Origin of the sequence: Pseudomonas azotoformans (genome assembly GCF_900103345.1) — a bacterium.
Classification (GTDB): domain Bacteria; phylum Pseudomonadota; class Gammaproteobacteria; order Pseudomonadales; family Pseudomonadaceae; genus Aquipseudomonas; species Aquipseudomonas azotoformans.
This window is the reverse complement of the sequence record NZ_LT629702.1, coordinates 5,401,545-5,459,215: the sequence shown is the minus strand read 5'-3', so window position 1 is coordinate 5,459,215 and position 57,671 is coordinate 5,401,545. Positions and strand designations below refer to the sequence as shown.

Genomic DNA, 57,671 nt, shown 5'->3' with positions numbered 1-57,671 from the left:
GGAAAACCGCCTGCAATTGACCGACCAACTGTCGCTGATCACCGGCCTGCGCCGCGACTACGCGCACATCGACCGCGAAGCACTGCGCACCGGCAGCCAGTCCGACAAGACCCTTACCGGCAATAACTGGAAGGCCGGCCTGGTCTACGCCATCACGCCCGACACCTCGGTCTACGGCCAGTACGCCACCAGCACCGACGGCGTCGGTGGCCTGATTTCCCTGAGCCCTGGCCAGCAGCAATTCGACCTGTCCACCGCCAGGCAGACCGAGATCGGCATCAAGCAGGCCTTCTGGGACCAGCGCGGCGAATGGACGTTGGCGGCGTATCACATCGTCAAAAAGAAACTACTCACCGATGTGCCGGGCAACCCGAGCCTGCAGCAGCAAGTCGGCCAGCAATCCTCCCGTGGCCTGGAAGCCAGCCTCGACCTGCAACTGCCACACGCCTGGCAACTGCAAGCCAACGCGGCCATCGTGCATGCGCAATACGACGACTTCAAACAGGACGTCAACGGCGTGCAAGTCTCCCGCGACGGCAACCGCCCGGTGGACGCACCGCGCCGCACCGCCAACCTGTGGTTGAGCCAGGCGGTGACCGACGACATCCGCGCCGGTGCCGGTGTGCGTTATGTGGATGCACGTTATGCCGACATGGCCAACCAGAACGAGTTGCCGAGCTATACCGTGGTCGATGCCACCGTATCGTGGAAAGCCCTGCGCAACACTACCCTGGGCCTGCAGTTGAACAACCTGTTCGACCGCACCTACGCCGTCAGCCAGTACAACGACGGCCAGCAGTGGATCCTCGGCGAACCGCGGTCCTTCTTCGTGACGGCGGACTACACCTTTTAACTGATACAACACCGGCCAAAAGTGTGGGAGCGGGCTTGCTCGCGAATGCAGTGTGTCAGCCAATGCATCTGTCACTGATCCACCGCATTCGCGAGCAAGCCCGCTCCCACATTTGGACCTGGTTTGACCTGAGAGTATTGATGACTTCGCTAACCCTCACCGACCTCAACTGGTCCCCAACCAGCCACTGCCATCACCGGTTCCAGCTGCGTGACGCCAGCCTGCAGGTCGGTGCGGGAGAGTTCGTCGGCCTGATCGGACCTAACGGCAGTGGCAAGACCAGCCTGTTGCGCTGCGCCTACCGGTTCAGCAAACCGGCGCAGGGCGACGTGTTACTCGACCATCAGAACGTGTGGCAACAGAGTTCGAAGTGGTGCGCGCAACGCATCGCCGTGGTGTTGCAAGAGTTCCCGGATGCCTTCGGCCTGCGCGTCGATGAAGTGGTCGCCATGGGCCGTACGCCGCACAAGGGCCTGTTCGACGGCGACACGCTGCACGACCGGCAGTTGATCCAGCAGGTGCTGGCATCCGTCGGCATGCAAGGCTTCGAGGATCACGCTTTCGCCACCCTCTCCGGCGGCGAAAAACAACGTGTGATCCTGGCCCGTGCCCTGGCCCAGCAACCGCAATTGCTGATCCTCGACGAGCCGACCAATCACCTCGACCCGCGCTACCAGTTGGAGCTGTTGCGCCTGGTCAAGCGCCTGCACATCGGCACCCTGGCGAGCATTCACGACCTCAACCTGGCCGCTGCCTTCTGCGATCGCCTGTACGTGATCAACCACGGGCGCATCGTCGCCAGCGGCACGCCCCATGAGGTGCTGACCCGCGAACTGCTGCGCGATGTATTTGGCGTCGAGGCGTTGATCGATACCCACCCGCTGTCCGGCTACCCCCGAATCACCTGGATAACCCAACCATGATCCTGCGTTCGCTGCTTGCCGTTACCTTGCTGTTCAATGCCGCCGCGGCACTCGCCGCAGCGACCCACTACCCGGTTACCATCAAGAGTTGCAACCGCGACGTGACCTTCCAGGAAGCGCCGAAACATGCGGTGAGCCACGACATCAACATGACCCAGATGATGCTCGCCCTCGGCCTCAAGCCGAGCATGGCCGGTTACAGCGGCGTCACTGGCTGGAAGTCGGTCACGCCGGAAATGGCCGGGTTGCTCGACGGCCTGCCGGAGCTGGCGAGCAAGTACCCGTCGGTGGAAACCCTGCTCAACGCCAACGTGGATTTCTTCTTCGCCGGCTGGGACTACGGCATGCGTGTGGGCGGCGATCTCACGCCGAGCACCCTGCAACCCTTGGGCATCAACGTGTATGAGCTGACCGAATCTTGCGCCTTCGTGATGAAGCGCCCGGCTGCGACCCTGGAAGACACCTATAACGACCTGCGCAACCTGGGCAAGATCTTCGATGTGCAGGACCGCGCCAATGCCTTGATCGCACAGATGCAGGCACAGGTCGCCGCGGTGCGTCAAGACCTGCCCGCCGACAAGCCCCGGGTGTTTCTCTACGACAGCGGTGAAGACCGCGCCATGACCTCCGGCCGCCTGGGCATGCCCCAGGCGCTGATCGACGCGGCGGGCGGGCGCAACATTCTCGATGACATTGAGGCCAGTTGGACCCGCGTCAACTGGGAGACCGTGGTGGAGCGCAACCCGCAGGTAATCGTGATCGTCGACTACAGCGAAGTCACGGCCGAACAGAAAGAGCAATTCCTGCTCAACAACCCGGCGCTGCAAGCGGTGGATGCGATCCGCAACCAGCGCTTTATCGTGATCCCTTACGTGCAGGCCACGCCGGGTATCGACAACGTGTTGGCGGTGGAAACCCTGGCCAAGGGGTTCCACGGCGAATGATCACCCGTCGCTATGGGCTGCTGCTCGCCGCGCTTGGCGCGGTGCTGCTGGTCTCCTGCGTGCTCTCGCTGGGCTTCGGCCCGGCACGTGTGCCGGTGGACGTAGTGTGGCGAATCCTGCTGTACAAGGCGCTCGGCATCGGCGACGTGAGTTGGCCGGCCGGGCAGGAACATATCGTGTGGCTGATCCGCGTGCCGCGCATGCTGCTCGGCGCGTTGGTGGGCGCCGGGCTGGCGTTGATCGGCGCGGTGTTGCAGGCGGTCACGCGCAACCCGCTGGCCGATCCGCACCTGCTCGGCGTCACGTCCGGCGCCACCCTGGGCGCGGTGATCGTGGTGCTGCATGTGGGCGAAGTGATCGGTCTGCTGACCTTGCCCATCGCCGCGTTTATCGGAGCATTGGCGAGCATGCTGGTGGTGTTGGCCGTGGCCAGTCGCAACGGCCGGCTGGAGAGTGATCGCCTGTTGCTGTGCGGTGTGGCGGTGTCGTTTGTGATGATGGCGGCGGCCAATCTGCTGCTGTTCATGGGCGACCACCGCGCCGCCTCGGCGGTGATGTTCTGGATGCTCGGCGGCCTCGGCCTGGCGCGCTGGGAGCTGCTGGCGATTCCCGCGCTGACGGTAGTGCTGGGTCTATTGGTGCTGCTGGGCATGGCACGCCCGTTGAACGCGCTGATGGCCGGCGAGCAGACCGCCGTGACCCTCGGCCTGAACGCCCGCACCGTGCGGCTGAAGGTGTTCCTGGTGGCCTCATTGATGACCGGTGTGCTGGTCTCCATCAGCGGCTCCATCGGCTTTGTCGGGCTGATGGTGCCGCACATTGCCCGACGTCTTGTCGGTGCCGAGCATCGCCACCTGCTGCCGGTGTGCGCGCTGCTGGGCAGCCTGTTCCTGGTGTGGGTCGACGTGGCCGCACGCACCCTCATCGCCCCTGAGGACCTGCCCATCGGCGTGGCCACGGCGGCGATTGGCGGATTGTTCTTCATCGGTTTGATGCGCCGGCGCTGACCGCCTCAGAGCTCGTCCCTGGACGGTCGACCGCCGGGGCTGCCGGGCAGCTTCAGGTCCATGCGCAGCGCGCCGCGCAGGGTCCAGAACTCACCGCTGTGCAGTACCCGCAACCGGCCGGTGCGCGCCAGTTCGGCCACTACGTGTGAGGGGTCCGGGGCGAACGTCGTGTAGCCACCTTCGGCACTCCACTTACCGGTAGTTGCCAGCAGGTTGTACTCGGCCTGGTCGAAGCGCGGCGCATAACCGAGCAAGGCACCGTCCCGGGCCGTGAGGTAAAACCCGTTGATCGCCAGGCCCTGCTGCTTGAGCGAATGAATGTAGTACGCCAGTTCACGAAAGCTCACGAAGTACTCGCCATACAAGCGCTCGACACCCATCTGCGGCTGATCCAGCCCGGCATGGAACAGAAGGTGCGCCGCCCGCACCTGCAAGCCTGCGGGCCACGGCCCCGTCACAAATAATCGCGCAGCCGTCGCCGAGGGGAAACCATTGTCCGGCAGCGCCAGCACCGGTACATGCTTGCCCATCACCCCGCCGCCCTCCAGCAACGCGCTGATCGCCTGTTGCCCCGTGAAACGCCCGGCGCGAGCGTGGACGAACCCCGCCGCGTCATCTTGATGCGCATGGACCGGCCCCAATGCGCGGTAGTTGTCGCCCGCCGGTTCGACCCCACGGGAGCGCCCCGGCTGCCAGTCTACGCCGACGATACCGGTCCCCGGCCAATGCTCGCTGGGCACCAGGATCCGCAGCTCGCCGGCCGCCGCCATGCGCCGGATGAAGTCACGTGGGCTGAGCAGCCGCAGGCGCAGCTTCACATCATCGCCATACCCGATAAACCGTGGGTCGCGCACAACGAACCGCAGCAGTGCCCCATCCGCGCACGACAGGTAAAGAGGCAAGACTGGGCGTTCCTGTGTGGTCGTTACCTGGTACATCGCCTCGATCAGCCGGGACGGCCAAAACAGCCCCTGATAGACGCCGTCGCCTGCCTGTGCGGGCGCGCTCGGCACCACCTCGGACACCTGCGGTGCACACAGATACAGGCCGCCCAAGGCATAGCGATGAGGGTAACCGGCATCGCTGAATACCCGTCGATGCGCCAGGTTGGCGCCGGCGTCAGTGATCGGCAGCGTGGCGATGAAATGCCCGGTGCTGGTCGACTCCAGCACGTAGCCAAACTGCAGTTCGCTCCTCGTGCCAGCAAGTTCATGGGCGTAGCGCACAGCGTCATCGGCCTGGGCGTGCACCGGGCTGCACGCCGGATCTTGGTGCGCCTGCACATAGGCCCCGTCGGCCGACGGCACAGACGCAAAGGGTTGCCAGCCGCGTACCGGGCCTGGGCTGCCCCACAGCGCGCTGCCTTTGACCACGTGCAAGGCGAAGGTCTGGGCAACGCGGTTGACGTACTCGGTGGGCGTCAACTCGCCCTCGCGCAGCATGCGTTCGAGCCGGCCGTTGAGCCAGTCATGGTGATTGCGCGGGCGTGGCACCAGGTCAGCAGTGGTCACCAGCGGCGCTTTTTCCTCGGGACGCGCGTTCAAACGAAGCACCGCGCCATCGGCGGCCAGCCAGTAGTGATGCATACGCGCCCGCTCGGTCAGGAACACCTGCGCCAGCGCACGAGTGGAAAACATAGAGTCGTACACCTGCGACTGCGCGGGCGACAGAATGAACGGCCACTGCTGCGCCGGCCTTGCGTAGTAACTGGCCACCGGCACCGTGCGCGGCGGATGCTCGCCACGGGTGGCCAATTCGTCGGGGAAGATCCATTTCAGGTCGAAGCTGTCATCGGGGACCCGCAAAGGTTCGGTGGCAAAAAACCAACCGTCTTCGCGCCGCAGGACCAGCCCGCCGTAGGGGTGTTCGATGTTCGTCGGCACACGACGACGCACGTACAGCGCGGCATCGTCCATCGACACAAACGCCGGGCTCAGGCGCCGCCGCAGCAACTGCGCGTAGGGCGTCCACAGCCCCGTGACCGTGCCTTCGCGGTCCCAGCAGGGGCTGGCCTGGACGACCTCCAGGCGACCGGAAATCGCAACATTGCGCACAAACTGCAACAGCGTCAGGGTGCCGACATTGAGCTTGGCGCGCACCGTCGCCGCGCTGTCCCCGATGCTGTTGGTTTCGAACAGGCCTTGGGTGGACGGCGACTGATAACGCAGCAGCGCACCGTCCGGCACCGCGATGTACACCGGCGCACCGAGGGGCGACAACAACGCATTGACGCGAGCCTGAAACAGCGCCTCGCTCAAGTCTTCCGGTTCGATGAAAAACCGTTGCAGCCAGCCACGGGTGCCGTTGCCGACCCAGGGTTTGCTGTAGTACAGGCTGTGACAGTCGAAGCCCTCGGGCAGTGCGCCGCCGTACAACCGGGTGAAGGACAGCAGCGCCGACTGCCGCGTCACCGGGACCAGCTCACTGGCGACGTACTCTTCGCGCTGGCGATGCTTGAGGACGAACGCAAAATAACGGCTGACATGATCGTCACCGTAGTAATGGGCGGCGTGTCGGTGCCGTTCGCGCGCGGCCGCATCGGCGCTTTCGAAGATCGGCCCGTGGCTGACGGTCGCGGGGCGCTGGAACGTCAGCGCCCGCACCCAGGGGCCCCAGTCCACCTCGACGAAACCGGCCGGCCCCCACAACGCATTGCCGAGCACGATACGCAGCGTGCCCGCTTCGGCCAGGGTACGCACGACATCGGCAGGCTTGATCTTGCCCTCGTCCAGGCGCTGGTTGATTGCACTGCGCATGCCCGCCGTCTCGCTGGACCATTGCTTGCGCCACGCCAGGGTGGTGTTCGAAGGGGCGAGGGCCAGCAGGCAGTCCTCGGTGCCCGACAGGTAGCCGACTTGTCCTGTTGCCAACAGATCGGCAACGTCGTCTGCGAGGAACATCTGCGCATACAGCTCGGCTTCCTGGCGGGTCCACTTGCGCTCGATCGCCTGGGCCGGGTCGGTCAGCGACAGCGCCGTGCGCGAAGCGTAGCGCCCATGCAAATGGTGGTCGGGATGCAGAATGATCGGCTGTTTCTGCCGGTCCAGCGGGTAACCACCGGCGAAGGCAAATGGGCGTGGCCCGGCCGGCAGCGGCTCGGTCACCACGAAGCGCCCATCGCCGCGCTTGAGGATCAGCCCGCCGAGCACCTGCTCACGGCGTCGACCGATGCGCCGGTGGGCATGGAGCGCCGCATCGTCGGCGGTGAGAAATGCCGCGCTCAATGCCGGCAAGACAACCTGCGAATAAGGCGTCCACGTGTCGTCCACTACACCGCTGCGGTCCCACAACGCGCTGGTTTTCTCCACCGTCAACTCACCGGCCCTGGCCACTTGCCGGACAAAATCGCGCGTCAGCAACACGCCCGAGTGCAGTTCGGACTGGAGCTCATCGGTATCTACCGTGCCGTCGGCGGCCTGGGTGAACAACCGGGATTCGGCGGCCGAGCCGGAGAAGCGATAACGCAGGATTGCTTCATCGCGCATACGGATGTACAGCGACACTCCGAGGGTGGGCTGCGCACCACGGCTGTAGTGACGAAATTGCGCGATGCGCTGCGCCAACTCCAGGGGGCTGACGAAGTGCTTGAACAGCCAGGTTTCCTGATCAGGGTACAGGCCCGGCAGGGGTCGGGAATGAAAGTAGATGCCGTGCAGGTGGCAACCTGCGGGCAGTAAAGGCAGTTGCCCGCCGACAGAGGACTCCCGTTCTGGCTCCCCAGCCAGGTAATGCTCGTGGCCATCACGCTGCAGGATCAATACGTGCTGCCTGGCGGTTGGCCTGCGCTGGATGCGCGACCACGCATGGGAGAGCGCTTGCTGCTTGTCCATGAAGACCGGGCTGCAAGGCAACGCCAGCGCTGGAGCCTTGAAGGGTTTGCGTGGTTGCCAATCAGCGGGCACCGCGCCTACCGAATCGCCCCAGGCGGGAATAGACGCCAGGAAGGTCAAGCGCCCGAGCGACGCCAGCTTCTGGTAATACCCCGAGAGGGTGCCACTGTGGGCATGGGGCGAATCAAAGCCGCCGCGGTTGCGTAGCCAACGGGCGTAGTCCGCGCCGGCGGTGGAATCATCGGGTTCGAACTTAAGCAGCGTGCCATCGGGACCGGACAGGTAGACGGCCTTGAATTGATGGCGGTCCTGGAAAATGATGATGATGTCCGGCTCGGAATAAAACCCCTGGAACGCGGTGACTTCATCCGCCGTCCACGAGGGGTTTTCTCGCTTGACCCAATCGGTCATGTTCGTGTGTGCATGCCAGCCACCGACAATTCGAAATCCTTCAGGGTCCATAAAGTCCTGGCTGACCGGATCGACATCCAGCAGCAGGTTCCAGTTGAACACCGTGGGCCGGTCGGGAATCGGTTCATTGGCCAGATACAGGCCGTCGGACAAGCGTTGCAGCAGCACGCTGGCATGTTCCAGCTTCAACCGTGGGGCGATGCGTTCATGAAGGTAGCGCACCAGATCGTCGGTGCTGATGAACGCCGGGGTCAGCCTGCCCAGTTTGGCGTGGCCTCGTGCAAGTGCAGCGCGTTGCGGGCGCGTGGGTTGGTCGTCCATGTGAACAGCTCCTGGCAGAATCGAAGTGCCCACCATCCTCCCGCGCCCCATTCGCCGGGCGCTAAATAGTTAAGCGGCGCCGCGCACCAAAACAATGCCCACCCCGCACCACCCAGCTGCTGCGGCGCCGTTTCAGTGCGGCCTGCAGGCCGCGCCCGCCCGGATACAGGCCTGGACAGCGCTTGCGTCAAAGCGGGCACAGCCTTTGCAATCGCCCTTGCATCTGTCCAACAACAACACTTGGGTACACGGAGATCGCACCATGAAGCGTCGCAGCTTGATCAAGGCTTTCACACTGTCGGCATCCATTGCCGCCATGGGCATGAGCTGGACCCTCCAGGCCGCCGAGACCATCAAGGTCGGCATCCTGCACTCGCTGTCCGGGACCATGGCCATTTCCGAAACGTCCCTCAAGGACATGGCGCTGATGACCATCGACGAGATCAACGCCAAGGGCGGCGTGAACGGCAAGATGCTCGAACCGGTGGTGGTCGACCCGGCGTCCAACTGGCCGCTGTTCGCCGAGAAAGGCCGTCAGTTGCTGACCCAGGACAAGGTCGCCGTGGTGTTCGGCTGCTGGACCTCGGTGTCGCGCAAATCGGTGTTGCCGGTGTTCGAGGAACTCAATGGCCTGCTGTTCTACCCGGTGCAATATGAAGGCGAAGAAATGTCGCCGAACGTGTTCTACACCGGTGCGGCGCCCAACCAGCAGGCGATCCCGGCGGTGGAGTACCTGATGAGCGAAGAAGGCGGCGCAGCCAAGCGCTTCTTCCTGCTCGGCACCGACTACGTGTACCCGCGCACCACCAACAAGATCCTGCGCTCGTTCCTGCATTCCAAGGGCGTCGCGGATAAAGACATCGAAGAGGTCTACACGCCGTTCGGGCACAGCGACTACCAGACCATCGTTGCCAACATCAAGAAGTTCTCCGCCGGCGGCAAAACCGCGGTGATCTCCACCGTGAACGGCGACTCCAACGTGCCGTTCTACAAAGAGCTGGCCAACCAGGGCTTGAAGGCTACCGATGTACCGGTGGTGGCGTTCTCCGTGGGCGAAGAAGAATTGCGCGGCATCGACACCAAGCCACTGGTGGGCAACCTCGCGGCCTGGAACTACTTCCAGTCGGTGGAGAACCCGGTCAACCAGAAATTCGTCGCCGACTGGAAAGCCTACGCCAAGCAACACAACCTGCCGGGCGCGGACAAAGCCGTGACCAACGACCCGATGGAAGCCACCTACGTGGGCATCCACATGTGGGCGCAGGCGGCCGAGAAAGCCAAGTCCACCGATGTCGACAAAGTACGCGAAGCCCTGGCCGGCCAGACCTTCGCCGCGCCGTCGGGCTTCACTCTGACCATGGACAAGACCAACCACCACCTGCACAAGCCGGTGATGATCGGCGAGATCCAGGCCGATGGGCAGTTCTCGGTGGTGTGGCAGACCCAGGAACCGATCCGCGCACAACCGTGGAGCCCGTACATTCCTGGCAATGACAAGAAGCCGGACTATGCGGTGAAAAGTAACTAAGCCCCAAGCGCAGATAAACATGTGGGAGGGGACTTGCCCCCGATAGCTGAGTGTCAGGCTCTGCATGGGCTGACTGACCCACCGCCATCGGGGGCAAGCCCCCTCCCACATCAAGCTTGTCCGCGCGTGATCAGGACATTTTTTTATGCCCACTGCCCTCTACCGCTGTTTACTGGCTTTGCTGCTGTTGCTGCCTTTGGCCGCACACGCCAGCGACGCCGAAGACTTCCTGTCCGCCAACCCCACCCAACAAGCCAAGCTGCTCCAGGACTGGGCCGCCCAGCCCGACCCGGCGCGCATTGAGTTGGTGGACGCCCTGCAACAAGGTCAACTCACCGTCAACGGTGAGACCAAAACCGTACGCCTGAACAACCGCCTGCGCGGCCTGATCGATAACGTGCAGGCCAGCCAGCAACTGCTCGCCGCCGACCCCAAGGTGCGTCTGGCCGCTGCGCAGACCTTGCAGAAAAGCGCACAACCCGCGCAGTTGAAATTCCTCGACCAGCAGGTCGCCACGGAAACCAATGAGCAGGTCCACAGCGCCCTCAGCCTGGCCCTGGCCAACCTGCAACTGGTCGACACCGACCCGGCCATTCGCCTGAATGCCGTGCGCCTGCTGGGCAATACCGGCGACCCGCTGGCCCGTACGCGCCTGGAAGCCCTGCTTGCGCCGGGTGTCGAAAGCGATGTCGCCGTGCACACCGCCGCCGAAACCAGCCTGGCCCAGGTCAAGCGCAAATTGATGATCGGCGAGCTGCTCGGGCAAGCCTTCAGCGGTATGTCCCTGGGTTCGATCCTGCTGCTCGCGGCCCTGGGCCTGGCGATCACCTTCGGCCTGCTCGGCGTGATCAACATGGCCCACGGCGAGATGCTGATGCTCGGTGCCTACTCCACCTACGTGGTGCAACTGCTGATGCAACGCTACGTACCGGCGGCCATCGAGTTCTACCCGCTGGTCGCGCTGCCGGTGGCGTTTTTCGTCACCGCCGCCATCGGCATGGCACTGGAGCGCACGGTGATCCGTCACCTCTACGGCCGCCCCCTGGAAACCCTGCTGGCCACCTGGGGCATCAGCCTGATGCTGATCCAACTGGTGCGCCTGGTGTTCGGCGCGCAGAACGTCGAGGTGTCCAACCCGGCATGGCTGTCCGGCGGGATCCAGGTGCTGCCCAACCTGGTGCTGCCGTACAACCGCATCGTTATCATCGCCTTCGCGCTGTGCGTGGTGCTGCTGACCTGGCTGCTGCTGAACAAGACCCGCCTGGGCCTCAACGTGCGCGCCGTGACCCAGAACCGCAACATGGCCGCCTGCTGCGGTGTACCCACCGGGCGTGTGGACATGCTCGCGTTTGGCCTGGGCTCGGGTATTGCAGGTTTGGGCGGGGTCGCCTTGAGCCAGATCGGCAACGTCGGCCCCGACCTGGGCCAGAGCTACATCATCGACTCGTTCCTGGTGGTGGTGCTCGGCGGTGTCGGCCAGTTGGCCGGCAGCGTCACGGCGGCGTTCGGCCTGGGCATCGCCAACAAGATTCTCGAACCGCAGATCGGTGCCGTGCTCGGCAAGATCCTGATCCTCGCGCTGATCATTCTGTTTATCCAGAAACGCCCGCAGGGACTCTTCGCACTGAAAGGACGGGTGATCGACTGATGAACCAGCCATTGATGCTCACGGCCACGCAAAAGGCCGGCCCCACGCTGACGATTGCCGTCGGCGTGGCGATCCTCGCGGTACTGCTCGCACTGCCGTTGCTGTCGCTGTTGCCGCCGGACAATCTGTTTCACGTCTCGGCCTACACCTTGACCCTGGTGGGCAAGATCCTCTGCTACGCCATCGTCGCCCTCTCCCTTGACCTGGTGTGGGGCTACGCGGGGATGTTGTCCCTCGGCCACGGCCTGTTCTTTGCGCTGGGCGGTTATGCCATGGGCATGTACCTGATGCGCCAGGCCTCCGGCGATGAGTTACCGGCATTCATGACCTTCCTGTCGTGGACCGAACTGCCGTGGTACTGGGTGGGCACAGAGCATTTCCTCTGGGCCTTGTGCCTGGTGGTGCTCGCACCGGGGTTGCTGGCGCTGGTGTTCGGCTTCTTCGCCTTCCGTTCGCGGATCAAGGGCGTGTACTTCTCGATCATGACCCAGGCCCTGACCTTTGCCGGCATGCTGCTGTTTTTCCGCAACGAGACCGGCTTTGGCGGCAACAACGGCTTCACCAACTTCCGCAGCATCCTCGGGTTTGGCATCACCGAGCCGGGCACGCGGGCGGTGCTGTTTGTCGCCACCGTCGCCTTGCTGGTGGCAAGCCTGTACATCGGTTGGCGCCTGGCGCAGAGCAAGTTCGGCCGGGTGCTGACCGCGCTGCGCGATGCCGAGAACCGCCTGATGTTCTGTGGCTACGACCCGCGTGGTTTCAAGCTGTTCGTGTGGGTGTTGAGCGCGGTGTTGTGTGGTTTGGCCGGGGCGCTGTATGTGCCGCAGGTGGGTATCATCAACCCCAGCGAAATGTCCCCGACCAACTCCATCGAAGCCGCCGTGTGGGTGGCCCTGGGCGGGCGCGGCACGCTGATCGGCCCGTTGCTCGGCGCCGGCGTGGTCAACGGCATGAAGAGCTGGTTCACCGTGGCCTTCCCGGAATACTGGCTGTTCTTTCTCGGGGCGTTGTTCATCCTCGTCACCCTGTACCTGCCCAAGGGCGTTATCGGCCTGTTGAAGAAATGAGGAGCGTCATGCTGGAACCCATTTTCGATGCGGGCAGCGGCCGCGATGCCATCGGCCTTGGCCAGGCGGCCGGCAAGGGCCTGAACACCCGCCACGGCACCATCCTGACCCTGGAAGACATCAGCGTGAGCTTTGATGGCTTCAAGGCCCTCAACGACCTGAACCTGTACATCGGCGTCGGCGAACTGCGCTGCATCATCGGCCCCAACGGCGCGGGCAAGACCACGCTGATGGACGTGATCACCGGCAAGACCCGCCCCAGCCACGGCAGCGCCTGGTTTGGCGAAAACCTCGACCTGACCGGCATGAGCGAAGTGCAGATCGCCCAGGCCGGCATCGGTCGCAAGTTCCAGAAGCCCACGGTGTTCGAGGCCCTGAGCGTGTTCGAGAACCTGGAGCTGGCGCAGAAGACCGACAAATCGGTGTGGGCCAGCCTGCGCGCACGCCTGAGTGGCGAGCAGAAAGACCGCATCGAAGAAGTGCTCGACACCATCCGCCTGACCGCCTCGGCACAGCGCCAGGCCGGGTTGCTGTCCCACGGCCAGAAGCAGTTCCTGGAAATCGGCATGCTGCTGATGCAGGACCCGCAATTGTTGCTGCTGGACGAACCGGTGGCCGGCATGACCGACGCCGAGACCGAGTTCACCGCCGAACTGTTCAAGCGCCTGGCGGGCAAGCATTCGCTGATGGTGGTGGAGCACGACATGGGGTTTGTCGGCTCGATTGCCGACCACGTGACCGTGCTGCACCAGGGCAGCGTGCTGGCCGAAGGGTCGCTGGAGCAGGTGCAGGAAAACGAGCGGGTGATCGAGGTTTACCTCGGTCGCTGAATTCGCTTTTCTGTAGGAGCGAGCTTGCTCGCGAAAAACGTCAACGATAACGCGGGCATCCAGAATGAACGCGACGCCCTCTGGTTTTTTCGCGAGCAAGCTCGCTCCTACAGGGATATGAGGAGGTTTTGAACATGCTGCAAGTCGACAAGCTGCACCAATACTACGGCGGTAGCCACATCCTGCGCGGGCTGTCCTTTGACGTGAAGATCGGCGAAGTCACCTGCCTGCTCGGGCGCAATGGCGTGGGCAAGACCACCTTGCTCAAGTGCCTGATGGGCCTGTTGCCGGCCAAGGAAGGCGCGGTGACCTGGGAAGGCCAGGCCATCACCGCGTTCAAGCCGCACCAGCGGGTGCATGCCGGCATCGCGTACGTGCCCCAGGGCCGGGAAATCTTCGGTCGACTGACCGTGGAAGAAAACCTGCTGATGGGCCTCTCGCGCTTTGGCGCGAAGGAGGCCAAGGAGGTCCCGGCCTTCATCTACGAATTGTTCCCGGTGTTGCTGCAAATGAAACACCGCCGTGGCGGCGACCTGTCCGGCGGCCAGCAACAACAGCTCGCCATCGGCCGGGCCCTGGCCAGCCGCCCGCGCCTGCTGATCCTCGACGAGCCCACCGAAGGCATCCAGCCTTCGGTGATCAAGGAAATCGGCGCGGTGATCCAGAAGCTCGCCGCACGCGGCGACATGGCGATCCTGCTGGTGGAGCAGTTCTACGATTTCGCCGCCGAACTGGCCGACCAGTACCTGGTGATGTCCCGGGGCGAAATCGTGCAACAGGGTCGCGGCGATCAGATGGAAAGCGAGGGTGTGCGTGGCCTCGTCACGATCTGAGTCGAACCTGCTGCGCTTTGCGCAACGCCATCAGAAACCGCGCGGCGACATGCCCCTTGGGTTGCCAGAATCGATCGGGCTCCAACACATGCAGCCGGCCTGAATTGAACAGGATCGTGAGGGCTTCGCTGGTCTTGAGCCGGGGTTTGTCCGATTCGGGGTCGATCCAGCCAGACAGCAACAGGTCGTGCTCGGCGCGCTCGAAACTGGGCGCGTAGACCAACAGGGCGCCCTGCCTGGGGGTGAAGTAGTAACGGGCACCGGCCACCTTGTCCTGCCGCAACAGGTCGACCACAAACCGGAATTCCTTCTGCGAGATAAAGTTTTCGGTGATGGCCTGTTCATGTCGGTCAGTCAGCCGCTCCAGGCTGGCGTCCCACTTGTGCAGTTGCTGCACGCCCATGACGTGATAGCCCGCAGGGTATTTGGGAAGCGGCTGAGTGCGTTCATCCAGGTTCATCACCCCGCCAAACAGGCGCCGATAGGCACTCGTATTCATGCGCAGCCCCACATAAACACTCGGACCACTGTCGTCCACCGGCTCACTGGCGAGATAACTGTTGCCCGCTGCATTTGTCAGCACAGCCCCCATCGCGGCCTTGCCTGGCACCGCCGGTGAGCGGCGCCACATGTAACGCGCGGCATCATCCGGATGAGAGAACAATGGCCCGATGGCGACCCGTGCATCCGGGTCTTCAGCCACGCTGGCACCTTCACTCCAGGTGTGTGACACCCGCCCTTTTCCGGCCCAGATCTCTCCCGGGACCAGCACCTCGAGCTGCCCGGCACGCGCGACCTGGCGTATGTAGTCGCGAGGGTTGAAGTTCCCATTCAACCTGCGGATATAGGCCTGCAACTGCGGCTCACCGTCCCAGTCACTGTCCAGGCGTGAGGCACGGTACTTGAGCAAGGCGCTGTCGGCACACGACACGTACAACGGCAGATAAGGCGCAGCACCGGCGTTTGTTTTCGTACGCACCACCGCCAACGCAGCACGCAACAGGCTCGGCGGGATAAAGGCGTGGTAGACCGGTGATGCGCGCAATTCTTCAGGCTGGCGGGCCGGGGCGCACAGGTAGAGCGCCGCCACCGTACACCCCACCGGCAAACGCCCGCCCAGCACCACCCTGTCGTAGGGGAAGCGTCGGTCTTCACCGTCCACCGGCAGGCTGGCCATCCAGTGACCATTGGCCAACTTGAAGATAAAACCGTAGGTCAGCCGGTCTCGCTCCCCGGCGCTTTCATGGGCGTTGCGCGCGGCGTCATCGATATGACTGAACACCGGCCCCAGGGCCCGGTCGGCCGTGGCATGGATGAACCGATCAGGCGCGGTAAAACCACGCGCAGGCAGCCATCCGCTGCCCAGCACCTGAGCATTGCCCCATAGCGCACTGCCTTGCACCACGGTCATCGAGGCGACCTTGAGCAGCCGATTGACGAACGCCACAGGCGTGAGGCTACCGTCGCGCATCTGTTTTTCGAGCGCGTTGCTCAGCGGATCGTGAGGCGTTTGCTCAGCCGGTGCCAGCGCTTGGCGGAGCGCTTCAAGGTCTTTGGAAAGCGGGCCTTGCTGGGTCGCGTCCGTTGCGCTTTTGCAACTGAAACCGATCACCGAGCCATCCAGCCCGAACAGGTACTCATGGCTCCACAGGTGCTGGCACGTCAGCGCCGTGCCCAGCACATCGGTAGAGAACATCGCTCGATAGACCGCCTCGCCATCCTCGTCCAGCACAAAGGAGGGCAGTACGTCTTGCCGCGAACGATAGCGCGCCACCAGCGTCATGCCCGGGGCCAACCAGTCCGCACGCACCTCTTCGTCCGGCAGGATCCATTTGGGATCGAAGTTCTCTGTCGCGACGGGCAGCGGCTCGGTGGCGACAAACAAACCGTCGACGCGCTTGAGCAGCAAGCCGCCGTAAATGCGGTCGCGGCGATTGCCCAGGCGCTGGTGGGCATAGCGCAGCGCATCCGACTGGTCAAAGAACGCCGGGCTCAACGCCCTGCGGCTGAAGTCGGCATAGGGCAGCCAGTCGGCGCCCAGCCTGCTGCTCTCCTCGTCCCAGCATTCGCTGGCAACAAGCACACCGAGCCAACTCATGCCGATGACTTTTCTAACGAACGCCTGGGCTGATAACTGCCCCCCGCTCAGTTGGGTATGCACGTCTTCAAAGGTCCCGGATGGCTGCTTTACCGGGTCGAACAACGGCGTCGAGACATCCGCCTGATACTCGAGCACGGCGTCGTCCAGGGTTGAAATAAACACAGGCAAGGTCACGCCACTGCCGCTATCGCGCCAACGCCGGGCGGACAGGAACGCGCTGTACAGGTCGGCCGAAGACAGGAAGTGCCGGGCCAGCCAACGCTGCGGACTCTGCAGATGGTCGGGCATCCACAGGCGCGCGTAATACAACCCGTGCAGCTCAAATGCCGGCGGAAAAATGAACGCCCCGTCATCCCGGCTACCAAACAGACTCGCCAGGTTGAACAACGGATTGGCGCCATCCGCAGGGACAACCTGGCTCAGCACGTAGTGGTCTTTATCGGCGTGCTTGAGCAAAAAAGCAAAGCCCGTCTGGGCGGCATGAGCGCGTCGGCGCAACCGCGCGTGGGCGTCTGCGACAGCATCCCTGGCCGTGGAAAATATCGCACCAAACGCCACCTGCTGCGGTTTTTCAAAGGTCGCTGCCGGCGCGTAGGCACGCCAGGTTGGCGAGACATTGCCAGGCAATCCCCACAAAGGGCTGCCGAGCACAATGCGCAAGCCGATGGCCGACAAGTGCCGCACCCTGGCCTGCGGCTCGCGGGGCGCCGAGGAGGTGTCCGGGTTCAATTCATCCAATTGGTCCTTGGCGCCCGTAAGGTCAAAGGCAATCAGGCCGTCATCGTCGCAGGAGAGGTAGCCGGTGGAGACCCAATGGCGATTACCGATAAGGTGGCGCAGATCGGCATCGCTGAACAGTTGCCAATCGACGCTGGCCTCCTCCCGTGACCAGCCGTTGCGCAGCATGCGCGCCTTGTCCAGCCGGGCAACCGACCGACATGACGCGTATTGCCCATAGAGCACGTAGGGCTCGGGGATCAGCAGCACACCGCTGTGGTCCGCCGGAAACACCGTGCCGATGGCAAACCGCTGCGCCTCCCGGCAGGCCACCGGCAGCGTGGCGACAAAACGCTGGTCGGGGGTCTTGAGGATGCAACCGCAGTATTCAGCGTAACGATCGGCACCCACCTGTTCATGGGCAAACCGTGCGGCATCATCGGCCTGCAGAAACGGCGCACTGAACTCCGGCATGCGGTAGCGCGCAAAGGGCCGCCAGGTTGGTTCCACGCGGCCCTGGACGTCCCACAGCTTGCCGGCCACCAACACCGACAGCTCGCCCGCCGCCGCCACCCGCAGTACATACTCCGTAGGCGTCACGGCCCCGGAGCGCAAGCTCGCCTGATGGCCATTATCGTTGACCTCCCCGGTGGGCGTGACGCCATACAGCTGGCTCTCCAACCCCGTTCCGCTGAAGCGGTATCGCAGCTGCGCGCCGTCACGCGTACTCACGTAAAGCGCACGCAGCGTACGGTTCGAACGGGCCTGTGCGATGACAGCCGCCAGGTCCTGGGGCGCGACAAAGCTTTCGTACAACCAGTGTTGAAGGGTTTTCATCCCGATTTCAGGCAGCGACTGATAGCAAATCCCGTGGACCTCATAGCCTTCGGGTATCACTGGATCACCGTTGGCGTCCTGGGTAAAAACCGTCGACGGTGAAAACAGACGGCTACCGATGGGCGCAGGCTGTGTCGAGAAATACGCTTCGGCTCCGGTAGCCTTCAAAATAAACGCGACTTGTCGCAGTTCCGGCTTGAGGCCGAACTGCCCGTGCGCCACTTCAGCTGCCAGTTCCGGGACAGTCACTATCCAGTTGTACGGCGGTTCGACAGGAGACACGGAGACAAACGGCTCAAAGGCATTCCATGTCACAGGCAGCCGGCCACGGGAGTTGCCGAAGACCGCATTGGTCTCGATGACGTGAAACTCACCCAGGCTTGCCATCTTGCTGACGACTTGCAGGGGCGTACCACGGAAACCATCCAAACGGGGCTTGAAGATACCGGTGTCGATAATCGCTGTCAGCGCCGTATGAAACTCGCGCTCTTGTGGGCTGCCGCTGCGCACGTATTTGACCAGCGAACCCGTCGTGCCTGAATAGTAAAGGCAAGGAATGGGCTGCCCATCCGCGGTCAGGCTGGCGACGTAGTTTCGATAGGGAATCGTCAGCGTCAACAGCAAACGCTCATCCAGCGAGCGCCTTACCTCAGCATCCGGCTGGGAAGCCAGCATCCGCTTCAATTCTTCAGGATTGCTGCCCACCGCAACGAAAAAACCGTAATAACGATAATCTGCGGGCAACGCCAGGACGTCGAGAACGCGACCTTTTGACAGCCCCATACTCACCAGTCGGTTGATGTCGGTGATCAGTCCGGTCGCCACAAACCTGCCGTCCGTGCGCTGCAGGATGTAGCCAAAATGGGAGATGTCACGCCGCGACACTTGCTCACTGAGGTATCGGGCAGCGTCATCGGGCCTGAGAAAATCCGGGCTGAAATGGGGTTGCAGCTCTTCAAACCACGGATGTATTTTTCCAGGGTGTTGCCAAATCACCCCCGCCTTAAGGACTGACATCTCGCCCATGCTCGCCAACCGGTCAAAGTAACGGAACACCGTGAGCGCGCCGGTCTCGATCTGCCGCCGTGCGAACGCCCCGCCCTTGCCCAGCAACAATGACTCGGCATCCGTGCCCGAGAGCCTGTAACTGTTCAAGCCTCCATCGGGGAGCCGTTGCAACAGGACCGGCGGGCGCAGGGGGTCGAATAGATTCGGCGCGTCGGCCAACACCTCGACCAGACTTGCCAGGTGCAAGGGTAAAAAGGGGGGCTTGGTTTTATCGACCAGGCGCATCAAGACGCCCTCGATCAGAAAGCCTGGCGGCAGTTGCGTCTGACCGTCGGCGCCAGGCGGGAATAGTGTGTGCGGCGGGCCCCATTCATCCACGGTGCCCTCGCCAGGCACATAGACGTATTCATCGCGGTCTGCCGCCTTGAGCAGATACCCCCAGAACGGCTGGTCAAATGCCTGGTCCGTGAAAGCAATCAGCGCTGACAGTTGTGAGAATGCAAAGACAGCGGAAGAGAACGGTTGCATCCGCTCGCCGCCCTTCAAGGGCGTGTTCTTCAGCCACTCCTTGAGCACCCAGTCCTTGCTGACCCGCCCGCGCACACCGCCCCAGGCAGCGTTGGGCACCAGTACCCACAGTGCGCCGGCCTCGGCCACCTCCGGCACATAGTCCGTGAAAAAGTCGATCTCAGGGTGGATGGCGGGGTCCAGCCGGGTCAGAAACGCCTGCAACTTTGCCTGGGTTCGCACGACAAATTTCAACAAAGTGCCATCTGGCCCCGACAGATAATGCGCAGGTACATGGCCGCTCAAGCGAAAAATGACCTGCATGTCGGGGTACGAAAACAAGCCGCGCAGAATTGAACGCTGCCTGGCCGGGAACATCCTTGAGGGAAAGTCATCATCGGTATCGGGATGGGAGTGGTAAAACCCGGAGCAGGTGTAATCCGCCGGCAAGATCGGCTTGCCATCCTTGATCGGGATCACGCTATCTAGCGCTAGTTGCTTGGTCGCACCCTGCTTGGGCACTGTCGCGAAAAACAGGCCTGCGTGCTTGAGAATCGCACCGCCGTACTCGCGTTCGCGCTGGCTGCCTATTTGGGTATGGGCCCAATACGCCGCATCATCGGCGCTGATAAAGGGTGGGCTGAGGGCAGGCAGTTGCCCATCTGAGACGGGGTTTTGCCGAACACCATCGGGTTGTGGCGTGTCATGGATGTCCATCGTGCAGCACCTTCGGGAAGGGTCGAGGAAGAAACGCCCATCTAACGCTCCCGCCCTTCCTGAAGGGGCCTAACTATATCTGGCCGAGCGCACCACAACAGCGCATTGAATGAATCGCTCAAGACGGCACGGCACCACAACAGTGCACACCTCCACCAGGACCGACCGCTAATCCGTGTTCCACCCCGGCACGTCCTTTGCTACACCTGAGGAAAAGCTGTTCAAAAAAGACCTCAAGCACTCACCATGAACCTGCCCGCCTCCACCGCCCTGTTCACCCCCAGCTGGCATGCCGAGCTGGAACTCGGCTATGCGCGTTTCGGTGACACCACGCGCCCGGTGATGCGTCGCCACCTCGGCCCGCTGCGGGTGCAAAAGCATCTGTACGCCGAAGGCCCCGAGGTGTGCCAGCACATCATCGTGCATCCGCCCGGCGGAATTGCCGGTGGCGACCGCCTGGACATCCGCGCCCATGTCGCCGAAGGCGCCTGGGCCCAACTGACCAGCCCCGGCGCCGCCAAGTGGTATCGCGCCAAGGGCCCAGCGTTCCAGCAACTCGAATTGAAGGTTGAGGCCGGTGCCACGCTGGAGTGGCTGCCCCAGGAAACCATCGTGTTCAGTGCGGCCCAGGCCGAACTCACCACGCGCATCGACCTGCAGGGCGATGCCCGTCTGTTTTACTGGGACGTGGTTGCCCTGGGTCGACCGGCCAGCGGTGAACGCTTCGATCTGGGGCATTTTCAAGCACAGCTGGATATTCGTCGCGACGGCCAGTTGCTCTGGCATGAACGCCAGCGCATTGTGGGTGCCGACGGCTTGCTGGAGTCGCCCATCGGGCTGGATGGCCAGCCGGTGTTCGCGACGTTGCTGCTCACCGGCGATATCGAACCCGAGCTGCTGGAAACCTGCCGCGCCCTGCCCCACGCCGTGCGCGGCGACCTGACCCAATTGCCGGGCTTGCTGGTCGCCCGCTGCCTGGCCAGTGAAGCGCTGCTGGCGCGCGCATGGCTGATCGATTTATGGCGCCTGTTGCGCCCGGCGGTGCTGGGCCGGGAAGCCGTTTCACCACGAATCTGGAGCACCTGAACCATGGACCTGACCCCACGGGAAAAAGACAAACTGCTGATCTTCACCGCAGGCCTGGTGGCCGAGCGCCGACTGGCACGCGGGGTGAAGCTCAATTACCCGGAAACCATCGCCTACATCTCCGCCGCGCTGATGGAAGGCGCCCGTGACGGCCGCACCGTGGCCGACCTGATGCACTACGGCACCACCCTGCTCAGCCGCGAACAGGTGATGGAAGGCATCCCGGAAATGATCCCGGATATCCAGGTGGAAGCCACTTTTCCCGACGGCACCAAACTGGTCACCGTTCACCAACCCATCGCGTGAGGCCTGGTCATGATTCGTGATGCCACCCAAAACGACCTGCCGGCAATCCGCGACATCTACAACGATGCGGTGTTGAACACCACGGCGATCTGGAACGAACAGCCAGTGGACCTGGGCAACCGCCAGGCCTGGTTCAGTGCACGGCATGCCCAGGGTTATCCGATCCTGGTCTCGGTGGAAAACGATGAGGTCACCGGCTACGCCTCGTTCGGCGACTGGCGCCCCTTCGAAGGTTTCCGCTACAGCGTCGAGCACTCGGTGTACGTGCGTAACGACCAGCGCGGCAAAGGCCTCGGCCCACGGTTGATGCAAGCGTTGATCGAACGTGCACGCACCGGCGGCAAACACGTGATGGTCGCCGCCATCGAAAGCGGCAACCAGGCCTCGGTCCGCCTGCATGAGCGCCTGGGCTTTGTCACCACTGGGCAAATGCCACGGGTGGGCATCAAGTTCGGTCGCTGGCTGGACCTGACCTTCATGCAACTGGCCTTGAACCCGGGCGCCGAACCGCCCAAGGAGTGAGATCGATGAACGCCGCGCAGCTGCGTCGAGTCAATGCTGAAAGTTTTGCCCACTACCGCCTGGGCTTGATCGAGCTGTTGCTGGACGCGGTCAAGCATGGCGCTTCGGTCGGCTTCATGGCTGACTTCGATGAGGCCCAGGCGCGGGCTTATCTCGGCACCGTGCAGGCGAGCATCGAAGACGCCAGCCTGCTGCTGTGGGTGGTGGTGCGCGACGAACAGGTGATCGCCAGTGTGCAGTTGGCGCTGTGCCAGAAAGCCAACGGCCTCAACCGCGCCGAAGTGCAAAAGCTGTTGGTACACAGCAATGCACGGCGCCATGGGTTGGGCCAGCAACTGATGCACACCCTGGAACTCGCCGCACGCCAGCACAAGCGCGGCCTGCTGTACCTGGACACCGAAGCCGGCTCCCCGGCCGAAGCCTTCTACCAGTCGCTGCGCTACACCAAGATCGGCGAACTGCCCGACTACTGCCAAAGCCCGGACGGGCGCTACAGCCCGACCGCCATCTACTTCAAGACCCTGGGGCAACCTGCATGATTCCTGGCGAATACCGGATCCAGCCTGGCGACATCGAACTCAACGTCGGCCGGCGCACCGTCACCCTCAGCGTGGCCAACAGTGGCGACCGACCGATCCAGGTGGGCTCGCACTACCATTTTTTCGAGACCAATGACGCGCTGACATTCGATCGTGCGGCGAGCCGTGGCATGCGCCTGAATATTCCGGCGGGCACGGCGGTGCGGTTCGAGCCGGGGCAGAGCCGTGAGGTCGAGTTGGTGGATTTGAGTGGTGGCAGGCGGGTATTCGGCTTTGCAGGTCGGATCATGGGTGATCTTTAGGGCCTTATCGGGGGCAAGCCCCCTCCCACACTTTGACCGCGTTCACACATCAAGGTGGGAGGGGGCTTGCCCCCGATAGCGATCTCACATTCAACACATATCTTCAGGGCAACCACATGAAAATCAGCCGCCAAGCCTACGCCGACATGTATGGCCCCACCGTCGGTGACAAGGTCCGCCTGGCCGACACCGAGCTGTTCATCGAAGTCGAGCAGGACTTCACCGTCTACGGCGAAGAAGTGAAATTCGGTGGCGGCAAAGTCATCCGCGACGGCCAGGGCCAAAGCCAGTTGCTCGCCCATGAAGTGGTCGACACCCTGATCACCAACGCCTTGATCATCGATCACTGGGGCATCGTCAAGGCCGACGTCGGCTTGAAGAACGGCCGCATCCACGCCATCGGCAAGGCTGGCAACCCGGATATCCAGCCCGGCGTGACCATGGCCATCGGCGCCAGCACCGAAGTGATCGCCGGTGAAGGCATGATCCTCACCGCCGGTGGCATCGACACGCACATTCACTTCATTTGCCCGCAGCAAATCGAAGAAGCCCTGAACAGCGGCGTCACCAGCATGATCGGCGGCGGCACGGGACCGGCCACCGGCACCAACGCCACCACCTGCACCTCAGGCCCGTGGCACCTGGCGCGCATGCTGCAAGCCAGCGATTCGTTCCCGATGAACATCGGCTTCACCGGCAAGGGCAACGCCAGTCTGCCGGAACCGTTGATCGAGCAGGTCAAGGCCGGTGCCATCGGCTTGAAGTTGCACGAAGACTGGGGCACCACCCCTGCCAGTATCGACAACTGCCTGAGCGTGGCCGACGAGTACGACGTGCAGGTGGCGATCCACAGTGACACCCTCAACGAATCCGGCTTCGTCGAGGCCACCCTTGCAGCGTTCAAGGGCCGCACCATTCACACCTACCACACCGAAGGCGCTGGTGGCGGTCATGCGCCGGACATCATCAAGGCCTGTGGCTTTGCCAACGTGCTGCCCAGCTCCACCAACCCGACGCGGCCATTCACCCGCAATACCATCGACGAACACCTGGACATGTTGATGGTCTGCCACCACCTGGACCCGAGCATCGCCGAAGACGTGGCGTTCGCCGAAAGCCGCATCCGCCGCGAAACCATCGCCGCCGAAGACATCCTGCACGACCTGGGCGCGTTCTCCATGATCAGCTCCGACAGCCAGGCCATGGGCCGTGTCGGCGAGGTGATCACGCGCACCTGGCAAACCGCCGACAAGATGAAAAAACAACGCGGCGCCCTGCCGGGCGACGGTGCGGGCAACGATAACTTCCGCGTCAAACGCTACATCGCCAAGTACACCATCAACCCGGCGATCACCCACGGCGTCAGCCATATCGTCGGCTCTATCGAGGTCGGCAAATGGGCCGACCTGGTGCTGTGGCGCCCGGCGTTCTTCGGGGTCAAGCCGACGCTGATCCTCAAGGGTGGGGCAATTGCCGCCAGCCTGATGGGCGACGCCAACGCCTCGATCCCCACGCCGCAACCAGTGCACTACCGCCCGATGTTCGCCAGCTTCGGCAGCAGCCTGCATGCCACCAGCCTGACCTTTATCAGCCAGGCCGCGCAAGACGCCGGCGTACCCGAAGCCCTGGGTCTGAAAAAGCAGATTGCCGTGGTCAAGGGCTGTCGGGATGTGCAGAAAACCGACCTGATCCACAACGACTACCTGCCGCACATCGATGTCGATCCACAGACCTACCAGGTCAAGGCCGACGGCGTATTGCTGTGGTGCGAACCGGCGGCTGTACTGCCGATGGCGCAGCGCTATTTCCTGTTCTAGGCCACGAGCGGCACGCCGATACGCGACAACCGCGCACGGTCCAGGGCCTGGCCGGTCAGCTTGGCGACCAGGGCCTTGTCTTGCGTCGCCAGGTTCGCCATTTCAGCCTCGAACCGTGCCGGGTCCGAGGTGGCGTACCGATCGAACGCCGCCTCGGCCTCGGCCTGCAGCGCCTGGAACGGCCCGGGGTCGGACTGCTTGAGGAAGTCCAGCCAAAACGGTTGCTCACCAATCGACTTGCGCAACAGCTCTCCCTCTTCCAGGGCCAGCACCCGCAAGCGCGCCTGCTCGATCATCGCCGGGGTCACGTCCGGCTCCTGGAACATCATCTGCGCCGATTGCCAAGGCAAGTCCAGTTTGTCCTCGGAAGCCAACTCGGTGGCGTAAATCAGGTAGATCTCCACCTCGTCGATGTCCCGCATCACGTTGCCTTGCGCATCACGATGCGTGACGCGCAGCCCCTCGGCATCGTACTCGGGGAATTTGCGCCCCTGAGCCACCAGTTCACTGACCCTGCCGCGGGCGATCCGGCCCAACTCGTCCAAGCGCGACTTGCCGCGCGCCAGCTCCAGCAATTGGCGTTCCACCAGGTCCTCGGCCACCAGTTCGTAGGCTTGGGCCACCAGCACTTCAATGCCCATGGCATTGAACAGTTGCGCGCCGGCATCCACACAGGTGGTGGGCGCCGCGGCCATAATGAACAGCTTGTCACGCAGAGCCCGGTGCGCAGCTGCAGACTCGATCATGGTCCACACTTTGCGCGTCAGGTCGGCTTTGGCGGCGTCCTCCTCAAGGGTGTCTGCGGACTCGGACAGTTTGCGCAACTCGCTAAAAAAAGGCTCGGACCCGTGCTCGTGCTCAAGGCTGTCCCACAGGTGCTGCTTGGCGACCCACTGCTCGTCGCTCAAGCCCGTGCGCCAATGGATGCTGTCAAGCACACCCCTGGGCGGATAGGGTCGATCAGGCTCCAGCCCTACCGATTGCCGATAGCCCCTGATCACGTCCAGGTTCTGTGCGGAGATGTACCGTGGTTCCGCGTTGATCCGCGTACGCGCCACGGTATTCGCCTGGCTTGACCCCGGTTCGACCTGCGGCACGCTGTCCAGCCGATTGGCACTCAGGTCCAGTACAAAAGAACGCGCACGAGGCTGATCGAACAGGCCAGGCGGCCAAGTGCCGAGCCCGGTGTCGCCGAGCAGCAGCATGCTCAAGTCCGGCATGCGGCCGATGTCGGGGGCCAGGTGAAGCGGGTTACTCTCCAGTCCCAGGTAGTTCAGTTGCGTCAGACCTTTCAGGCGATTGACAGCGTCGGCGTCCAGGACGATCTGGTTTTCGGACAAGTCCAACGCAGTCAAACGCAACATCTGCCCGATTGCCTCGGGCAGCACCATCAGCTCGTTGTTCTCCAGGCCGAGACGACGCAGGCGCTTGAAATGACGCAGGAACGGGGTGGGATCGGTCTCGATGCCGGCGCCCGAGAGTTCAACGGCCGAGACGTGATCGAAGTTGACCGTCAGCAGGGGCAGTTCTTCCAATTGGTCGAACAGGTCCTCTCCAGACAGGTCAATGACCTGCCCATGGGAATACCCGCTGATATCCAGGTCCTCGCTTCCGGTGCGACGCCATGCTTCGCGCAAGGCCCTGACGATCCTCAAGCGCGCGCGCCGCTGGTGCAGGAACGCGCCAGAGCGGCGAGCCTCTGCGGACACTTGCCGGACGTGCTCGCGCAGCCAGTTCTGCAACGCGTTGTCGAAGGTTTTGTATTCCAGCTCCAGGGCCTTGAGCTTCGCGTGCGGCTCCACGCCCAACCCATCGACAAACGCGCTCACCTGTTCGCTGGTCAACGTTGGGTAGAGGCTGCGCACGCGCTCCTCGACGATGCGACCCCAGACGGTGTCCTGGCCGTGATTGCTCCATCGATACCCCAGCCGTCCGCCGGGCAGGCGTATCGAGGGGCGGTCGGCAAAGCGGAAGCGACGTTGCTGCATCTTGAGCAACGGCCGCAGTTGATCCCGTGGCAGCGCGCCTTCAACGATCTTTGCCTTCAGTTGTGGACCTTGCTTGATGCTCGGCAAGCCGATGGCCCGACGGTGCGCATCGGTCAGGGCATGTTGCAGGGCCGCATACAGGTCTTCGGTTTCGTGCAGGGTTTCATCACGGATATTGCGCGCCTGATAGCGGCCCTCGCCGACCCGCACCAACACCTTGCGCTCGGAGGCGGTTTCGGCGCCGAAGCTGGCCCGCAACTCCCCTTCCAGCTCGCCGTCGCGCACTTCCAGGCGCAGGTCGTCCTTCCACCCCGGCAGGGACTGAAGTGTGTTGAGCGCCAGGACCTCGGTATCCTTGTCCGCCAGCGCTTCCAGGTATAGCCCTTCATAGGCGTGGGCCAGGCGCATTTGCTGCTGCGCCTGGCGTGCGGCCTCGGCAATGCGCAACGGCACGCGCTGGTCAGTGTTGAGGGTACGCAGTTCCTGCGGCGTAGCACCGACCAATAGCTCCTCGGCCATCAGCGCCGGCACGCGTGGAAACTGACGCGTGATCAATTGGGTGGCGGGCTGCGCAGTGGGCTGCTGCTCGGCGTACAGGCTGCGCATCAACCGGGCGCGCTGGCTCACCGCAAAGTCCTGCAGGCGTTTGCGCAAGGCGCCAATGCGCAGTTCCGGGGTCCTTGGGGTGTAGCCGGGCAGTAACGCGTGAGTTTGTGCTTCGCTCAAAAAGCCGATGATCGCCGCGGGCAACTCCCCCCCCATCAACGCCATGCGGCTGATGCGCAGTGTGTCCCGCGCAGTGGCCTTTGCATTACCGTACTTGGCCGACACGCTGCGCGGTTCGATGTCCGAATAGGCTTCCAGCGCCAGGTGCTCCGGCCATCCGCTCAACTCAGTGACCAGCAAGGCCGGGAAGCTGCACAGGGCACTGGAGAGCTTGCCCTGGCCGATCCCCTCGGCCACCGCCACCGCATCGTGATAGGCCCGGAACTGGCGCACGGTGTCCAGCAGGATCGCCGGCACGGGCTCGCCCTCGGCATGCACTCGACGCAGCCTGTCCTCCTCAACCCCGCTGACCCGACGGATCTGCTCCAGCTCGACGTCGCTGAAGCCATCCATCACCGGCCCCAGGCGCCGCATCAGAATTGCCCCGCACCAGCGCAATGGCTGTTCCAGTTCATGGTTCCAGGCACCGCTGCCATTGGCGGTCAGCCGGGGCTGGTAGACGTCGCTGCGCGTTGGATGCTCCATGTAGTAGCCGTCGGTCTCGGCATCCTGTTGCACGGCATAGCGCTTGCCTTCCAGTTCCAGCACCTGTTTGCCGCCGACCTGGTGGAGCCCGCGCCCATCCGCCACCGAGCCTTGTGGCAACCGCAACGTATGTTCATAGGCCGACAGGTCCGGTTTCCACAGCCGCACCTTGCCGCCAGGCAATGGCACGGCTTTGAGCTGTTCGATAAAGGGCGAGAGGGTGAGATGGCTGACGGTCGCACCGACCGCCAGCAGCGCCAGGTTTTCAATGACATCGGTGATATGCGCCCAGCCGGCTTCACGGTCGCCCTGTGCCCAGTCGATAGCACCGTCCAATACCTCGTACAACAGTTGCCCGGCCGTCACCAATGACATCACCACACCCAGCGGCGGAATCGCCATGCCCAGCAGGTTCACGCCAAACAGGCCGATATTCAGATAGTGCTCCAGGCGTCGCGACCGTCCGGCTTCATCGGCATCGGCGGTGCTCACGGCCTGGGCACGGGCATCGGCGTACAGCCGGCTGCGCAGGTTTTCGTAGCGATGGGGCCACAGGTCCACTTCCTCCCAGAGCCCCTTGATCGAAACCGCATTGACATTGAATTCAGGTGCGCTGATCGGTACGCGCACCTGGGGCTGGGGGTCACCGAAGATCGAGGTAATCCCTGTGATGGCCGGTGGGCTGAAGAGCTCGGTGATGTACTGGCCCCACTCCGAGCGTATCCATTGCAAGGCGAAGGGCTGCGGCGGCGCATCCAGCACCAGCTCGGTGAGCCTGCGAAAGTAGTAGGGCCGCTGCCTGTAGGCGACGAACTGGCTGATGAAACGTTGGTAGTCCGTGGTCGGTGCGCCTTGAGAACGATCAACGTCACTACCCGGCCCAGCCTTGAGCCGGTCGGTCATGGCGTTGCTGAAGGCGTCATAGGAGGCGTAGCGCTTGATCGGGTGGTCGGGGTCGTCCGGGATATAAACGATCACCCATGTGGAGTAGCGGTATTTGACGCAAGGGTCGATCACCAGGCAATCCTGCAGGTGCAGGTTCATCAGGCAGGGCACGCGGTACCACACCTGCTTGTCGCCCAGCATGATCTGCCGCTCGCCGGCCAGCACGCGCATCAACAGGGCATGGTCGCTGTCATCGATATCGCCCTTGAGCAGGGCCAGGCAGGCTGCCGCTTCGAAAGCCGCCCTCTGGTGCTTCAAGTAACGCTCGCGCAGCACGCCTTCGGCGACCGCATCCTGTGGTTGCAGGAAAGACTTGAGATGGGCCTGGTACTTCGCGCCCAGGTCCAGGCCACGGCACAGCTGGGCAAACGTCTCGATCTTCAGCGTCGTGGTGTGCCGCTCGAAGTGACCGCGGGCATCGGGTGTGGTGATGAACCCGGAAGATGCATTGAAAAACCCGGCCTTGGCTTCCCGCGCCTCGAAGTTGTTCAAGGCCGCCTGCAACAACGAAAAGGTCTTGGTCCTGAACCCGCCGGTTGCCACCCCAAAGGCGTCTTCGACCGGATAGTAGAGGCGCAGCCAGGTTTGATTGACGTCCAGTTCGAAACCGGCCTGCCTGAGCGCCGCTTCCAGCAGCGGCTGGGCGAAGGCTGTCACCGACTGCAGCTTCGCCAGGGACTTTTCCAACACGTTGAGCGACGTGCAACGTGCGTCCAGCAACGCCTTGAGTTGGTCTTTGCGCGATTGAGAGGCGGCGGCATACCAATCGGGAATCTGTGCCGGGGTTTGCTTGAGCGCCAGGCGACGCGAGGGCGACGCCTGGCTCAGGCACGGCGCGATTGCCTGTTTGATCAGAGCGTAATGCTGGCCTTGCTCAATGGGTGCAGGTGGGGAGGTTGGCTCGGACATGAGGTGACTACCGTGTGATCTGACAATCGCGCAATCCTAGGTCGCACCTGCAGTCTGTCGGCCCTACCTATCTACCGCTGCACACGCCTGAACGCATGATGTGCTGTCGGCTCCCCAATTCATTGCAGGAGCGACCCCATGCCTGAGTCCCCATCCGTTACCGACAGCCGCCACCATGACCTCCTCAAGGACGCCATACCGGCCTGGCTGACCGACGTGCCTTCGTCCTACCGCAGCGCGGTCAAGCACTCGGACGCCGCGCTGCCCGCCTGGTATCAACAGGCCTCGGCGGCACAACGCAAGACACTGGAAGACAGCGTCGTCGCCAGCTTCACCGCGCAAGGCAAGCTGGACAAGGCGATGTCGACGCTGCAAGACATCGACACCTTCGCCAGGCCCCTGCTGGTCAAGGCACTGAACGATCGGTTCAAGGTTCAGTTGGATGTGGACAAGACTTTCCTGAGGCTCAGGAAACCCATCACCGTCAGCATCGCGTCCATCACCGCCGGTTGGTTCGAGGCGTTGAAGCTGCCGCTGCTGCAAGCGGCCCTGCACAACTTCGAAGAAGATGAATGTGAAGCCGGCGCTTTTCACCCTTCTTCGGGGTTCGTGACCAAGGCCACGAGCGGGGATGACTTTGATGCGGTATCCACCACGCTGACGGTGGCGCAGTTCACCGGGCTGTGTCGCTCGCTGGATATCGGGGCGAAGTATCAGGCGTACCTCAAGACGTTTTTACAGTCGCAGGACGCAGTCGCAGAAACTGCTCTTCGTGAAAAATTCACCAGCGCTCACCGCGCCGCGCTGCACACCGCCGCTGAACAGGCCCTGCTGAAAAAAGATATCAGCGAAGCCGACTACCGCATGGTGAACGCGGTGATCGCCGGCGAAACCAGCCCGATGCTGAATGGCCAACGCGTCTGGTTCCGCGACCTGAGCCTGGCCAGGCATCGCCTGACCGGCGTGGTGGTCTTCCTGCTCAGCGGCCAGCTTCACGACACCAGCCAATTGCTGCTGTACATCCCCAACGACCCGCAATCGCCCCTCAAGCGCTATACCCTGGGCCAGCTCAAGCCCCTGTTCAAACAACGCTTCACCGCCCGCGACACGCCCCCGGCCGAAGACGGCAACCCCACCGCCTACCAGCGCTTTTTCAGCCAGTTCGTCAATTACGCCGACCGCGCGGATTACTTCAGCCAGTTCACCCAAGACACCTCGGACACCACGTTGTCCCAGGACCTGGCCCCCTTTACACCGCTGCTCAATCAGATCCGCCAGGGGCTGGACCCGTTTTCCATCTTCAGCAGGGTCAACGATTTGCCAGCGTCACCGCCCCCCAAGCAAGTCCCCAACGAAGACCCGTACCTGCACCCCGTCATCACGCCGCCAGCCCACAGCGGCCTGTTCTGGCGGGAAGATTTCGACCTGTGGGACTACCTCTACGAACAGCACCGCGCCAAAGTCTATGCCGACGCCCGCAGTCACGCCGTGCCCACGGCGGATGTCGATGCCGCCGTGCGCTCGCGCAAACTGGCGACACTGCTCAATATCGGCATGCTGCTGTTGACCGGTGTGTCGATATTCGTGCCGGGGCTGGGCGAAGTCATGATGGCGGTGATGGCCGGCCAGCTCATGTATGAAACCTTCGAGGGTGTGGAGGAATGGACCGAAGGTGATCGCAAGGCGGCCAAGGCGCACCTGATCGACGTGGCGGAGAACCTGGCGTTTCTGGCGGTAATGGCCGGCGTCGGCAAAGGCCTGGGCAAGCTGACCGCCGTGCCGGCCGAGCCGGTGATCGAGGGGTTGCAGCCGGTGACCTCGGCCGATGGCAAGACCCGCCTGTGGAAACCCGACCTGGGGCCTTATGCATCGCCCGTCAAACTGGCGGCGGATGCCCGGCCCGATGCGCATGGTTTGTACACCCAGGACGGGCAGAGGATTCTGCCGCTGGAAGGCCGGACCTATCGCGTGGCCCAGGACCCGGAAGGCACCGAATACCGCATCCAGCACCCGACCCGCGCCGAGGCCTATGCACCGAAACTCACCCACAACGGCGAAGGCGCCTGGCGCCATGAGGGCGAAACCCCGCTGGCCTGGGATGACACCACCTTGCTACGGCGCCTGGGCCTGCCTGCCGAGGCCCTTGATGACGAACAATTGTTCAAGGCCCAAGAAGCCAGCGGGGTGAGTGCCAATGCCTTGCGCGAAGCCCATGCCAACGCCGAGACCGTACCCCTGCTGTTGGCCGACTCGTTGCAGCGTTTCAGGCTCCATCAGCAGGTGACCGCCTTCATCGAACAGCTCAAGAGTGCCGACCCACAGGTCTACCCCCAGGCGGACCTGGGCACACAACTGGACTTGATGAAGCGGCGCGGCCTGCTGTCCAGCTCCCCGACGCTGCGGGTAATCGACCATGAAGGGCGCATCGTTTGGGACGACGAACCCTACCCACCGTCATCGCGCCGGCGCACGGTGCTGCTTACCGAGCAACAGCTGGCACGCGGCGAAGGGTTGCGTGAAGTGCTGAGCACATTGCAAGGCACTGATCCGGAGCTGGTCGACATCCCTGGTTCGCCCGAGGACACGCTTGCCATACGGGCCGGCAAGTTGCGGCGGGAGCTGGGGGATTTTGTCGAAAGATTCAAGGTGGCACAGGTGGAGGAGCGTTATCAGACACTGACGGCCAGCACCGACCTGGACGTGCAACGCCTGAAAGACGCCTACCCGAAACTGCCGACCCCGATCGCCGTGCACTTGCTCACGCAACTGAGCACCGAAGACCTGGTCGCCTTGCGCCGCACCGCACGCCTGCCGGACGCGCTCGCCGAGCAGGCACAATGGGCCGAACAGGAAACCCGCGTAGCCCGCGCCTATGAAAACCTGTACCTGAACACCCCCTACGACCTCGACAGCCAGCGCCTGGCCCTGCGGACCCTGGAAACACTGCCCGGCTGGCGACGCGGAGCACGCGTGGAATTGCGCCAGCACTCCACCCAGGGTCCGCTGCTCGATGCCATCGGCGAACTGGACACCGCACCGAGCAAAACCCTGGTACAACTGGAAAACGGCCAATTCAAAGGGCCTCGCCCCACGGATCTGTACCAGGCCATTCTGGACACGCTGTCCTCCGGTGAGCGCCAAGACTTGCGACTGGCCGACGCCCGGCAGTTGCAGGCCGCCATCCAGGCCAACCCCTTGCCGCGCGAGACACTGCGTGACGTGCTGCTTGAACACCCGGTGCGCAAACCGGCCTACGACGCAACCATGCGTTTGCTGGGTGGCGGTCGCGGCTACGAAAAACTGGTGGCACCGTTTCGCAGCACTGCGCAGCGGGTGCGCAAGCTCTACCCATCGTTCAGCGATGCGCAAGTCGAGGCCTTTATCGAATCACTGGGCAGCGACGTGCGTACCAGGCTGAGGCTGCGGGAAGCCGAGTACAGCAAGCTCGAAACTGACTTGAACGCCTGGGTCAAAGCCAACCCGCCACGCCTGGTGGTGACTGCGTACGACCGAGCCGGCGGTTATAACCGAGTGATCGCGGAAGACATCAAGCGCTGCTGGCGTCGTGAATCGAACAACGCGCTGAAGATCACCAGCGGCATGCCCTTGGACCTGCCCGCACTGACGGCAGACTTCAGCCATGTTGAAAAACTGCAATTGAGTACCCGCCAATGGTCGGGCAACGCGCAAACTTTTCTGAACAACTTCCGCCAAGTCAAAACCTTGAGTCTGGAAAGCTGCGAACTCGCGACGCTCCCTGAAGGGCTCGACGCAATGCCCCATCTGACCCAGTTGAACCTGAACGGGAACAAAATCGTGTTGACCCCACAGAGCGCCGCCCAACTGAGCCGCCTGCACCAACTGGAAACCCTGGAGCTCAACGGCAACCGCCTGGGCATCACCCCAGATGTCAGCGCCATGAGCCGCTTGCAAACACTGGACCTGTCTTATACCGGCATCGATCAATGGCCGACCGGCCTGCAGGACAAACCCAGCCTGCAATTGCTCGACCTGCGCAACAACCGCCTGCGCGAAATACCCGAGGCCAATCTCGAGCCGCAACCCGAACAACTGGAGACCATCGCCAGGATCAACGGGGTGACGCGCCTTGATGGCAACCCGTTTCCCGAAGCCTACAGCCAACGCTTCGACGCCTACTGGAGGCGCCTGAATGAACAACGCCCAGACCTGATCGGCACTGCCAACGTTTTCGACATGCGCAACCCGCGCCTTGAGCGCACCCGAGCGCTGTACCCAAGGCGCAGTATTCTGGAGGCCCGGCAATTCATCTGGGCCCTGGGTGACGCCGCCGACGCCGAACTGTTGCGCCTTGAACAGGAACTCGAGGTGCTCAACGCACAACTCAATACCTGGGCGGCGGCCGGGGGCAATACCAGCAGCCGCACCGGCAGCGGCTACGTGCGCACGCAACAGCGCTTGCTCAATGGCATCGACCTGGATGACCGCTACAAGGCCAAGGAGCGAATCCTCAAGTGCTGGCGCAAGGAAACACCGACACAGCACGCCAACGATGGGACGGCTATCGGCCTGGAACTCGACCTCAGCGGCCTCAACCTGCCGAGCCTGCCCGAACTGGATGCCGATTTCAGCCACGTGGGCTCACTCAAACTGAGCAACATGCGCCTGAGCGCCTGCCCCGAACAGTTCCTGCTGCGCCATAGCGGCGTGCGCTGGCTGGACCTGTCAAACAACCAGTTGCGCGAGTTGCCGATGGCGCTCAATGAGATGAACGGGTTGACCCGCCTGTTCCTGCAGAACAACCAGATCCGATTGACCGCTGAAACCGCGCAAGTGCTGGCCCGGCGCACCACCCTCAGGGCGCTGCTGCTGAAAAGTAACCCACTGGGCATCACGCCGGACTTCAGCGGGTTCACCGATATGCGTACCTTGGGCCTGCAGGACTGCGGGCTTGAAACGTTTCCCACCGGATTGGGCACGCAACCGTTACTGGACACCGTCGCGCTGAGGGATAACCGCATCACCCAACTGCCCGACTCGCTCATCAACCCAACCGACGCGCAACTGGCGCAATCGGTGCAGCTCACCCATAAAATCAGTCTCGACAACAACCCATTGACCGAGCAAACGCGCCAGCAACTGAGGGACTACAGAGCGAGACTTGAGCAGGCAGGCCTGGCCTCGGCCGACCACCCGAACCAACTGGTCACCTCAGCACTCGCCCCGGTGCACACGCCTCTGCCGCCGCGCATTCGGGACCTTGTGATCATCGAGCCGGCGCAGACTCGGCGCTGGACGCAGGGCCTGGTCGAGGACCAGGTCGCCGCCCGGGAAACCCAGTGGCGGCAATTGCGCGAACAGCCTGGCAGTGACGGTTTCTTCGATATGCTCAACGGCTTGAGCGAATCCCGCGGTGGCCATGCCGACCTGCAACAACGGGTGTGGAGGGTGATCGACGCCATCACGCAAAACTCCGTAGAGTCTGCAGCGCTGCGCGAGCAGATGTTCGAATGGGCAGGCCGCGCGACCTGCTGTGATCGCGCCGGGCTGTCGTTCAGCAACGTGGAAATCATGGCCATGGTACACAACGCCAGGGCCCTGGCTGCCGATACGAACCAGGCCGCCGCCCTGATCAAATTGTCCAGGGGCTTGTTCCGCCTTGATGAGGTGGAAAAAACCGCGCTCAACGATATCGCCAGGCGCACCGAGGCGATCAACAGCAACCCAAGGTTGTCGGCACGGGAGAAAGCCGAGCAGATCGCCCTGCTCGAGGAAGTTGAAATCAGGCTCGCCTATCGATTCGGGCTCAAAGACCAAACCAGACTCGATTTGCCGGGACAACCGCAAACGGCGCAGTTCATCGGCCTGGGCCGGGTCAGTGAAGAGGTGTTGAAGGCCACCTGCGACAGCATCCTCAAGCTGAACAATTCGCCGGCCGAACTCCAGGCACTGATCTCCCGGGAGTTCTGGCAGGAGTACTTGACCCAGAAGTACCGCGAGCAATTCGAGGCGCAGAGCCAGCCCTTCCATGAGCGCCTGGCAGCGCTGCATGACCAGCATGTCGAGGGTTCGCTGGGCGACGCTGACTACGCGCAGCAGGCCAAGGACTTGCAGGCCCAGCTTGCCATCCAGGAAGCCCACCTGATTGAAACACTGACCCGCACGGAGCTGCGCGCCAACCCGACCACCTGACCACCCGGCGCCAGGGCTGCCCGCCCTGGCGCCAGCCTTCGGTGGTGTTCTCTATCTACCGCTAGCCGCGCCTGCCGAAGTGATCTGCTGTCTGCTCCACTACCCAAGGAGAGACAGCATGACGGCTTCACCCGCTTCAAAAAGCCTGCACACCCCCTTTCTCGAAAACGCCATTCCCGATTGGCTGACCCAGGCCACTGCGCAGCAACGTGAAGCCCTGAAAACGACGCCCGCGACAACGCCCGATTGGTACCAGCACGCCTCGGCAGCACAACGCAAATCGCTGCAAGACGCCATCACCGCAAGCTTCACTGCGCAAGGCAAACTGGACAAGGCCATGTCCGCGCTGCAAGACATCGACACCTTTGCCCGGCCCCTGTTGACCCAGGCGTTGAACGATCAGTTCAAGGTGCAACTGGACGTCGATAAAACCTTTCTGAGGCTCAGAAAATCCATCACCGTCGGCGTTTTCTCGATCACGGCCGCTTGGTTCGAAGCGCTGAAGCTGCCCCTGCTGCAAGCCGCCCTGCACAACTTCGAAGAGGCTGAATGTGAGGCCAACGCCTTTCACCCTTCGTCGGGGTTCGTGGTCAAGACCGGAGATGAATTCGACGCAGTGTCTACATCACTGACCGTGGAGCAATTCACCGGTCTGTGCCGCTCGCTGGACATCGGCGCGAAGTACCAGGCCTACCTCAAGGGCTACCTGGAGCCCAAAGACGCGGTCACGCAGGCCGTATTGCGCGACAAATTCATCACCGCCCACAAGACCGCCCTGCGCGTTGCAGCTGAACAGGCATTGCTGAAGAAAGACATCACCGACGCTGACTACCGCATGGTGCTCTCGGTGGTCGGCGGCGAAACCGAACCCATGCTGAACGGCCAACGCATCTGGTTTCGCGACTTGAGTTTGATGAAGCACCGTCTCACGGGCGTGGTGGTATTTCTGGTCAGCGGAGAGCTCCACAACGCGAGCGAGTTGCTGCTGTACATCCCTGATGATCCGCAATCGCCCCTCAAACGCTACACCTTGCGCCAGCTCAAGCCACTGTTCAAAGAGCGCTTCACCGCCCGCGACACGCCCCCGGCCACCGCCGGCAGCCCCAGCGCCTACCAGCGTTTTTTCAGCCAGTTCGTCGATTACGCCGACCGTGCGGACTACTTCAGCCAGTTCACCCAGGACACGCCGGATACCACCGTCACCCAGGACCTCGCCCCCTATGCGCCGTTGCTGGACCAGATACGCCAAGGGTTCGACCCGTTTTCCCAATTCACCCGAATAAACAACCCGCCGCCCCCCAGCCCGATCAAGCAGGTGGCCAACGACGACCCCTATCTGAACCCCACCGTCATCGCACCGGTTCACAGCGGTATCTTCTGGATCGATAACTTCGACCTGTGGACCTACCTCTACGAGCAACACCGCGCCAAAGTCTATGCCGACGCCCGCAGCCACGCCGTGCCGACCGCGCAGGTGGATGCCACCGTGCGCTCGCGCAAACTGGCAGCGCTACTCAACATCGGCATGCTGCTGTTGACCGGGGTGTCGATATTCGTACCGGTGCTGGGTGAAGTCATGATCGCCGTGATGGCCGGCCAGCTCCTGTACGAAACCTTCGAAGGCGTAAAGGAGTGGTCCGAAGGTGATCGCAAAGCGGCCAAGGCTCACCTGATTGATGTGGCGGAGAACCTGGTGTTGCTTGCTGCTCAAGTGGGGGTAGGAAGAGGCCTGGCCAAATTGACGGCGGTACCGGCTGAACCGGTGATCGAGGGGTTGCAGTCGGTCACCTTGCCCAACGGAGAAACCCGCCTGTGGAGGCCCGACCTGAACGCCTATGCAAGCGACGTTGCCCTGGCGCCCGAGGCCAGCCCCGATCCCCAGGGACGTTATGCGGTCAACGGCAAAACCTATATCCGCCAGGACGGTAAGCACTACGAAATAAGCCAAGGAACAACGCCCGGCGAGTGGCGCATCCAGCATCCCAGCGATCCGGATGCCTATCAGCCGCTGCTGCGGCACAACGGCCAAGGCGCCTGGCGGCACACCCTGGAACGCCCACTGGCCTGGGACCGGCTGACCCTGCTGCGCCGGCTGGGCCACGCGACCGAGCAATACTCCGACGAGCAACTGTTGAAGATCGCCGACGTCAGCGGCGTCAGCGACAACACCCTGCGCAAGGCCCACCTGGACAACCAGCCGCCACCGCCCGAATTGACGGATGCCATGCGCCTGTTTGAAGCCGACAAAGGTGTCGAAGACGTGATCAGCCAGGTGCAGACCGGCACGGCGGTGGACGAACGTTATCTGTACATCCTGCCGCTGGTCACTGAGTTGCCCCGCTGGCCGACGGGTCGGGTGCTGGAGGTCTTTGACGGTCCGGGCCTGCGGGGGAAATCCATTCAGTACGGCGCCGAGCGCTTGTATGCCGGCGTGCGCGCCAGGGCGCCCATCCGTATGAGCCGCGCGGATGTACTGGGCAGCGGGCTGCCGGGGCGTATCCTGGCGGTGCTGGACGAGGACGAGATCACCGGCCTGCTCGGTGGCGAGGCGGCACGGGTGCGGGAGGCCAGGCCAGTGGAGTTCAGAAAACAGATCGCCGACTTTGCGCAGACCCGTCGAGCAGCGATTTTCGAAAGTCTCTATGAAGGCCCCAAACCCACTGACCTGCGCATCACGCAATTGCAAAAAGCCTGTCCGGGGCTGAGCAAGCCAGCAGCGCAAGACATCCTGGCCCACGCCAGTGCCGAAGCCCTCGACCGCCTGGAGAGCACCGGCAAAGTGCCGCTGGCCTTGCTCGAAGAAGGCCGCTGGTATGCACGACAAGGGCGTCAGGCCCGCGCCTATGCCGGGCTGCACACGGATCACATCGCGACCACCGACAGCAAACGCCTGGCCCTGCACGCATTGCAGAAACTGCCGGGCTGGTCGGACGCGGTGCGCCTGGAAATCCGCGATGAACACGTAGGTGGCCGACTGATCGAGGCCATCGGCAACCAGGACGCGATGCAGCGCAAATTCCTGGTCAAGAAAGGCCCGGTCTACCAGGCGTTCGACGAGCGCGGCGAGGCCCTCAACAGCCTGCCCAGGTATGGCGACAACTTTTACGCGTCGGTGCTGCATGCCCTGCCCGACGAAGCGCGCCAGGCGTTGGGTGTTCCCCATGTCGGCCAGCAGGCCGAGTTGCAGCGCAGCATCATCCGCAGTGCGGTCGAGCACCGTCACCTGGCGCCACAGTGGCTGGGCCTGCCCCGTGGTGAGGTGACGCGGTTCAAGCCGCCTGCGCGCATCCGCGTGAATCAGGCCGGTTACTACGCCAGTGGCCGTGGCGCCGGCATGGACCCGTCGCTGGTCACGCGCGTGCAGGACCTGTACCCCGACCTGAGCGACGAGCAGGCCAACGGCTTTATCCTCCAGCAACGCCGCGCCGGGCAAACCGACGCGCAGATCTACGGGCTGTTGCAGGCACGCGGGCGTGAATGGGAAACCCTGGAAAACACACTGGCGCAGTGGGTTGCAACGCAGCCGCCCACCTCACTGGAAGCCATGCTGCGCAATACCACAGCCGAAAACCTCAGGGCCAGTTGGCGCAATGCGCCCCTCGCCAGTGACGTGCAGACAGCCGCTAGACTTGAACTCACCACCGACGCCCCGTTGCCACCGTTGACGGCGGATTTTTCCCATGTGCGCGTGCTGGTCACCCACGGCCAACCGCTGGAGCAATTGCCTGGCTTGTTCCCCAGCGTGGAAAGCCTGCATATCTTCGTCACCGGCCCGCGGAGCATCAACCAGCTCGAGACATTGACACACTGGCCAAGACTGACGAGGTTGCAGCTCTTTTCACCGCTCTCGGCCGAAGACATCAACACCCTGGGCACGCTCAGCCAGTTGGAAGAGCTGAGCATTGCCAACAACAACGTGTTTGCGCCGACTCACCAACCCCGGCTGGATGTCAGCCGCCTGACGCGGCTACGCCAGTTGGAAATAGTCGGCTCCCAGGTGACCGATTGGCCGGTTGGCGTGCAGGACCTGCCCCAGCTCGAGCGCCTGAACCTGAGCGGCACCGGTATCCAGAGTATTCCGACCGAACTGCTGGAAGGTCACCAGCGCCTGCTGTCCGGCCTCTCGCTGGACTGGTCGAGAATGTCGCGCGACAGCTTCAGAGCGCTCTATACCCGGCTGAACAACCAACCCGATCACTTGATCGACCTAGAGGAAATGGTGCGGATTTACTGTGTCGGGGAACTGGCACGCCTCACGGAGCCCGCTCGGGACTCGCAGGTGTTGATCAACAGCTTTGCCGAACGCTGGGTCGGTCACCGCGCCCGCTTTGACGCGATTGAGGCGCTGAGCGAACAGTACAGTGAAATCGACCGGCGGCTGAACGAGTGGCTGCGTCCTCCCCACGCGGTGGAACACGCAAACCAACGATGGATGGGCGGTTACTTGCGGGTCCAATGGAGTCGCGGGCTGCTCAACCTCTACGCGGCGGCTGACCCACTGCGCGCGCGGCCAAGCTCATTTCTGGAAGTGGATCTACGCGGTTTCAGCCCCTCAAGCCTGCCCGAATTGCCGGCCAACAGCTTCCCCCACACCCTAGCCTTGCGCCTGATGAACCTGCGTGTGCCCATGGAGCAGGTCAGTCGTTTCGTCCGGGCATTCACCCAGGCACGCACTGTCGAACTGAACTATTGCGAGCTGGCCGCCGCCCCCTCCGAGCTCCAGGACTTCGTCGCACTGGAACATCTCTCGCTGCAAGGCAACCCCCTCACGCGCCTTGAGATCGATCACATGCCACGACTCAGGACGCTGAACCTGCGAGAAACGAACCTGCAGCAAGTGCCGACCGGTCTCGAGGACTTGGCGCAACTGACCTCGCTGAACCTGCGCAATACCCGCATCACCGTGTTGCCCGAGGCAATCCTGACCAGAGACGAGCTGCTGCTCAGTACCAACGTCGTCGGTACGCCGTTGAGCCAGGTTTCCGAAGGCGCGCTGGCTGTGGCCCGACAGCGGGTTGAAACCGCCCGGGGCCTGCCCGCCGGAGCCCTGGAGCGTTTTGCCTATGAAGAACCACCCACCAACGTATTCCCCGAGGCCGAAAGCGGAGCCTCATTGGCCCGCCACCTGCTCGACCTGCCCACCGCGGACCCCGGCCTGCCCCTGCCGCAACGCCTGCAACGTTTGCAGCACGGCATGGATGAGCAGACGTTACAGCAATGGCTGACACGCCTGCGCGCAGGCGGCGCCAGTGACACGCACTTGCACGCTCTGATCGACGTCTGGAATGAGGCCCTGCACACCCTGATACGCCAGCTCAATGGCTGGCTGTACACGCGAGGCTCGCCAGCCACCGACTGGTCCGTGGCCAGTCGCCGCAACCAGGCCGCGCAACGCATCGTCACGTGCTGGCGCCAGGGGCTGGCGTCGGACCCGGCGGGCCAGACCCTGAGTTTCAACGGCTTGCAACTGGACAACCTGCCGGTGGTAACGGCGGACTTTTCCCATGTGCATCACCTGGACCTGAGCGGCCTCCTGTTCGCCGAACAAGGCTCCAACGGTTTCCTCGCAGGCTTTTCCAACCTGCGCACATTGCGCCTGACCGGCAACGAGTTGCAGGGCTTGCCCAGGGCACTCGCAGAATTACCTGAGTTGCGGGAGCTGGATCTGTCATCCAACCGATTCGACGATGAGTTGGCCATCGGCCTGGATGACTGGCCACACCTGCAACAGCTGAACCTGAGCGACAACCTGATGGAGTTTTTCAGTCTCGAGCCTGGCTCGCCCCTCGAGGTGTTGAACCTGAGCGGTAACCGCCTCACGGATTGGCCGGCAGGCACATTGGAAGCCGGTCATCTGCGCACGCTCAACCTGAGCGCCAATGACATCAGTGCAATCCCGACCGAAGCACTGGATGGCAGCCACGATGCCTTGATGGAGGGCACCGATATCTCCGACAACCCCCTGTCCCACGACAGCCTGACAGCGCTTATCGAGTATCTGGACCGCACGGGGCGTGACTCGGCGCTGGGCCTGTCACGCCGGGACATCCAGACAATGCTGGACGATGGGCTCCCGTCATCACCAGAGCCCGATGAAATCTTCCCTGAACAACCCGACGAAGAGCTCCCGGCGCAACCCGCCCTACCTGAACAACCGGTGCCCTGGATAGACGACCTGCCCCTTCCTGAACAAGGCAGGCTGCGGGAGATCTGGACCCAACTGCAGGCCGAACCGGATCACCAGGCGTTTTTTCACCTGCTCGAACGGTTGCAGGACACCACGGAGTTCGGCGCGGCTCGCGCCGACCTGTCGCAGCGGGTACGCAACGTGCTGGAAGCGGCCGCCGATAACTCCGAACTGCGCCAGGCGTTGTTCGCCATGTCCCATACGCACGGCACCTGCGTCGATGGCCGCATCCTGACCTTCAGCGGGCTGGAAGTCAGGGTCTACGAGCACAACGCGTTGCTCAACGTCGATGCGGCGCGGCTGGATCTGAGAGGTGCGGCCCTGTTGAACCTGTCCCGGCAGTTGTTCCGGCTGGGCAGAGCCGAAGTCGAGGCCGACAGGGCGCTGGTCCCACACTCGGACGTGGCGGAAGTGCGCTTGTCGTACCGCATCGGCCTGGCCAGGGGGTGGCCGGACCAGCTGGAGCTACCTGGGCAACCCCGCCACATGCGGTTCAGCCGGCCAATCACAGGCACTGAACTGGCCGACGCGCGCCGCAATATTCTCGACGCAGAACGCAGTGAGGTGTTTTACGAGGACCTGATCAGCCGGGACTACTGGGTGGACTACCTCAAGCAGCGGTATGCCGACGAGTTCGCCACCCTCAAGCGCAATGCCGACGCACGGCAGAACGCCCTGGAAGATGCACACCAAGACTTTGATGACGCCTACCTCGAGGCCTTGAACCGACTGGAAATCGAGCAGGCCACCGAACGTAACCTCAAGCTGCTGGAGCTGTCACGCCGGGAGGTGGCCGAGCTGACACCGCACGGCGGCGATCACCAGCAACCCGGCGCCTCCCGCCCGCAGTAACGGGCGCCCAGGCGTTCACTCCCTCAGAAGTTTTCGCGGGGATTGAACGCCGCCTTTTGCGCCAGCTCCTGCCACAGGGCCTTGACCTCATCGCTGCTGTCCTTGGGCATGACTGCCTTGAGCTGCACGAACAGGAAGCCGCGCTGCCCGGCCTTGTTCAGCAGGCCATGGCCCTTGGCGCGCATGCGTTGGCCGTTCTGGCTGCCGGCAGGCACCTTGAGGTTGATCTTGCCGGTCAGCGTCGGCACCTGTACTTCAGCACCCAGCGCCAGTTCCCACGGCGCCAGGGGCAGGTTGATGATCAGGTTTTCGCCATCCACTTCGAATTTTGGATGCGGCGCGAACTTGATGATCAGGTACAGATCGCCATTCGCACCACCGCCAATGCCCGGCGCGCCCTGGGCCTTGAGGCGGATGCGCTCGCCGTCGGTGACGCCGGCGGGGATCTTCACGTTCAGGCTCTTGGTGGTGTTGCTCACATGCCGGCCCGACGCGTCGTACTGCGGCACCTGGAAGGTGACCTGCTTGGACTCGGTGGACAGCGTCTCCTCAAGGAACACCGACAGCTGCATCTCCACGTCCTGGCCTTTGCGCCCGGCAGGCCGACGCTGGCCGCCACCAAAGGCGTCGCCACGGGAGCCGAAGATCGAGCTGAAGAAGTCCGAGAAGTCCTCGCCACCACCGCCACCGCCAAAGCCGCCACGGCTCTGCCAGCCCGGTGGTCCCTGGAACGGTTGGCCATGCTGGCCGTATTTGCGCAGCTCATCGTATTCGGCGCGCTTGTCGGCGCTTTTGAGCGCCTCATAGGCTTCGGACGCGTCCTTGAACTTGGCTTCGGCGTCTTTTTCCTTGCTCACGTCAGGGTGATATTTGCGCGCGAGCTTGCGATAGGCCGCCTTGATTTCCTTGTCATCGGCGGTCGGCTCGACACCCAATATCTTGTAGTAGTCTTTGAAATCCATCGGCGGTTCACCATCCTTAATCGAGATCGCACAGCCCGGGGCACAACGTGCGCTGCATTGCACTTGTCGAGTGATGTGGCCTGGGGGGTGCGTCAAAGTGTTATCGGCACATGCCGTATGCAGCAGATGTGGGGGCAAATACCCAACTTTCAAGCGTGATTTAGCGGATAGTCGGCCTACGCATCCGCCTTCGACTGGCATACACTGCGCGGCCGTTTTTCAACCGGAACCCGATAGACATGAAAAACCCATCCCCAGCCCGTGCCTGCGGCATCGACTTTGGCACGTCCAACTCCACCGTCGGCTGGATCCGCCCCGGCGAGGAGACGCTCATCGCGCTGGAGGACGACAAGATCACGTTGCCGTCGGTGGTGTTCTTCAACTTCGAGGAGCGCCGCCCGGTGTACGGTCGCCTGGCCCTGCACGAATACCTGGAAAACTACGAAGGCCGGCTGATGCGATCGCTCAAGAGCCTGCTGGGTTCCAAGCTGATCAAGCACGACACCAGCGTGCTCGGCACCGCGATGCCGTTCACCGACCTGCTGGCGCTGTTCATCGGCCAACTCAAGAGCCGCGCCGAAGCCAACGCCGGGCGTGAGTTCGAAGAAGTGGTACTGGGCCGCCCGGTGTTTTTCGTCGATGACGACCCGATGGCCGACCAGGAAGCCGAGAACACCCTGGTCGACGTGGCGCGCAAGATCGGCTTCAAGGACATCTCGTTCCAGTACGAGCCGATTGCGGCGGCATTCGACTACGAGTCCACCATCGAAAAAGAAGAGCTGGTGCTGATCGTCGACATCGGCGGCGGTACGTCCGACTTCTCGCTGGTGCGCCTGTCGCCGGACCGTCGCCACAACGACAACCGCCAGAGCGACATCCTCGCCACCGGCGGCGTGCACATCGGCGGCACCGACTTCGACAAACAGCTCTCGCTGAACGGCATGATGCCGTTGTTCGGCTACGGCAGCCGCATGAAAAGCGGTGCCTACATGCCCACCAGCCACCACATGAACCTGGCCACCTGGCACACCATCAACTCGGTGTACTCGCAAAAGTCCCAGCTGGCGCTGGGCAGCATGCGCTACGACATCGAAGACACCGGCGGCATCGACCGCCTGTTCAAGCTGATCGAACAGCGCGCCGGGCACTGGCTGGCGATGGAAGTGGAAGAAACCAAGATCCAGCTGACCCACGAAGACAGCCGCCATGTGCTGCTGGACCGGGTGGAGCCCGGCTTGAGCGTGGAGTTGAGCCGGACCTTGTTCGAATCCGCCATCGATGGCCTGCTGGAGCGCGTGCGCAACAGCGTCACACAGTTGCTCAACGATGCCTCGGTGAGCGTGGCGCAGGTGGACACGGTGTTCTTTACCGGCGGTTCCAGCGGGATTCCGGCGCTGCGCCACAGCATTTCGGCGATGCTGCCGAATGCGCGGCATGTGGAAGGGAATATCTTTGGCAGTATCGGCAGCGGCTTGGCGATTGAGGCCAGCAAGCGCTACGGCAGCTGAGTTTTATCTGAAACACCGTGGCGCGCCCATCGGGGGCAAGCCCCCTCCCACTTTTGAATGTGTTCACAGATCAAAATGTGGGAGGGGGCTTGCCCCCGATGAGGCCAGACTGGCCAATACAAGGCTTAAACCATACCCCCGAGCTTCAGCTCACTCTTCAAGTACGCGTAGTAAATCGGCCCTGCCACCACGCCGGGCAAGCCAAACGCGGCCTCAAACACCAGCATCGCCAACAGCAACTCCCACGACTTGGCACTGATCTGCCCGCCCACGATCCGCGCGTTGAGGAAGTACTCGACCTTGTGGATCACAATCAGGTAACCCAACGCCGCCACCGCCACCCAGATCGACAGCGACAGCGCGACGATGGTGATCAGGGTGTTGGACATCAGGTTGCCGATCACCGGCAGCAGGCCGAGCAGGAACGTCAATACGATCAGGGTCTTGGTCAGCGGCAGGTGGATCCCGCACAGCGGTAGCACCACGGCGAGAAACACGGCGGTGAAGGCGGTGTTGAGCGCGGCGATCTTGATCTGGGCGAAGACGATGTTGCGAAACGCCTGGACCAGCAGGTGCAGGCGGTCGAACAGCGCGGCGGCCAGGGGTTTGCGTTTGGTCAGGTCGGGCACGCGCTGCAGGGCGATGATCGCGCCGAGCACCATGCCGATCAACAATGTGACGAACATGTGGGCAGCATCTTTGCCCACCAGTTGCAGTTCACTCAGGTGCTTGCTCAGCCAGTCGCCGATGGCCACGCGGAACTCGGCGGCGCTGGCGGGCAGGTAGGCGTCCAGGAAAGGCGGCAGCTGGCCGCGCGCGCGGTCGACCACGCCCATGAATTTGTCGAGGGACGCCCCGGGGTTTTCCGCTTCGTGGAGCAGGAAGCTGATGGCGCCGGCAAAGATCAGCGCCAGCACGCTGACGATCAACGTGCCGAGCAACGCAACCGCCAGCCAGCGCGCGCGCCGGCCTTCGATCAGCCGTTGCAGTTGGGGGGTGAGCATGTTGACCAGTTCATAGACCAACAGGCCGGCCAGCAGGCTGGGCAGCAGTTTGAGCGGCAGCACCAGCAGCAACCCGCCAAAAATGATGATGTAGCTGGCCAGCAATAGCACGTGACGCTGAGAAAACGTTGGCATACAGCCTCAAAACGAACGGCGTTAAAGGATGGGCAGTCTGCCAGCCTTGAAGGAATCAAGCGAGTGGGTCGGTTGTGAATGCGATCAAGTGTGGGAGCCGGGCTTGCCCGCGATGGCCTCGCCGCGGTGTACCAGACAGACCCAGGCGCCTGTATCGCGGGCAAGCCCGGCTCCCACCGTTGATCTGCGGCGCTCGCGAAAGAGTGATCAGCCTTTGAGGCAGGTGCTCATAAAGGTTTTACGCGCATCGCCGGTCAGCGCCTTGGTTTTCGCCGACGCATTGCAATCCTTCATCTTCTGCTGCTGCGGTGTCAGGGTCTTGGCATCATTGGCCGCCGGGGCTGACAGGCAGGTCTTCATGAACGCCTTGCGCTCGTCGCCCTTGAGCGTCTTGGTGGTGGCTTCGGCGTTGCAGGTGGTCATTTTGTTTTGCTGGGCGGTGGCGGCAAAGCCTTGGGAACACAGCAGCAAGCCCATCATCAACAGCGGAATTCGCAGCATCTTCATGGAGTTTTCTCCCTGTTACCGCACCGAAGGGCACGGCCTACCCAGCAGTGTAGTCAAAGCCTGTTACATCTTCACCGACTACGAATATGCGCCCGCCGGTACTGCTCAGGGGTACATCCCGCCTGGCGCTGGAACATGGCGATAAACGCCGAGGCGGTGCTGTAGCCCAGGTCAAACGCCACATGTTGCACGCTGCGCTCGCTGTCGAGGGCCTCGATGGCGGCCAGGTAGCGCAGGCGTTGGCGCCATTCGCCGAAGCTCATGCCCAGTTCCCGCACGAACTGACGCGCCAGGGTGCGCTCGCTCACGTGCACCTGTTCGGCCCAGTGCGCCAGGGGCCGGTTGTCGCCGGGATCGGCCTGCATGCCTTCCAGTACGCCGAGCAGGCCGGGGTGACGGGCGTAGGGCAGGAAGCACTCGTGGATCGGCGCCTGCCTGAGTTGGTCCACCAGCACCTGGGCCAGGCGGATATCGGACTCGGTCTGCGGCATATTCACATCGCGCTGGGCGAAGTCACTGAGGATGGCCTTGAGGATATCGCTGATGGCCAGGGTGCACGGCTGCCGGGGCAATTGCTCACAGAGTTCCGGGGCCAGCCCCACCGAGTGGTAGACGATCGCCTCGGCGTTATAGGAGCTGTGTTCGGTATGCGGCGGCACCCACACGGCGTACTGCGGCGGAGACATGAAGCGGCTGCCGGCCACTTCCATGCGCATCACGCCACTGGCGGAGTAATCCAGCGAACCCCAGAAATGCTGGTGCGGCGTGCACTCGGTGTCGGGGGCGAAATCCGAATAGCGGAAATACACCGGGCTCGGCAGTTGGGGGAAATCCTGGAGGCGTACGTTGTGCTTGGCCATGTTGTCTGGATACAGCAGTGGGTTGTCTGGATCGCAGTATAGGCTTCGATCCAGACAATGGATAATCCTGCCTCATCTACACACCGGGTTCCTTTCGATGCAATACGCTTATCCCTTGCTGGCCATTTTTATCTGGGCCGGCAACACCGTCGTCAACAAACTGGCCGTGGGCGCGCTCTTCCCGGCAGAAATCGGGTTTTACCGCTGGCTGCTGGCGGCACTGCTGTTTACCCCGTTCATGCTCAAGCCGGTGATTGCCCACTGGGCGCAGATCCGCCCGAACCTGGGCAAGGTGTTCATCCTCGGCGTGCTGGGCATGGCGGTGTACCAGAGCCTGGCGTACTACGCCGCGTCGCTGACCACGGCGACCAACATGGGCATCATCCTGTCGCTGATGCCGTTGATGGCGCTGGCGGCGGCCATCATCAGTCTCGGCCAGCGCCTGACCTACGGCGCGCTGACCGGTGCGGTGCTGTCATTCGCCGGCGTGGTCGTGGTGGTGTCCGCCGGCAGCCTCGGTGCACTGCTGCAACACGGGGTCAACCTGGGTGACGGCATGATGCTGGTCGCGACCCTGGCCTATGCGGTCTACAGCACCCTGCTGAAAAAATGGCAACTGCGCCTGCCGCCGCTGGTGCTGCTGTATCTGCAGGTGCTCGTGGCGGTGGTGGTGCTGTTTCCGCTGTTCCTGTTCTCTGCCAAGGCCGGCCTGGGCTGGGCCAATATTCCGCTGGTGTTGTATGCGTGCCTGCTGGCTTCGATGCTGGCACCGCTGGCCTGGATGCATTCGGTGAAGACCCTGGGGCCGAGCCGCACCACGTTGTTTTTCAACCTGCTGCCATTGATCACCGCGCTGATCGCCGCCGTGGTGCTGAAGGAAGAACTGGCGCTGTATCACCTGGTGGGCGGCCTGCTGACCTTGGGCGGGGTGATCTTGTCGGAGCGCTGGACCACGCCGGTCAGTGCTGCCTGAACCGTCGCTATCGCAGGCAAGCCAGCTCCCACATTCGGCCACATTCCAAAGGTGGAACTCGGTCGAATGTGGGAGCGGGCTTGCTCGCGAAAAACGAAAACGCGGTCTCCCGACTAGACTCCAGCAGCCTTGAGCCGTTGCGCATGCTCGACAAACAGCCGGATCGGCTCCGCGCCCTTGCCCACCAGGCCCAGGGACTGGTTGACGATATCGAAGTGATCCAGTGCGTAGTCATCGCCGATCACCAACCCCAGGTGTGAGCTGTAGCGCCCGACCATGCCGTCACACTGGCCCTTCTCCCGCACGAAGCTGCGGGCGAACAGGCGGCAGCTGCGGTTCGTGCCGTCGAACAGGTTACGGCCACGGTCGGTGATGCCCGGCTGCAAGGTGCCGGACCATGAGTAATAGCGCACGCCGTTGACCTCTTCGGCGCCCTGCCCGCCCCAGGTCTGCGGCAGCCCCTGCGGGTATTGCTGGTTGAATAGCGCCACGCCGGCACTGGTCAGGGAGTGATGGGACGCCTGCAAGTCGGCCTTGAAGCGTGGCCCGCGATAGCCGGTTTCGAGCACGCCCATCACCCAGGCGGCCAGGTGAAACAGCGCGCTCATGATCCGGCCCTTCACGCCGTCAGCGGGGTAATGCAAGTGGATATAGTCCGCCAGCTCCGAGCCATGGTTGGGGCCCGCCACGGAGGTCACCGAGGCGACCCACTCGGGGCGCTTGGCCGCCGCATACCGCGCGGTGAGCGAGCCTTGGCTGTGGCCGATCAGGTTGACCTTGTCGGCACCGGTTTCGCGGCGAATGCGTTCGATCTGCACCAGCAGTTGCTCGCCACGCACCTCACTGGAGTCCAGCGGCGCCACTTGCACGGGAAATACCTGCGCCCCGCCCGCCCGCAATGCCGGGACGATGCCATACCAGTACGGGAACCAGCCCAGGCGCACGAAGCCGAGCATTCCGGGCACCAAAACCAGGGGGTAACGCGTGGCTAATGACTGTGGCATGGGCCGAACGTCCTTGATCAGGAAAGGATGCCCACAGGCTAGCCCAGCCCCACGACGAGGTTGTGACATAAATCCAATAAAACTTTTTGCGTCCCCCAAGACTCACAACTTGGAGCGATCACGCCGACAGAGCGTGGCGCAAAACCGGATTAGCCCCAGGAGATTGAGATGACCGAAGCAAACTTGACTGACGTTGCGACCCTGCGCAGCCGCGCCCGCCAGAACGTCGAAAACGGTGCCGTGACCGAGGGCTATGACGCCGACCGCGAAGAAATCATCCGCCTGCTCAATGCGTCGCTGGCCACCGAACTGGTCTGCGTGTTGCGCTACAAGCGTCATTACTTCATGGCCAGCGGCATCAAGGCCGCCGTTGCCGCGCAAGAGTTCCTCGAACACGCCACCCAGGAAGCCGAACACGCCGACAAACTCGCCGAACGCATCGTGCAGTTGGGCGGCGAGCCGGAGTTCAACCCGGACCTGCTGTCGAAGAACTCCCACGCGCAATACGTGGCCGGCAAGGACCTCAAGGAGATGGTCTACGAAGACCTGGTCGCCGAGCGGATCGCCGTGGACAGCTACCGCGAAATCATCCAGTACATCGGTGATAAAGACCCGACTACGCGCCGCCTGTTCGAAGAGATCCTGGCGCAGGAAGAAGAGCATGCGGACGACATGGCGGATATTCTAGAAAGCCTGTAACCCCATGTGGGAGGGGGCTTGCCCCCGATAGCGGTGGATCAGTCAATTGAGATGTCGACTGGTCTACCGCCATCGGGGGCAAGCCCCCTCCCACATTTGCAGTTAGCCTTTCACGGTTTTCGGCGCCTTGCCTTCTTTCATCTGTTGCAGCAGCGGCGCGCATTCGTTCGGCTCCCCGCCGCTTGGCGCAACCAGCGCCAGCAACCCGGCCGCCGGCCCGGCAATCACGCCCAGCGCCACCATGCCGGCACCACGCAATGCCAACGGAATGGCCTTCACACCCGCATTCGGCTTGATGAACGGCCCGTTGACGTACAGCGGTGAACGCAGGGAGAACAGGCGGAAGCCTTTCGATTCCGGGGTGATGGTGAGATCAAGCTGCTCCGTGGCCATATTCGCCGTGCCATCGATATAGATGATCGCGTTCTCGGTATCGAACACAAACAGGCGAGTGGTCGCCAGGCCGGTCTTGATGCCGAAGTTCGCCGCCGCGCAGTTGATCTTCACTTCCTTATCGCCGAACAGGCGACCCACCACGTAGTTGCCCACGTTGAGCCCGGCGATTTCCATCAGGCCACGGCTGATCGCGCCGTCGTTGATCAGCATCTTCAGGTCACCGTTGGAGGTGCCCAGCAATGCCGCCACCGAGTTGCCGCGCCCGGAAATATCGGCATCGCCATTGAGTTCACCGAAGCTGGTCTTCATCGGTTCGAAGGTCGGGAACAGTTGCTTGAGCTTGAAGTTGCGCGCAGTGAGTTTGGCGCGGCCTTCCATCGGCGTGGTGCGGCCATTCAGGCGAATCTGCGCATCCAGCTTGCCGCCGGCCACGCCAAAACGCAGGGGCTCAACGCTCAGTTCGCCGTCATTCAGCACCAGGTGGGTGTAGAGGTCGGTGAACGGCAGATCGGCACTGTGCACGATGCGTTTGCCGGTGAATTCCACATCGGCATCCATCACGCGCCAGCGCTCGGTGCGGAACTCTTCCACCGGCAGCACCTTGGTCGCGGGCTGCTTGCTGTCGCCGCCACGGGCTTTTTGCTTGGCGTTGGAGTCAGCGCCGATGAGGGGCGCAAGGTCGGTCATCAGCAGTTGGTTGGACACCAGCGTGCCGCTGAGCTTGGGCCGTGGCTGGCTGGCGACGTAGGCAAGGCTGCCGTGGATGTCGCTGTTGCCGATCTTGCCGTTGAAGTTTTCATAGCTGAACGAGGCACCGCTGGGCTCGTGCAGCTTGGCGATCAGGTGGCCATCGGTGGAATAGGCTGGTGAATCGGGCAAGGTCACGCCGGTCAGTGGGTAGAGGTTGCCCAGGCTGGAGCCGGCGAGCTTCAGGCGCAGGTCCAGGGCGCCCAGATTCAGTGGGTCCGTGAGGGTGCCGGCCAGGGCGATGCTGGTGTCGGCAATCTTGACCTGGGCTTGCAGCGGGAACGGCTTGGCCGCGTCTTGCAGGGCCAGCAGGCCGCCGATCTTGCCACTGCCGTCGAGTTTCTGGCCGTGGTACTGGCCTTTGACCTTGAGGCCGAACGCGTAGTCCTGCGGCGCGGAGCCTTTTTCCAGCGCCTTCTTGGCATCGGCGTCGCCGACGATTTCGCCGAAGGGAATGGGTTTGCCCAGCGGATCGATGATCACATCTAGTTGGGTCTTGAGGGTCTGGTCGTCGAGGGTCACGTGGCCTTTGTCGAAACCGATGGCGCCGATGTCCACCACCCAGTTGGAGGGCTCGGCGTTGGGGTCCTTGGGGTCGAACGTGAAGGTCCAGTTGGCGCGACCGTCGGCCAGGCGCTGCAATTGCGCGCTGGGCTCGGTGAGGTCGATGCGCGGGATCACCACGCGTTGCACCAGCAGCGCCAGCGGCGAAATGCGCAGTTCCACCTTCTTGAGAGTGACCATCTGCGGGTTTTTCGACCAGTCGGGGTTGCCCAGGGTCAGGTCTTCGGCAATCACGTGCGGCCAGGGCACCCAGGCGCGCCAACCACCTTCATCGGGCTCGCGCGCCCACACCACGGCCAGGTTGCCATTGATGGCAAAGGGTCGATGCAACTCTTCGGAGACCTTGGCATTGAGAGGCGGCTTGATGCGGTTCCAGTCAAAGAACACCAGGACCACTACCACGATGGCGATTAACAGAACGAAGCTGGCGCAGCTCCAAGCGGCGATTTTACGCGTGCGCGTCATTGCACAGGACTCCTGAATACGACTGGCTGGGTGACAGCCTTTAAGGACAGCTTATAGGACTACGACTGGTAAACCGCATGGGGGTTTAACCCAATCCCCGATTTGCCCGGAAAAACCTCACTTCCTGACCACTTCGACAGATTTCCCCAGCAGCACCGCACCATTGTTACCCACTTGCGTGTCGAAAATACCCACACCGGTGCAAAACCGCGTGCTTGAGAGGCCCGTTCTAGAGCCTCCGCCTAGAACAATCAATTCTGTTGATTATTACCATTGTGTTTATGAACTTTTATATCGACTTATCGAGAGTAGCATTAGCCCTGTACCCACTTTATCGCCCTCCCAAGGAGCAACCCATCATGAAACGCCAAGTACTCGCTACCGTCCTGTTATCCATCCTGGCTTCCAGTGCCTTTGCCCTGCCAGCCGCCGAACAGGTCACCCCACAAGTCAAAGCCGACGCCGCTCATTTCAGCCAGACCGTCGCTCGCAGCGGTTCGCAAGAAGAAGAGAACCGTGACTACGCCAAAGGCGCTGTTGCTGAGAATGGCTCGGAACACGCCAACAAACGTGCTTACACCGAAGGCCTGACCGAAAACGGTCGCAACCGCCTGGAACAGAAAGGTCTGGTTGAAGGTGGCGCTGATCGCCTGCTGGAACGCAATGCTGTTGCCGAAGGTGGCCGTGATCGCCTTGAACAGAAAGGCCTGGTTGAAGGTGGCGCTGAGCAAGCCAATGAACGTGCCTACACCCAAGGTATTGCCGAAGGCGGCGCTGACCGTCTGCAAGAACTGCATCAAGCACAGAGCTAACCCCGTGGTGGCCGAGAAAAAAGCCCGATCTGTCGATCGGGCTTTTGCTTTCCTGTAGGTCGCGTCACGCCCTTCCCCTGCCAAGTTCGACGCCAGCAGAACTGTTTTGCTAGAGTGCGTCGCTGTACTTGCCGACAAAGCCCGCCCGCCAATGCTGCCCCGCGCCGAACAGAAGCAACAGACCCGCCTCGCCTTGATGGACGCAGCCCGCCATCTGATGGAGTGTGGCCGTGGGTTTGGCAGCCTGAGCCTGCGGGAAGTGGCGAAGACGGCCGGCATCGTACCTACCGGTTTCTACCGCCATTTTGCCGATATGGACCAGCTTGGGCTCGTCCTGGTCAGCGAAGTGGGCCAGACCTTCCGCGCCACCATACGCCTGGTGCGCCACAACGAGTTCGTGATGGGCGGCATTATCGATGCCTCCGTGCGGATCTTTCTGGATGTGGTCTCGGCCAACCGTTCGCAATTCCTGTTCCTGGCCCGTGAACAATACGGTGGCTGCCTCGCGGTGCGCCAAGCGATCGGCGCCTTGCGCGAAGACATCACCCGCGACCTGGCAGCCGACCTGACGCTGATGCCCAAGCTGCAGCACCTGGATGCCGAAGGTTTGCACGTGATGGCCGACCTGATCGTCAAAAGTGTATTCGCCACCCTGCCCGACATCATCGACCCGCCGGCCCAGGCCCTGCCTGACCACCTCACGCCCCAGGCAAAAATCACCCAGCAATTGCGCTTTATCTTTATCGGCTTGAAGCACTGGCAAGGCCTGGGCAGCACCGAGTAACGCCATCATCCCGCTGAGTGAAAGCGCTTGGCCGTGGTGTAGTTCCTGTTCCAGTAGCTGTTGCTCAACGAATCGATGCGGATGCTCTTGCCGGTACGCGGCGAATGAATAAATTTGCCCTCGCCGATGTAAAGGCCCACATGGCTGACCCGGCCGCGCCCGTTCCCCTTGAAAAACACCGCATCGCCGGGCTTGAGCGCGTTGCGTTTGATGGACGGGGCCGTGGAGCGGTGCATCGCGACCGTCGTGCGGGGTATCTGGATATTGGCTTGGGTCTTGAACAGGTAAACCAGGAAACTGCTGCAATCGAAGCCTTGATCCGCCGAGGTGCCACCCCATTTGTAGGGGGTTCCCAGCAGTTGGTGGGCACGGTCGATCACATCATTGATGGATGCCTCTTTCAGTGACGTGGAGAAAGAGGCGTGGTGTTGCAGGTTGGCGGAGGCCGGAGAAAGCACAGACGTCAGGCTGACAATAAACAGATAACAAAGTGACTTGAACATGATGAACGTCGCTGTGGATAAAACACGGCGCACAGACTAAAGATCTCGCAGGCAACCTGATGAACGCTGATTCCTTAGACCCTGTAGGGAAAATCCGAAAACACCCATCACAGTGCAACAAGCAATACTTCGCACCACTTTGGCGCATAGCCGCCATGTCCTTTCGCCCTATTTAGTGGCGCGACTCACACGCCTACAGGCATTTCCTACACCTCGGCGAGGTTGGCAAGCCCCTTGCTCTAGCTGTTTCATCGCTCATAGCTGGAAGCTGCCTGATGCTGGTGATCCACCGCCGAATCGCCCCCCAAGCCCTCTGGGCCGCCGAGTTGCTGCTGAACTTCGAAGCCCGCAGCAAAAGCCGCCTGCGCTGTTTCAGTGCCGACGGTGAAGACGTCGGCCTTTTCCTGGAGCGCGGCCAGCCACCGCTGCACGATGGCGAATTCCTGCAGGCTGAAGACGGACGCGTCGTACGCGTGTGCGCCCGGCCTGAACAACTCTTACACGTGACCTGCAGCAGTGCATTCGAACTGACCCGTGCGGCCTATCACCTGGGCAATCGCCACGTAGCGTTGCAGGTCGGTGACGGCTGGTTGCGCCTGCTCGACGACTACGTGCTCAAGGCCATGCTCGAACAGTTGGGTGCACAGGCGGAAACCATCGAAGCACCGTTTCAACCGGAGCATGGTGCCTACGGCGGCGGCCATCATCATTCGCGCCATGGTGATGAAGACTTCAACTACCCACCCAAGCTGCATCAGTTTGGCGTGCGTCTATGAACCCAGCCTGGGCGCTGCTGCGTCTGGCCAGTCCGCAATTGCCGATTGGCGGCTACAGCTATTCACAAGGCCTGGAAATGGCCGTCGAGAACGGCCGCGTCAACGATGCGGCCACTGCGCGCCGCTGGATCAGCGACCAGTTGCTGCTCAACCTCGCACGTTTCGAGGCGCCGTTGCTGCTCGCCCATTGCCAGGCCGCCCTGGAGGCAGATTGGTCGCGCCTGGCGCAGTTGTGTGAAGAACACCGCGCCAGCCGTGAGACCCGCGAGCTGTATCAGGAGAGCCGGCAGATGGGCTACTCCCTGCAACAACTGCTCAATGGCCTGCCGGAACTGGATGACGCTGCCCGCAACTTTCTCGAACAGCGCGGCGAACCGCATCTGGCCCTGGGCTGGGCGCTGGCCGCCCGCGCCTGGAATATCAGCCCGGCCGACGCCCTCGCCGCGTGGCTGTGGAGCTGGCTGGAAAACCAATTGGCGGTGCTGATGAAAACCCTGCCGCTCGGCCAGCAAGCCGCCCAACGCCTGACCAGCGAATTGCTGCCGCTGTTGCAACAAGCCCAGCAGGACGCCAGCCACATCGACCCTGATCAACTCGGCAGCGCCGCCTTTGGCCTGTCCCTGGCGTGCATGGCCCACGAGCGCCAATACAGCCGCCTGTTCCGTTCCTAGGAGACAACACACATGAACGCACAACCTCTACGCGTCGGCATCGGCGGCCCGGTGGGTTCCGGCAAGACCGCCCTGACCCTGGCCCTGTGCCTGGCGCTGCGCGATCGCTACAACCTGGCGGTGGTCACCAACGACATCTATACCCGCGAAGACGCCGACTTCCTGGTGCGCAACCAGGCCCTGGCACCGGAACGCATCATCGGCGTGGAAACCGGCGGCTGCCCGCATACGGCGATCCGCGAAGACGCCTCGATCAACCTGGAGGCAGTGGACCAGCTCAACCGCCGCTTCCCCGGCCTGGACCTGATCCTGGTGGAATCCGGCGGCGACAACCTGTCGGCGACCTTCAGCCCGGAACTGTCGGACCTGACCATCTACGTGATCGATGTGTCCGCCGGCGACAAGCTGCCGCGCAAGGGCGGGCCGGGCATCTGCAAATCCGACCTGCTGGTGATCAACAAGATCGACCTGGCCCCGTTGGTCGGCGCCTCGCTGGAGCTGATGAACAGCGACACCACGCGCATGCGCAACGGCAAACCCTTTGTGTTCAGCAACCAGAAAACCGGCGTCGGCCTGGATGACATCGTCGCCTTCATCGAACGCCAAGGCCTGCTGACCGCCGCCTGATCAACCCATAAGGAACCTGTCCATGAACCTCAAGAAACTGCTGACCGCCGCCGCCCTGCTGCTGGCCCCTGCCCTGGCCTTCGCCCACCCGGGCCACGGCGACAACGGCCTGGTGGCCGGCATCAGCCATCCCCTGAGCGGCATCGACCACTTGTTGGCCATGGTGGCGGTCGGCTTGTGGGCCGCCCAACAAAAAGGCGCCGCGCGCTGGGCACTGCCGTGCACCTTCGTGGGCACCATGCTGATCGGCGGCGTGCTGGGGTTTGAAGGCCTGGCGTTGCCGGCGCTGGAAAGCGGGATTGCCGCGTCGGTGTTGGCCCTGGGCCTGGCAGTCGCGCTGGCGGTGCGTCCGCCGTTGTTCGTGGCGGTCGGCGCGACAGCCTTGTTCGCACTGTTCCATGGCGTGGCCCATGGCCTGGAGCTGCCGGACATGTCCAGCCCGTGGGCGTATGCGGCGGGTTTTGTCGCGGCGACCGCTGTACTGCATGCTGCCGGTTACGCGGTGGTGCGCTTCCTGCCGGCGGCGGCGGCGCCGTTGGTGCGGGTTGCGGGGGCGGCTTCGGCGGCGACGGGGGCTTGGTTGCTCGCGGGCTGATTTTCGGCGTCGATAAGGGCCTCTTCGCGAGCAAGCCCGCTCCCACAATTTGACCGTATTCCAAGGAAGTACTCGGTCACATTGTGGGAGCGGGCTTGCTCGCGAAGGCGGCAGTACAAACA

The 57,671-nt window shown here is 62.9% G+C and carries 36 protein-coding genes (1 of these 36 only partly in view); 26 read left to right on the top strand and 10 right to left on the bottom strand.

From position 1 onward, the window contains the following. From BLR69_RS24660 to BLR69_RS24645, 4 genes are all read left to right on the top strand, one after another. A protein-coding gene (locus tag BLR69_RS24660) for a TonB-dependent receptor (RefSeq protein ID WP_071492985.1) crosses the window boundary here: on the top strand, positions 1-853 show its 3' end. 1,256 nt of this gene lie to the left of the window's left edge; the window shows 853 of its 2,109 coding nt (coding positions 1,257-2,109); its start codon lies off the left edge, out of view; the stop codon is at positions 851-853. A gap of 140 nt (positions 854-993) precedes the next feature. Then, positions 994-1,776 carry an ABC transporter ATP-binding protein gene (locus BLR69_RS24655; protein WP_071493051.1) on the top strand — a complete coding sequence of 261 codons (783 nt, stop codon included), beginning with the start codon at positions 994-996 and terminating at the stop codon, positions 1,774-1,776. Then, a complete protein-coding gene (locus BLR69_RS24650) occupies positions 1,773-2,720 on the top strand; it encodes an ABC transporter substrate-binding protein (protein ID WP_071492984.1) in 948 nt (315 codons plus the stop codon). The genes BLR69_RS24655 and BLR69_RS24650 overlap by 4 nt, the downstream gene beginning before the upstream one ends. Further along, on the top strand, positions 2,717-3,727 hold the full coding sequence (locus BLR69_RS24645) for a FecCD family ABC transporter permease (RefSeq protein ID WP_071492983.1): 1,011 nt from the start codon (positions 2,717-2,719) through the stop codon (positions 3,725-3,727). The genes BLR69_RS24650 and BLR69_RS24645 overlap by 4 nt, the downstream gene beginning before the upstream one ends. 5 nt (positions 3,728-3,732) lie before the next feature. On the opposite strand, the gene BLR69_RS24640 is transcribed toward BLR69_RS24645, so the two are convergent. Next, positions 3,733-8,289 carry a DUF4329 domain-containing protein gene (locus BLR69_RS24640; protein ID WP_071492982.1) on the bottom strand — a complete coding sequence of 1,519 codons (4,557 nt, stop codon included), beginning with the start codon at positions 8,287-8,289 and terminating at the stop codon, positions 3,733-3,735. Between the two features lie 262 nt (positions 8,290-8,551). Here BLR69_RS24640 and urtA point away from each other — a divergent pair, with 262 nt between their 5' ends. The 5 genes from urtA (at position 8,552) to urtE (ending at position 14,195) form a co-directional block, all read left to right on the top strand. Further along, the gene (gene urtA / locus BLR69_RS24635; RefSeq protein ID WP_071492981.1) at positions 8,552-9,817 is read left to right on the top strand and encodes an urea ABC transporter substrate-binding protein; all 1,266 of its coding nucleotides are present in this window, start codon (positions 8,552-8,554) and stop codon (positions 9,815-9,817) included. Positions 9,818-9,962: 145 nt separating this feature from the next. Further along, a complete protein-coding gene (gene urtB / locus BLR69_RS24630) occupies positions 9,963-11,465 on the top strand; it encodes an urea ABC transporter permease subunit UrtB (RefSeq protein WP_071492980.1) in 1,503 nt (500 codons plus the stop codon). Further along, the gene (urtC, locus tag BLR69_RS24625) at positions 11,465-12,532 is read left to right on the top strand and encodes an urea ABC transporter permease subunit UrtC (protein WP_071492979.1); all 1,068 of its coding nucleotides are present in this window, start codon (positions 11,465-11,467) and stop codon (positions 12,530-12,532) included. The genes urtB and urtC overlap by 1 nt, the downstream gene beginning before the upstream one ends. Further along, complete coding sequence (urtD, locus tag BLR69_RS24620; RefSeq protein WP_166794319.1) at positions 12,529-13,362, top strand: urea ABC transporter ATP-binding protein UrtD; 834 nt, start codon at positions 12,529-12,531, stop codon at positions 13,360-13,362. Before urtC ends, urtD begins: the two co-directional genes overlap by 4 nt. Before the next feature lie 134 nt (positions 13,363-13,496). Next, positions 13,497-14,195, top strand: a complete 699-nt coding sequence (urtE, locus tag BLR69_RS24615) for an urea ABC transporter ATP-binding subunit UrtE (protein ID WP_071492977.1) — start codon at positions 13,497-13,499, stop codon at positions 14,193-14,195. On the opposite strand, the gene BLR69_RS24610 is transcribed toward urtE, so the two are convergent. Next, positions 14,185-20,082 (bottom strand): DUF4329 domain-containing protein, encoded by a 5,898-nt coding sequence (locus BLR69_RS24610; protein WP_071492976.1) that lies wholly within the window; start codon positions 20,080-20,082, stop codon positions 14,185-14,187. The genes urtE and BLR69_RS24610 overlap by 11 nt on opposite strands. Before the next feature lie 246 nt (positions 20,083-20,328). On the opposite strand from BLR69_RS24610, the gene BLR69_RS24605 reads away from it, so the two are divergent. From BLR69_RS24605 to ureC, 6 genes are all read left to right on the top strand, one after another. After that, entirely contained in the window at positions 20,329-21,168 is an 840-nt protein-coding gene (locus BLR69_RS24605; protein ID WP_071492975.1) for an urease accessory protein UreD, read from the top strand. Between the two features lie 3 nt (positions 21,169-21,171). After that, a complete protein-coding gene (gene ureA / locus BLR69_RS24600; protein ID WP_003171437.1) occupies positions 21,172-21,474 on the top strand; it encodes an urease subunit gamma in 303 nt (100 codons plus the stop codon). 9 nt (positions 21,475-21,483) lie between these two features. Beyond that, complete coding sequence (locus BLR69_RS24595) at positions 21,484-21,996, top strand: GNAT family N-acetyltransferase (RefSeq protein ID WP_071492974.1); 513 nt, start codon at positions 21,484-21,486, stop codon at positions 21,994-21,996. 5 nt (positions 21,997-22,001) lie between these two features. Continuing rightward, entirely contained in the window at positions 22,002-22,535 is a 534-nt protein-coding gene (locus tag BLR69_RS24590) for a GNAT family N-acetyltransferase (RefSeq protein ID WP_071492973.1), read from the top strand. Beyond that, positions 22,532-22,837 (top strand): urease subunit beta, encoded by a 306-nt coding sequence (locus BLR69_RS24585; protein WP_058423547.1) that lies wholly within the window; start codon positions 22,532-22,534, stop codon positions 22,835-22,837. The genes BLR69_RS24590 and BLR69_RS24585 overlap by 4 nt, the downstream gene beginning before the upstream one ends. Before the next feature lie 116 nt (positions 22,838-22,953). Next, the gene (gene ureC / locus BLR69_RS24580; protein ID WP_071492972.1) at positions 22,954-24,654 is read left to right on the top strand and encodes an urease subunit alpha; all 1,701 of its coding nucleotides are present in this window, start codon (positions 22,954-22,956) and stop codon (positions 24,652-24,654) included. Here ureC and BLR69_RS24575 read toward each other — a convergent pair. After that, positions 24,651-29,747, bottom strand: coding sequence for a dermonecrotic toxin domain-containing protein (locus tag BLR69_RS24575; protein ID WP_071492971.1), 5,097 nt, complete (start codon positions 29,745-29,747; stop codon positions 24,651-24,653). The two genes, ureC and BLR69_RS24575, sit on opposite strands and share 4 nt — an antisense overlap. 138 nt (positions 29,748-29,885) lie before the next feature. On the opposite strand from BLR69_RS24575, the gene BLR69_RS24570 reads away from it, so the two are divergent. Together BLR69_RS24570 and BLR69_RS24565 are read left to right on the top strand one after the other, a co-directional pair. Further along, positions 29,886-35,918, top strand: a complete 6,033-nt coding sequence (locus BLR69_RS24570) for an NEL-type E3 ubiquitin ligase domain-containing protein (protein ID WP_071492970.1) — start codon at positions 29,886-29,888, stop codon at positions 35,916-35,918. Between the two features lie 118 nt (positions 35,919-36,036). Beyond that, a complete protein-coding gene (locus tag BLR69_RS24565) occupies positions 36,037-42,957 on the top strand; it encodes an NEL-type E3 ubiquitin ligase domain-containing protein (RefSeq protein ID WP_071492969.1) in 6,921 nt (2,306 codons plus the stop codon). A gap of 23 nt (positions 42,958-42,980) precedes the next feature. Here BLR69_RS24565 and BLR69_RS24560 read toward each other — a convergent pair whose 3' ends face one another. Further along, entirely contained in the window at positions 42,981-43,919 is a 939-nt protein-coding gene (locus BLR69_RS24560; RefSeq protein WP_058423543.1) for a DnaJ C-terminal domain-containing protein, read from the bottom strand. 239 nt (positions 43,920-44,158) lie between these two features. On the opposite strand from BLR69_RS24560, the gene BLR69_RS24555 reads away from it, so the two are divergent. Beyond that, positions 44,159-45,427, top strand: coding sequence for an Hsp70 family protein (locus tag BLR69_RS24555; protein WP_071492968.1), 1,269 nt, complete (start codon positions 44,159-44,161; stop codon positions 45,425-45,427). Between the two features lie 125 nt (positions 45,428-45,552). On the opposite strand, the gene BLR69_RS24550 is transcribed toward BLR69_RS24555, so the two are convergent. The 3 genes from BLR69_RS24550 to BLR69_RS24540 all read right to left on the bottom strand — a co-directional run bounded on the left by BLR69_RS24550 (position 45,553) and on the right by BLR69_RS24540 (position 47,933). Continuing rightward, positions 45,553-46,566, bottom strand: coding sequence for an AI-2E family transporter (locus tag BLR69_RS24550; RefSeq protein ID WP_027607720.1), 1,014 nt, complete (start codon positions 46,564-46,566; stop codon positions 45,553-45,555). Positions 46,567-46,773: 207 nt separating this feature from the next. Continuing rightward, positions 46,774-47,073: a PsiF family protein gene (locus BLR69_RS24545; protein WP_017849707.1), complete on the bottom strand. Its 300-nt coding sequence runs from the start codon at positions 47,071-47,073 to the stop codon at positions 46,774-46,776. Positions 47,074-47,144: 71 nt separating this feature from the next. Then, positions 47,145-47,933 (bottom strand): AraC family transcriptional regulator, encoded by a 789-nt coding sequence (locus BLR69_RS24540; protein WP_071492967.1) that lies wholly within the window; start codon positions 47,931-47,933, stop codon positions 47,145-47,147. Positions 47,934-48,030: 97 nt separating this feature from the next. Between BLR69_RS24540 and BLR69_RS24535 the strand changes: the two genes are divergently transcribed. Next, complete coding sequence (locus BLR69_RS24535) at positions 48,031-48,906, top strand: DMT family transporter (RefSeq protein ID WP_071492966.1); 876 nt, start codon at positions 48,031-48,033, stop codon at positions 48,904-48,906. Between the two features lie 113 nt (positions 48,907-49,019). Here the strand turns inward: BLR69_RS24535 and BLR69_RS24530 are convergent, their stop codons facing one another. Then, a complete protein-coding gene (locus BLR69_RS24530) occupies positions 49,020-49,910 on the bottom strand; it encodes an esterase/lipase family protein (RefSeq protein ID WP_071492965.1) in 891 nt (296 codons plus the stop codon). Positions 49,911-50,078: 168 nt separating this feature from the next. On the opposite strand from BLR69_RS24530, the gene BLR69_RS24525 reads away from it, so the two are divergent. Beyond that, positions 50,079-50,609, top strand: a complete 531-nt coding sequence (locus BLR69_RS24525) for a ferritin-like domain-containing protein (protein ID WP_010213553.1) — start codon at positions 50,079-50,081, stop codon at positions 50,607-50,609. Positions 50,610-50,711: 102 nt separating this feature from the next. Here the strand turns inward: BLR69_RS24525 and BLR69_RS24520 are convergent, their stop codons facing one another. After that, positions 50,712-52,781 carry an AsmA family protein gene (locus BLR69_RS24520; RefSeq protein ID WP_071492964.1) on the bottom strand — a complete coding sequence of 690 codons (2,070 nt, stop codon included), beginning with the start codon at positions 52,779-52,781 and terminating at the stop codon, positions 50,712-50,714. Positions 52,782-53,140: 359 nt separating this feature from the next. Between BLR69_RS24520 and BLR69_RS24515 the strand changes: the two genes are divergently transcribed. Both BLR69_RS24515 and BLR69_RS24510 read left to right on the top strand, forming a co-directional pair. Then, a complete protein-coding gene (locus BLR69_RS24515; RefSeq protein WP_071492963.1) occupies positions 53,141-53,593 on the top strand; it encodes a hypothetical protein in 453 nt (150 codons plus the stop codon). Between the two features lie 151 nt (positions 53,594-53,744). Then, positions 53,745-54,377 carry a TetR family transcriptional regulator gene (locus BLR69_RS24510; protein ID WP_058423535.1) on the top strand — a complete coding sequence of 211 codons (633 nt, stop codon included), beginning with the start codon at positions 53,745-53,747 and terminating at the stop codon, positions 54,375-54,377. 5 nt (positions 54,378-54,382) lie between these two features. Here BLR69_RS24510 and BLR69_RS24505 read toward each other — a convergent pair whose 3' ends face one another. After that, the gene (locus BLR69_RS24505) at positions 54,383-54,880 is read right to left on the bottom strand and encodes a C40 family peptidase (RefSeq protein WP_071492962.1); all 498 of its coding nucleotides are present in this window, start codon (positions 54,878-54,880) and stop codon (positions 54,383-54,385) included. A 275-nt stretch (positions 54,881-55,155) separates the two neighbouring features. On the opposite strand from BLR69_RS24505, the gene ureE reads away from it, so the two are divergent. Genes ureE through BLR69_RS24485 form a run of 4 tightly spaced genes read left to right on the top strand, consistent with a single transcriptional unit; the run spans position 55,156 to position 57,549 of the window. After that, positions 55,156-55,656: an urease accessory protein UreE gene (gene ureE / locus BLR69_RS24500; RefSeq protein WP_071492961.1), complete on the top strand. Its 501-nt coding sequence runs from the start codon at positions 55,156-55,158 to the stop codon at positions 55,654-55,656. Then, entirely contained in the window at positions 55,653-56,327 is a 675-nt protein-coding gene (locus tag BLR69_RS24495) for an urease accessory protein UreF (protein ID WP_071492960.1), read from the top strand. The genes ureE and BLR69_RS24495 overlap by 4 nt, the downstream gene beginning before the upstream one ends. 12 nt (positions 56,328-56,339) lie before the next feature. Continuing rightward, positions 56,340-56,954: an urease accessory protein UreG gene (ureG, locus tag BLR69_RS24490; RefSeq protein WP_071491647.1), complete on the top strand. Its 615-nt coding sequence runs from the start codon at positions 56,340-56,342 to the stop codon at positions 56,952-56,954. A gap of 22 nt (positions 56,955-56,976) precedes the next feature. Continuing rightward, the gene (locus BLR69_RS24485) at positions 56,977-57,549 is read left to right on the top strand and encodes a HupE/UreJ family protein (protein ID WP_076955264.1); all 573 of its coding nucleotides are present in this window, start codon (positions 56,977-56,979) and stop codon (positions 57,547-57,549) included. Positions 57,550-57,671 lie beyond the last annotated feature (122 nt).

Bases quoted from the DNA above. Each gene is read 5' to 3' on its own strand.
- BLR69_RS24655 (WP_071493051.1), top strand. From the start codon at position 994: ATGACTTCGCTAACCCTCACCGACCTCAACTGGTCCCCAACCAGCCAC.
- BLR69_RS24650 (WP_071492984.1), top strand. From the start codon at position 1,773: ATGATCCTGCGTTCGCTGCTTGCCGTTACCTTGCTGTTCAATGCCGCC.
- BLR69_RS24645 (WP_071492983.1), top strand. From the start codon at position 2,717: ATGATCACCCGTCGCTATGGGCTGCTGCTCGCCGCGCTTGGCGCGGTG.
- BLR69_RS24640 (WP_071492982.1), bottom strand. From the start codon at position 8,289: ATGGACGACCAACCCACGCGCCCGCAACGCGCTGCACTTGCACGAGGC.
- urtA (WP_071492981.1), top strand. From the start codon at position 8,552: ATGAAGCGTCGCAGCTTGATCAAGGCTTTCACACTGTCGGCATCCATT.
- urtB (WP_071492980.1), top strand. From the start codon at position 9,963: ATGCCCACTGCCCTCTACCGCTGTTTACTGGCTTTGCTGCTGTTGCTG.
- urtC (WP_071492979.1), top strand. From the start codon at position 11,465: ATGAACCAGCCATTGATGCTCACGGCCACGCAAAAGGCCGGCCCCACG.
- urtD (WP_166794319.1), top strand. From the start codon at position 12,529: ATGAGGAGCGTCATGCTGGAACCCATTTTCGATGCGGGCAGCGGCCGC.
- urtE (WP_071492977.1), top strand. From the start codon at position 13,497: ATGCTGCAAGTCGACAAGCTGCACCAATACTACGGCGGTAGCCACATC.
- BLR69_RS24610 (WP_071492976.1), bottom strand. From the start codon at position 20,082: ATGGACATCCATGACACGCCACAACCCGATGGTGTTCGGCAAAACCCC.
- BLR69_RS24605 (WP_071492975.1), top strand. From the start codon at position 20,329: ATGAACCTGCCCGCCTCCACCGCCCTGTTCACCCCCAGCTGGCATGCC.
- ureA (WP_003171437.1), top strand. From the start codon at position 21,172: ATGGACCTGACCCCACGGGAAAAAGACAAACTGCTGATCTTCACCGCA.
- BLR69_RS24595 (WP_071492974.1), top strand. From the start codon at position 21,484: ATGATTCGTGATGCCACCCAAAACGACCTGCCGGCAATCCGCGACATC.
- BLR69_RS24590 (WP_071492973.1), top strand. From the start codon at position 22,002: ATGAACGCCGCGCAGCTGCGTCGAGTCAATGCTGAAAGTTTTGCCCAC.
- BLR69_RS24585 (WP_058423547.1), top strand. From the start codon at position 22,532: ATGATTCCTGGCGAATACCGGATCCAGCCTGGCGACATCGAACTCAAC.
- ureC (WP_071492972.1), top strand. From the start codon at position 22,954: ATGAAAATCAGCCGCCAAGCCTACGCCGACATGTATGGCCCCACCGTC.
- BLR69_RS24575 (WP_071492971.1), bottom strand. From the start codon at position 29,747: ATGTCCGAGCCAACCTCCCCACCTGCACCCATTGAGCAAGGCCAGCAT.
- BLR69_RS24570 (WP_071492970.1), top strand. From the start codon at position 29,886: ATGCCTGAGTCCCCATCCGTTACCGACAGCCGCCACCATGACCTCCTC.
- BLR69_RS24565 (WP_071492969.1), top strand. From the start codon at position 36,037: ATGACGGCTTCACCCGCTTCAAAAAGCCTGCACACCCCCTTTCTCGAA.
- BLR69_RS24560 (WP_058423543.1), bottom strand. From the start codon at position 43,919: ATGGATTTCAAAGACTACTACAAGATATTGGGTGTCGAGCCGACCGCC.
- BLR69_RS24555 (WP_071492968.1), top strand. From the start codon at position 44,159: ATGAAAAACCCATCCCCAGCCCGTGCCTGCGGCATCGACTTTGGCACG.
- BLR69_RS24550 (WP_027607720.1), bottom strand. From the start codon at position 46,566: ATGCCAACGTTTTCTCAGCGTCACGTGCTATTGCTGGCCAGCTACATC.
- BLR69_RS24545 (WP_017849707.1), bottom strand. From the start codon at position 47,073: ATGAAGATGCTGCGAATTCCGCTGTTGATGATGGGCTTGCTGCTGTGT.
- BLR69_RS24540 (WP_071492967.1), bottom strand. From the start codon at position 47,933: ATGGCCAAGCACAACGTACGCCTCCAGGATTTCCCCCAACTGCCGAGC.
- BLR69_RS24535 (WP_071492966.1), top strand. From the start codon at position 48,031: ATGCAATACGCTTATCCCTTGCTGGCCATTTTTATCTGGGCCGGCAAC.
- BLR69_RS24530 (WP_071492965.1), bottom strand. From the start codon at position 49,910: ATGCCACAGTCATTAGCCACGCGTTACCCCCTGGTTTTGGTGCCCGGA.
- BLR69_RS24525 (WP_010213553.1), top strand. From the start codon at position 50,079: ATGACCGAAGCAAACTTGACTGACGTTGCGACCCTGCGCAGCCGCGCC.
- BLR69_RS24520 (WP_071492964.1), bottom strand. From the start codon at position 52,781: ATGACGCGCACGCGTAAAATCGCCGCTTGGAGCTGCGCCAGCTTCGTT.
- BLR69_RS24515 (WP_071492963.1), top strand. From the start codon at position 53,141: ATGAAACGCCAAGTACTCGCTACCGTCCTGTTATCCATCCTGGCTTCC.
- BLR69_RS24510 (WP_058423535.1), top strand. From the start codon at position 53,745: ATGCTGCCCCGCGCCGAACAGAAGCAACAGACCCGCCTCGCCTTGATG.
- BLR69_RS24505 (WP_071492962.1), bottom strand. From the start codon at position 54,880: ATGTTCAAGTCACTTTGTTATCTGTTTATTGTCAGCCTGACGTCTGTG.
- ureE (WP_071492961.1), top strand. From the start codon at position 55,156: ATGCTGGTGATCCACCGCCGAATCGCCCCCCAAGCCCTCTGGGCCGCC.
- BLR69_RS24495 (WP_071492960.1), top strand. From the start codon at position 55,653: ATGAACCCAGCCTGGGCGCTGCTGCGTCTGGCCAGTCCGCAATTGCCG.
- ureG (WP_071491647.1), top strand. From the start codon at position 56,340: ATGAACGCACAACCTCTACGCGTCGGCATCGGCGGCCCGGTGGGTTCC.
- BLR69_RS24485 (WP_076955264.1), top strand. From the start codon at position 56,977: ATGAACCTCAAGAAACTGCTGACCGCCGCCGCCCTGCTGCTGGCCCCT.